Origin of the sequence: Enterocloster sp. 210928-DFI.2.20, from assembly GCF_020554465.1 — a bacterium.
Taxonomy (GTDB): domain Bacteria; phylum Bacillota; class Clostridia; order Lachnospirales; family Lachnospiraceae; genus Enterocloster; species Enterocloster bolteae.
In genome coordinates this window covers 1-57,671 of sequence record NZ_JAJCHK010000036.1, presented here as the reverse complement: position 1 = coordinate 57,671, position 57,671 = coordinate 1, and the positions used below count along the sequence as shown (strand labels likewise).

The window sequence follows — 57,671 nt, the reverse complement described above, 5'->3', positions numbered from 1 at the left end:
TGTCCCTGAACGGCTCCCCCTGCTGCCAGAACCACATCTTTTCCCACTTCCCGGATATACTTTTCCACCATCCCCGGATGGACTCCCCCTCCTATGGACGGCATAGAGGGCTTAATGTCATAGAAAGGAAGCGTGAGCTGGGCTACTGTCTGCATATACTTTTGATGGAGAAGCGGATAGCCGCCATAGGGTGTATTAATCATTACAATATCAGCTCCAGCAAGCCGTGCAAGCTTTCCCACAGCAAGGGGAGAGGCCATTCCATTCATGGCTCCTTCAAAACACATTCCAGTACCTGCCGAATGTCCCAGGATAGGAAGAACCGTATGCTCCGCCACATGCTTAAGCACGCTGTATCCCATGGCCGCAAAATTAATCATCAGTCCATCTGCACCGGCATCCTCTGCGCGTTTTACATTTTCCATAATTTCACCTGCGCCGCTGGTTATGTTCACAAAATATTTTACCCGCTCCCCTGTCTTCTCATAGGCCGCCTCAGCCGCCTCTCTATATGCCCTTACCCGTTCTTCGGGCTTGCTGTAAACAGGATTTCCAAACAACTCATCGTCCTTTATAAAATCCACACCTCCCAGTGCAGTCTCATAAAATATCCTTGCCCCCTCTCTTGGAGTCAGTCCTGTACACGGCTTGATCATATTCAACAAAATCGGCCGGTTACTTATTCCGGCAAACTTCTGAATTCCTTCAATCCCATACCGCGGTCCCCTGAATTTGCGGGCAAACTCCTCCGGAAACTCTATATCTAAAAGTTTTACCTGGGCTGAGGTGGAGGCATCGTTGCCTAAAAGCGCGGTAATAAGCAGCGGCAGGTCTGTACCAAAGTTTACAGCAGGATAGGCAATCTGAATCAGATATTCTCTCTGGTCTCCGGTAATCTGAGTAGCCAGATCCAGGGAAGGCACATCAAATACGTTCACCACCTTCCCCATATATTTTTCGCGAATCTCCTCTGTAATTCCAGGTATGGGAATCCATGTTCCAATGGTCTGCCCCACTGCAAGGGCTGCCGCTTTCTTAAGGACATCCACTTCCTTCGGCAGACTGATATGATATGTTGCTACTGCATAATTTTGTTTGTGTACTGTCTCCGATAATGTATAAAGTAAAGAATCCATCTTTTCTCCTTTAATCCGCAACGCTCATATGCCTGACAAAACAAAAGAGCCCGGCATCCTGTTTCGATGCCCAAGCTCTGTTATCACTCTCTGATTCTGCTATATACTTATATCACGATTTACGCATTCTCATGAAAATACACATCCAAAGAGTAAGGAATATTCTCCGTTCTCTTCTTCAGATTCTGAGCCAATAAATGACTGATTCGTTCGCTGTCCCGTTGTTTCAAGGCATCCAGATAACTCTGGTGCTCTTCAATCATCCTTTCCCTGGATTCCCGGCCTTCCAACAGTTTCTGACCGTAAATCAATTTAAAGAACGACAGATTATCCCACAACGATTCTATCATCGCACAGATTCTGTCCAGCTGGCTGATTTTATAGATTGAAAAATGGTACAACCTATTCTGCTGATACACATCAATTGCATCAAGCTCCTCCTGCCTGACAATACGAATATATTCTGCGTGAATCTCTTTCAGGTTTTGGATGTCTTCATCTGTAATCTTCTCACAGGCATACTTTGCTGCTACCGGCTCCAATGCCGTTCTGGCTATATATATCTGCCGTACATCATCCTTTGTCAATGTCACAAGCCTCGTCCCTGCATATGGAACAGACTCCGCAAGCCCTTTCTTCTCAAGATTGGCCAAAGCTTCCCGAATCGGCATCCTGCTGACTCCCAGCTGGGACGCCAGTTCCTCCGTGTTAAGCTTATCACCCATTGACAGCTTACCGCTCATAATCCATTCCATCAGCTTGTCCAAGGCCAAGTCCGGAAGCTTGTTATGCTGAAGCATTCCCCTGTCCAGATCATTCATTGTAATACGCATATTAGATTTCATATAGCTCTCACCTAAGTAATATTTACAAGCCAAGCTTCGAAACGGTCACTTTTAAAATCGCCACTTGCGCGGTTTCTTCAATTAATTCTGCTGTATGCTCTGCATTAATTGCATCTTTTCCGACTGCCACTAAGCCATGATCTACCAGTAAAAATCCGGGCAAATCCGGGTTCTCTATATATATATCTTCCACCATTGGGAAATACTCTTTCTTTACCATCGCTGCCGGAACATCTAACGAAGGTAAATCCGCGCTCATCTTGAGCTGGGCGTGCCACGTGGTCCTCTTTAAGGCCTTTCCTGTGGATGCCCATGCAATCGAATACGGTGAGTGTGTATGTACAACAGCATTCACCTTGGGACAAATTCTATATAGCAAGCCGTGAAGTAAAGCCTCTCTTGTAGGTTTTCCTTCCCCTTCTACTAGATTTCCATCGAAATCCGTGATTACAAATCCGTCCGGCGTACTGTCAATAAAAGAGCTGCCGCTTGCCTTCACAATCATCAAATCTTTCCCTGGCACTCTGGCACTCACATTGCCGCCGCTTCCGGTTTGTATACCTCTAGTATATGCTCTTTTGCAGGCTATGACAAGTTCCTCTGCAATTTTTTTAACATCTTCTGACATTTCCTGGAACGCCCTCCTTGTCCTAATATTGTATTTCATCACCTATCACAGCATGCTCTTTCAGTTCGTCCACCATATGGTGGGCGGCCTGAATGCCCCATTCCTCTGTATCCAGATTTCCTGGTATTGTAATGATTTCCACATTGGGATTTCTGATTTCCTTTAACTGGCGAATGATAATATCATCCACCTCTTTATAATAAAGCGCCTCGCCCTTGCGTGTATTATGGCGCATTCCGTCTGTAGGAATCAGAAGTTTTACCGGGTAATCAATTTTCTCAATCCGCGCAGCAAATCTTGCTGTTGTAATCTCTGCTTCATCCGGAAGCAGCTTGATATGAGCCGTATTGGCGTTATGCATCATATAGATTCTTTCGTCCATGCGGGGCGGAAACTCTCCCGCCTGAAAATCAATAAAATCCAGGCCGCCCACGCTGACCACCAGAGGCACCTTTTTCTCCACCCCCCGGACAAGACGGTACTTTGCATCTTCCCCATAGGAAAAACCGCCTTTAAAATACTCCTGTGTAATCTCATGGGTTGTTAAATCCAAAATTCCGTCTATCAGCCCGTCCGCCGCCATCTGCTCCATGATTGCTCCGCCTGCACCGGTGGAATGAAAACCGATAGGCTCTATACCAAGCCGTTCCAGCTCATCAATGGCAGCACACGCCCCTGTGTTCGTAATCCCCATCAAAGTCACGCCCACAACCGGCTTATCGCCTTTTTTCAGGACCTGGCCTGCATGTTTCACCATTCCCGCACAGCATGCACATGCATTTGCCATGATTTGTCTCGTCACTATGTTAAGTCCGGTAAAATCGCATATGGATGGAATCGTTACTATATCCTTTGCCCCTACCACACTTTCAAAAGTTTTGCGGCCTGATGCCACCGTGGTTGCCATGACTTTTGGGAAACCTATGGGAAGCCGCTTCATGGCGTTGGTGGCCATGACCGTATTCTGAAGGCCTCCTGCTGAAAGGATTCCGTCAATCTTCCCCTCTGCATACAGTTTCTCCACATACGACGCCACTGCCTCCATCATAAATGCAATCTTCTCACCCTTTGTCCTGGGTTCCAGCTCAGCCCACTCTGTCCCTGCTGCTTTGGTGACATCTTCCCTGGAAACATCGTATCCATAAGACGGATTGGGGCCTGTGGCCACGTTAATTACCATGGCTTTCATTCCCTGGCTCTCAACCTGCTCACGCATGTATGCAATCTCTCTGTACTTGGTATCACAGCTTCCTATGATTGCGATTGTATTCATCACTATTCCTCCAATACGATATTGTGAAGACCATCCCCAACAGTCTCCACAATATCCCTCATGGGCCCCGCGTTTTCACAGGTGCGTCTTCACAGATGCTTATTCACATTACTTCTGGCTGAAGTACTTTGTTTTTGCCTTTGCAGCTGCTTTTTTTGCATCTTTATCAATAATCGCGCCCTTGTACTCATCAAATACAAAGTCCGTGTCCTTAAGCCCGATTACCGGAAGTCTGTTTTCATGGGTATCTTCGTATTTCTCAACTGCTGCGGATAAGATAATATCATGGGCAAGCAGAAGATGCTTATGAGGGTCAACCCCAGCCTCATGGCAGCGGCGGACCGTATCGCGGATTGTCTGCCATGCGGCCACTATATCAACATAGCGTCCCGGAGGGCAGATATCATAGTGAAGCTCATCCTGCATGGTCTGGGGAGCATCAATGTTGCCCATAACGAATACAGAATCCCCCACACAATAGTACGGTCCGTCTTCTGTTTCAACCACAACCGTCATATGTCCGGGGCAATGTCCGAATGACTCATATACACTTACCCCTGGTGCAATCTGTGCCTCGCCCTTTACTGTCTCAAAACGTTCTTTCACTCCCGGCTGGTCATATGGCGCAATGAATTCATCATTGCAGGTCACGTCTCCATCTTTGGCGATAATGGGTCTGCAGTATGATTTGTAATGAAGGGGGATCGGGTTATGGGCATAGTCCCACTCTGTCTCATGACAAATAAAACGTGCCTTTGTAAATTTTTCAAGATAAAATACATGGTCCCAGTGCAGATGCGTAAACAGTACAATATCAACATCAGATGGCTTAAAGCCAACCTGAGCCAGCCGTGATTCAATGTCATCAATTCCCGGTCTCTGCACAGACGGGCCATGGTGATACTTATCGGCATGCTCCGTCCAGGACATACCCGTGTCAACCAGAATCAGCTGGTCTCCGCCTTCAATTAAGAATGTGAAATCCGGAAGCTGGTCCGAGTCATTGGTAATCCCCAGCTTTTCTACAAATTTTTTACACGAAAAATGATACCAGTACTCCAAAGGTTTGGTCGGAATATAACCAGAATTAAGTGGTCGGATTGTTAATGGCATATTAATTTTCCTCTCTTTCTCTTTCATGAATTATCTATCTTAAAACCGCCATGGGTTTATCCCACAGGCCGTTTTAATCCCTGTTTATATGCGGCAATTATGCTGCCTTGCTTTCCTGTCTTCTCTTGCTGTACGTGTCGAACAGCACCATGGCAATGATTACAATACCGATTACCAGCCCCTGCGCATAGGAGGAAATTCCCTTCAGGTTCATTACATTTACAATAATTGTAAGTATCAAGGCTCCTACCACAGTTCCAAGTACTCCGCCTTCCCCTCCCAGCATGGAGGTTCCGCCTACAACCACTGCCGCAACGGTCTGCAGTCCGTAACTGTCTCCCATGGCTGCATCTGCTGCATTTAACCTTGCCGTCATCAGCATGCCTGCAAGGCCTGCGCACATGCTGCACATCATAAATGCAGATAACATAACTTTTTTTACCGGAACCGCCGCGTATTTGGCAGCCACAGGATTTGAGCCATATGCGTACACCTGACGGCCGTAGGTGGTTTTCTGAAGCAGGACATATATCAGGATGACAACCACCGCCGCTATGATAATCAAATTGGGCACAGGACCCGTATACCCCACACCTATCTGGGTAAAACCCTTGGGAAGGTCATATATGACCGCCCCCTGCATGACCAGGACCGCAAGTCCGCTCATGACCCAGTTGGTCCCGTAGGTAGCAATAAAGCTGGGGAGAATTCCGGCTAACAGCCCGTTGATGACTCCCACTACCAGTCCAATGAGAATTCCCAGAATAAAGGCTGCCGGAATGGGTACACCATTTTTAATGCACTGGGCACAGATACATCCGATGAATCCGGCGGTTGCTCCCACCGATAAATCCATACCGCCTGTCAGCAGTACTGCCGTCAAGCCGGCGCTGAGCACCAGCAATACACTGGCCTGCCTGAATACTGTGATAATGTTGTCGACGGTCCTGAAATTTGGGGCGGCAATTGCGGAAAAGATGACCAGGATGATTAAACCTATCAGACTGTAAAATACTTTTGAATTCCTTATCTCTTCAAATATTTTCTTTGCTTTCATGTCCCTATCCCCCCTATTCCTTTGAACGAGTACGGACAACCGCATCAATGATAATGGCCATCAGAACGATAGAACCAATGATTGCATTCTGCTTAATTGACTGCACACCCACTATGTTCAGACCATTTTTGATGACTTGTATAAGAAGCACACCAAAAATCGTGCCTGTAACGCCGCCTTTTCCTTCACGCAGAGAGGTCCCTCCCAGAAGCGTTACTGCCACTGCCTGGAATTCCCAGCCCGTGGCTGCCGTAGGCATACCTGCCTCAATACGGCTGAGTGTGATGATCCCGGCAATTCCGGCAATGAACCCGGCAAATGCATATGTCTTAATCAGGCAGATAATGGGATTGATGCCTGCAAGCTGCAGTGCCTCCCTGTTACCGCCCAGTCCATGGATATTGGTTCCAAACCTGGTCTTATTCAGTACCACCCACACCATGATAAATACCAATACAGCGGCCCAGACCATAAGCGGGATTCCCATAATCATGGTCTCTGTAATGATACGGTATGTAAAACTTGGAAAATAGATAGAAGAGCCTGCAGCCAACAGTAACGAAAGGCTGTTCAGTATATTCTGCATTCCATAAGTCGCGATGAAGGGAGGAATACTTCCTTTTGCAACAATCACGCCATTTGCCACGCCAATGAGTGTAGTGGATAAAACTGCGAGCAGCATTGCAGCCGGAAGCGGGATTCCCCTCAGGGCCATCCACACAGTAAATACGGTTACAAAGCTGACCTGCGCACCAAGAGACAGGTCGGTTCCCTGCGTCAGGACGATACATGTCTGCCCAAATGCAACAATCATTAACGGGGTTGCCTGAATCAGCACATTTTTAAAGTTCATCAGCGTAAGATAGTTGGGGCTCATAACACTGAAAATCACAATCAGAACAACCAGCATATAGGCTACCGGAGGCAGACTTTTCATTCTCTGCACAATCTTATTCCTCTGCATGCTCAGCACCTCCTGCTCCCAGCATCATCCGCGCTCCAATGACCTCGGAATTGAATCCGTCTGTTCCTCTGATGACCTCGTCCACGATTTCGCCCTCATGCATGATATAAATGCGGTCGCTCATACCAATTACCTCGGGAAGTTCGGAAGAAATCATGATAATTGCCTTACCCTCTGCTGCAAGCCTGTCCATCAAATGATAGATTTCCAGTTTTGCAGCCACATCAATACCACGGGTGGGCTCATCAAAAATCAGAATTTCCGGGTCAAAACTCAGCCATTTTGCCAGTACCACCTTCTGCTGATTGCCGCCGGACAGATATTTACATGCTTTATTAACGCTGGTTGTAGCGATACGAAGCTGCTTCTTATATCCCAGCGCAACTTCGGTAATTTTCTTTTTTGAAATAAAGAAGTTAGGGAATATCTTCTTAAGGCTGACCGCCACCATATTAAGCGCAATTGACTCATCCAGAGCAAGCCCCTGCTTCTTGCGGTCCTCGCTTACCAGACCTATTCCAATTCTGACAGCCTGCACAGGCGACTTTGGAAATACCTGGCTCCCCCGTACGTAAACTTTTCCAGACTTAATCTTCTCGATTCCATAAAGCAGCTCGGCCGTCTCAGTGCGGCCTGCCCCCACCAATCCGGCCAGGCCCACAATCTCGCCTTTTCTAACGGTAAAGCTTACATTTCTGACACGCCCTTTATAATCGCACAGATTCTCTGTTTTAAGGGTAATCCCTTCATGCTCATTCTCTGTACGCGCATAGACTTGTTCCACACTCCTGCCCACCATCATGTTGACCAGTTCCTCGTTGGTGCAATCGTTGATTCCCACCGTATTAATCTTAACCCCATCCCTGAGAATCGTGATTCTGTCCCCAATCAAGGGGAACTCCTGCATCCGGTGGGATACATAGATAATACCGATCCCCTCCGCCTTTAGCCTGTGAATCTGTGCAAAGAGGGAGTCCACTTCTCTTTCCGACAAAGTTGCGGTGGGTTCATCAAACACCATAATTCTGGGATTAAATGAAAGCGCCTTGGCAATTTCCACCATCTGCTGCTCTGCTATGCTTAAGTTCTTTACATAATCTTTGGGATTCATGTATTCACAGTTCAACGCCTTTAAAAGCTTTGCAGCCTCTTCTTCCATCTTCTTATGGTCAATCAAACCCAGTTTGGTCTTATATTCCCTGTTAAGAAAAATATTCTGAGCAACGCTGATATACGGCACCAGCGTAAACTCCTGATATACTGCTACAATTCCCCTGGCAAGAGCCTCCTTGGTCCCGTTAAACTTAACCACCTGGCCGTCCAGCCGGACCTCCCCTTCTTCCGGTTTATATGCGCCGAGAAGACATTTTGCAAGCGTACTCTTGCCTGCGCCGTTCTCACCCACCAGGATATGTACTTCCCCTTCCTGCAAATCAAAATCCACATCATCCAGGGCCTTCATGCCCGGAAAAAGTTTGGTGATATGCTTCGCAGTTAATATTGTTTTCCCCATCGTTTCACCCCAATACTTCTCACGGAATTTATTTCCTCTGTATTCGTCCCCGCAGTTTCCCGCGGGGACAAACAGGTGAAATAGTTCAGTTTCAATTTTGCCGCATTCTACTGGATGACCTTCCACCATGCAATGTTGTCAATATAATTTTGAACTGTATCAGCAATTACAAGCGGGTCATTTGCTGCTGTGGGAAATGGAATGAACTTGCCTTCCGGTTCTGTCTTATCATTCAGATACTTAACTGCATAGGCACATGCAACAAATCCTGAACCATATGGATCCGTGTTATAGGTAGCGAACATGGTTCCTTCCTTTACGGCATTCGTAGCATCAACACTCCCGTCAAATCCGCAGACCAGTACATCACTCATGTTGGCTGCCGTCAGGGCCTGGACTGCTCCCAGGGCACTCTCATCGTTGCAGGCGATGACTGCATCAATGTCTGTATACTGCTGAATCAGGTTTTCCGTTACCGACATTCCTTCTGTCCTCTTAAAGTTTGCGGTCTGTGAAGCAACGATTTCGATTCCCTCATACTCGGAAAGACCAGTATTAATACCATTTAATCTCTCAATTGCATTTGATGCCCCGGCCGGCCCTTCAAGAATGATGAATTTTCCTTTTCCGCCAAGCTTGTCCGCCACTGCTTTGGCCATGGTGTAGCCGGACTCGTAATAGTCAACGCCTGTTCTGAGGAATGTATCTTCTGCTGCCGGCGTGCCAATGGTCAACACCAGAACACCTGCATCCTGGGCTTTTCTCACGCCTGTCATGATACCGTTGGAGTCCGCACAGTGTACAATAATTGCATCAACATCCTGTGTAATCATGTTCTCCATCAACTGTACCTGCTCCTCAACCGAGTCCGCAGTCGTCGGTGCCTGTGTGATCGCGGTAAATCCCATGGCCTTCCCGGCAGCCTCCACACCTGCTGACTGAGCCACCATGTAAGGATTCGTTGTGTTCTTGGCAATGTAGCCGATCTTGTAATCCCCTCCCGCCTTGACGCTGGTTGCAATCTGAGCTCCGATTCCTGTGACCGGAAGCTGACTTACATCAAGCACAGTAGCGGCAGACAATCCTGAAGAACTGCTCTTTGTATCTTCTTCTGCCTTTGTCTCCTCTTTCGCACTGCTGGCTGGTGCCTCTGTCGGTGTGCTGCAGCCCGTAAAAAGCATGGCAGACATTGCAGCCGTTAATAAAATTGATACTACTCTCTTCCTCATTTTTTTCCTCCTTATTTTTTTATGTAATTTTGGATATTGGATTTTGGATACAATCTTCTTGTGATTAATATAGCACTTCCAAATTTGCTTGTCAATATTAAATAGTATATTCTTGTTTATTGTTTGATTTTTGTATATAGTGCACATCACTCTTCTGATTTTTCTGTCAATAATTACAATTGTCATTTTTTTATCAGGTATGTGGATGTTTTTTATGGGATTAATTTATGAGTTGTATATAGACTGAACGAAAATGCATCTGAATCAGAATGATAAAAAGGGGATACAGGTTATATTTTATCCTGTATCCCCTAAATCGGGTATCCTCACCTACACAATGGAATTTCTCAGCACTTCGGCCATAAAAAGGTCCTCAGGCGTCGTAATCTTAATATTGGCATAACTGCCCATTACCATATGCGCCTTCACCCCCATCTGCGCCTCCACCACCATGGCGTCATCCGTTATGCCGGTGCAGTCCTCCTTCATCTGGCGGGTAAATGCCTCCACAATCAGGGGCACGGAAAAGACCTGGGGTGTCTGTGCCTGCCATACCATGCTGCGGTCCGGGCTGGACTCAATCATTCCCTCCCGGTTCACCAGCTTGATGGTATCCTTTACGGGCATGCCCACCACGCAGGCATTGCATTTGCACACTGCCCCGTATGCCCGTTCAATGATTTCGCCGGTGACAAAGGGGCGGGCCCCGTCATGGAGAAACACGTATCCATCCTGTCTGTCCCTGGCAACGGATTCCTTCTCCCCCTCTTCCCGGTCCATAAGGGTACAGAGCGCCTTCCATACGCTCTCGTACCGCTCGCCGCCTCCGGCGCCTATGGTACTCACCTTCTTCAGGCCATACGCCTCCACGATCTCTGTTCTCACATATTCCATATGCCCTGCATCTGTCATGAGTATGATTTCATCTATCACAGGAGAGGCTTCAAACACCTCCAGCGCATAGGCCACCAGCGGCTTGCCGCCGATTTCCATGTACTGCTTTGCCGTATTCCCGCCCATGCGGCTGCCCTTCCCTGCTGCCAGGACCACAGCCGTACAATATTTCTTTTCCATTGCAGACCTCTTCTTTCGTCCTTCCCGGACCGGAGTCCATTTGTTCCTTACATCCCCGCCGACTGTACGCTCCGACCCAATTTTCAAATTTCAGACAGGCTCTAGCGTTCACCCAGCTTCAGATTGGGAATGGCATTCAAATCCCACCCGGATATATTTCCCTTTAAATATTCATAGTAGGCAGCCGTCCCGATCATGGCTGCATTGTCCGTACAGAAAATAGGGGACGGATAATAGAACTGAATCCCGTCCTTCTCACAGGCCTCTGCCATGGCCTTTCTCAGCGCGGAGTTGGAGGCAACACCGCCGGCTATGGCCAGCTTCTTATATCCAAATTCATGGGCTGCCAGTATGGCGCGGCTTACCAGAGACTCCACCACGGAATTCTGGAATGAGGCCACCAGGTCAGGCACATTGATTTCTTCCCCGGTCATACGGGCGTGGTTGATGTGGTTCAGTACGGCTGACTTTAGTCCGCTGAAGCTGAAATCATAGGGAGCCCCCTCCACCTTGCCCCTGGGGAACTGGATGGCATGGGGATTCCCCTCTTTTGCAGCCTTATCGATCTTAGGCCCGCCGGGATATCCCAGGCCCACGGACCTTGCCACCTTGTCAAACGCCTCTCCGGCCGCATCGTCCCTGGTCCTGCCGATGATTTCAAATTCCCCGTAGTCCTTTACAATCACCAGATGGGTATGGCCTCCCGACACAATGAGACAAACGAAAGGCGGTTCCAAATCCTGGTTCTCAATAAAATTAGCGGAAACATGCCCTTCTATATGGTGCACTCCAATCAGAGGCTTTCCTGCTGCATATGCAATGGCCTTTGCCTCTGCCACCCCCACCAAAAGAGCGCCTACCAGACCGGGTCCGTAGGTCACACCGATTGCCGTAATATCCTCCAGAGCCACCTGCGCTTCTGCCAGGGCTCTCTCAATCACATAATTGACCGCCTTTATATGCTCCCGGGAAGCTATCTCCGGAACCACGCCTCCATAAACCGTATGGGTGGCAATCTGGGATGAAATCACATTGGACAGCACGGTCCTTCCGTTTTTCACCACTGCCGCGGCCGTCTCGTCGCATGAGCTTTCAATTGCCAGTATCAAAACATCCTCTGATGCCTGTCCTATCATAGTATTCTCTCCACTTCCACGTATCCTCCGGTACCTCGTACCGCGCTATCAGTCCTCATCAAATTCCAGCTCCGCTGTCCATCCGTCCCTGGCAGCCTTTGCCCTTGGGAAAATCGTTCTGACTTCCTCCATATACTCCTCGGGCTTGGTAAGGGAGGGGCTGTAATGGGTAAGCCACATCTGTTTTGGATTAGCCTGCTTTGCAAGGGCCGCCGCTTCATAAAACGTCATATGCTTATATTCCCTGGCCTTGGCTGCTTTTTCTTTTTCCCCGTACATTCCCTCGCAGATAAAAAGGTCTGCCCCGGCTGCATACTCTGCAATCACCGGCACCGGCCTGGTATCTGTGCAGTATGTCACCTTAAGCCCTCTGCGGTCCGGCCCCAGCACCATATCCGGCGTCAAAAGCCGTCCCTCATGCTCTATCTCCTCGCCCTTTTGCAGCCTGCTCCAGAATTTCTGGGGAATCTCCTTAGACCTGGCCCTCTCCACGTCAAAACGTCCGGTACGGGGGATGGTGATGGAATAGCCGTAACACAGCACATTGTGGTTTACCCTGTAAGCATCTATCACATAAGGGCCCATCTGCATGCGTTCCCGGTTCTCCGTAAGCTCCACAAAGCGCAGTTCAAAGGGCAGTTCCGGCGCAATGGTGCGCAGCGCTCCCACCACCCGTTCCAGCCCCTTGGGACCAATCAGGGTCAGCGGCTCCACCCGCTCCGCATTGCCCATGGTAAGTAAAAGACCGGGAAGGCCGCTTATATGGTCCGCGTGATAATGTGTAAAGCAAATGATATCTATGGGCTTGGGACTCCATCCCTTTTCCTTCAGGGCCACCTGGGTCCCCTCACCGCAGTCAATGAGCAGATTGCTGCCCGAGCACCTTGCCATCATGGATGTGAGCCAGCGGTACGGAAGAGGCATCATGCCTCCTGTTCCTAACAAACATATATCCAACATACTGTAATCCTCATTCTCTCAATATCTTAACTCACAAAATCATATCACACTTTCCTCTTAATAATCAAGTATCGCCGGAAAATAACATGGCAGACACAAAAAGTCGGGCGCTTAAGTCAGACGTCAAAAAGGAGCTGCCGCAGCAGCTCCCATATTTATCTGTAACAGTTACATTTATCTTATATAAATCCTGTCCCGCGAAAGGCTGGATGCCGTCCTACACCAGATGGAGGGGAATATCCTTCTCAGCGATGAGATCCTGCCATTCCCGGCTCAGCCCGTCATCCGTGACGATTTCATCAATCTCTTCCAGTTCAGCAAAATATCCCGGCCTTACCTGGCCGAACTTGCTGCTGTCCGCCACCAGTATCTTCTGCAGGGATGATTCCAGGGCCGCCTTTTTTGTAACCACCTCATAATTATGCGCGCAGGTCATGCCCAGCTTTTCATGGACACCGGAGGCAGAAACAAACATCTTGCTGGCCCTTGTCCTCCGTATAAGCCCGATTCCCTCAACGCTCTCAAACATCAGGTCGTTCCGGTGGAAATATCCGCCGGCAAAAATCAGGGAAAGCTTCTCATTACCCTGAAGCTGGGACAGGATATGGTAATTATAGCAGAGCACTGTGAGCTGCGTCTGTTCCGGTATATATTTGGACAACACGCCTGTGGTGGTTCCCGAATCCAGAATCAGGATATCCCCCTCCTCAATCATCCCCGCCGCAAACCGGGCGATTCTGTCCTTTTTATCAAAATTGCGGATCTGCTCCGAAGAGTACAGATATTCGTCGTGTTCCCGCGCTGCCGGCTCAGAAGCCTTATTTTCGTAAAACAGACGGTTTTCTTTGAGATAATCAATATCACGGCGGATGGTCATTTCCGAGACCTGAAAGCGGTCTGCCAGCTCCTTAATTGATAATACGGGCGATTCCTTCAGTGTATCCAAAAGCGCGTAAATCCTGAGATCCCTTTTTCCCATAAGTTCTGTTTCCCCTCCTGTCGCAATCCTGCTGCGGCCCATGGGTGCACAGCGTTACGAATCTGACTGTAAAATATTATAATTGTATTTTCAGAAAATGTCCAGATGTTCCTGGCCGTGCTAAAATGTTATATATTGTTTGTAAAATGTTACATCTGCATTTAATTTAACATTTTTTGATAATTTATCTTGATTTTCGTATTCTAAAATGTTAATATATGCTCATAATAACACTAATTAACATTTTTACCAATATGGAGGCCAAAATATGAGAACAATTGTAATTGGGTGCGACAATGCTGCTGTACATTTGAAAAATGAACTCATGGGATTCATGGAGAAAAAGGGATATACTGTGGAGAATATGGGATGCGACAGCACTGAGGATTCTACCTATTATCCCTATGTGGCAGAGAAGGTGTGCCAGGAAATCATAAACAGCGGTTATCAGAAGCACGGTGTGCTAATCTGCGGCACAGGCCTGGGCATGGCCATGACTGCCAACAAATTCAAAGGCATCCGCGCCGGCGTATGCCATGATGTTTTCTCAGCGGAACGTTTAAAACTGAGCAATGACGGCAATGTGATCTGTATGGGCGAGCGGGTAATTGGAGCCGAGCTGGCAAAGCGGATTCTGGAAAAATGGCTGGAACTGGAATTCGTAGACTGTGCATCCACATCCAAGGTAGAGGCCATCAAAGAAATTGAAGGCGAAAATCTCAAATAGCGGAGGTTGCTTAATGAAAAAACTGAATCGGTTATATCTTGGCACAAACACAAAGATGTACAAAACCATTGCGGAAACAACTTCATTTCTGACACAGCTCCGCCGACTGACAGAGGACCTGGCAGACAGCCCCCTCACCCTGTTTGTCATCCCCTCCTTCACCACCCTGGAGTCCGCCAACAGGATTATATCCGGATCCCACATCCGGCTGGGAGCCCAGAACATGTGCTGGGAGGACCAGGGACAGTTCACCGGCGAAATCTCGCCTGTCATGCTTAAGGAAGTGGGGGTAAGCGTAGTGGAAATCGGCCACTCGGAACGACGCCACGTTTTCAGGGAGAATGACTTTGACCAGGAAAAAAAGACAGCAAAGGCAGCCCAGTCCGGTTTCACTCCTCTGCTGTGTATAGGAGAGACCCTGACCCAGAGGGAATACGGCCTAAGCGGGGAGACCCTGAGCACCCAGTTAAAGGTGGGGCTTCATTCCATCACCGCAGAACAGGCGGAGCAGCTCTGGATTGCCTACGAACCCGTGTGGGCCATCGGTGTGAACGGCATCCCCGCGGACAGTGATTATGTGGCTGAGCGCCATGCAGGCATACGGCGGATTCTGTGCGCACGCTTTGGCGAGGAACAGGGAAGCCGCATCCCCATTCTTTACGGCGGCAGCGTGAATCCCCAAAACGCTCAGGAGCTGATTGCGCTACCGGATGTAGACGGCCTCTTTATCGGACGCAGTGCCTGGGACGCCTCTCAGTTCAACCGCATCATACGCCAGGTCATGCCTTTATACATGAATAAATAGCAGGAGGGAAATCATCAATGCACAATCTGCTTGTGGCCCAGTCCGGCGGCCCCACATCCGCAATCAACGCCACCCTGTCCGGAGTCATCACAGAAGCCATGATTCAGGGCGGCATTGACCGGATATATGGGGGACTCAACGGCATTGAAGGCATTTTACAGGAAAAAATAATAGATTTGCTGGATCATATCAATAACACAATGGACCTGGACAAACTGGCCCAAACCCCTGCTGCCGCCCTGGGTTCCTGCCGCTTCAAGCTGGCCGGGCCGGAAGAGGATACTGCCCAGTACCGGGTTCTGATTGATATTTTCCGTAAATATGATATCTCCTATTTCATATACATAGGCGGGAATGACTCCATGGACACAGTGGATAAGCTGGCCAGGTACTGCCGTTCCCAACAGATTGAGGATATAAAAATCATCGGCGCGCCAAAGACCATTGACAATGACCTGATGGAAATTGACCACTGCCCTGGTTTTGCCTCAGCGGCCAAGTATATTGCCACCACCTTCGCAGAACTGGAGAGGGATGTGGCTGTCTATGATTCCTTCGGAGTCACCATTGTGGAAATCATGGGACGCAACGCCGGATGGCTCACCGCCGCCTCGTCCCTTTCCAGGGTAAACGGCAGCCGCGGGCCTGATTTTATTTACCTCTGCGAAGTGCCCTTTTCCATCAGCCGGTTTCTGGACGACATACGAAGCCGCCAGTCTGAAAACAGGAATCTGCTGATTGCTGTCAGCGAGGGCATCCGGGATGAAAATGGGACCTATCTGTCTGAACAGACTCCCGGCAACCGTCCCGACCGGTTCGGCCACAGGGATATTGCAGGAACCGGAGGCGTCCTGGCCCAGATTGTCCGCAATGAGCTGGGATGCAAGACCCGTTCCCTGGAGCTCAATCTCATGCAGCGCTGCGCCGCTCATCTGGCCAGCCGCACGGATTTAAACGAATCCCGGCTTCTGGGAGCAAAGGCGGTTCAGTGCGCAGTCCAGGGACAGACCGGAAAAATGGCAACCCTGCTGCGCCTGCCCTCAAAGGACCGTTACCGGATTCAGTTTGCCTCCGCGGACGTGTCTCTGGTGGCCAACCGTGAAAAGACAGTACCCCGCCAGTGGATTAACCGGGAAGGCAACGGCATTACCCGGGAAATGACGGATTACCTGACGCCCCTTATGGAGGGAGAGGTACCGGTGCTGTACCGGAACCGCTTTCCTGAATATTTCACCATATCCCTTGAATAAGAGCCAGGAGCACATATATAAAGCCAGGGACACTTATATAAAGCCAGGGATACATATATAAAGCCAGGGATACATATTAAGGAGAACCGCGTTGGCAGTTCTCCTTATCCCATCCTACAGAAATTCAATCTGTTCTTCCCTGTCCACAGGTATCTTGAAGCCGGAAACCAGTTCATCATAACATTCTTCACACAAATCAAAATGATGGACCTGTCCGTCCTTCTCAGAAAAATAATCCCATGCATGGTCAATACTGATACATCCCTCCCGGATGATTCCATGCTGCACCACCAGCTTTTTTCCGCAGCAATTGCACATTATTGTTTCCAGCTGTCCATTTTTATTGTACCTTTTCATATGAACCCTCGCCTTTCTCTGTCATCGTATCCTTTCATTCATTCCCTTATCTTCCCCTTAAAGAAAAAAGGAGAGGAATGTCCGGTTCCTCTCCATTATATACATAAAATATTCACATTTTAAGTGGTAATTCTTTCATATTGCCCGGTTCCACATGATGATGGCATCCTCGGCCGGATTATGGTAATATCCTTTCCTCACAGCCTCCTGCCTGAAACCATAGGAATCATACAGGTTTCTGGCTCCCAGGTTGCTCTCCCGGACCTCCAGGGCAATGGCCCGGACCCCTCTGGCCCTGGCAAAAGTCACCATGGCATCCATGAGTTTCCGTGCGATTCCCTGACGTCTGTAATGGGGATATACCCCAATCCGCTGTATCTCCCCCTCGTCTGCCAGAATCCGCAGAACCGCATATCCAAGTATGGTTCCGTGGTCAGCATAGACAAAATACGTATCCAGCCTGCTGTCCAGGCCCATGCGTATCAGATTCTCAGACCAGCTCTCCGAAAAGCATACCTGCTCCAAATCCGCCACCTGCTCAATGTCCTGGCCCGTCATGGGGCGAACCCCGCGAATCAGCTCCATTTCCCTGCTCCTTTCTGTTGCCGCAGCCGACCAAGCCTTGTGCCTTGTATCAGACCATGTATCAGATCCTTATGTCTGCTGCCCTTAATAATCTCCCGGAAGCTTTGCGGCCGCCCCCAGGGCAGACTGCTCCGCCTCTCTCTGGCGTTCAGCCTGGGGCTTTCTCAGATAATCCGGCGTAAACTGAGCCGCCGTCACCACCCGGGCGCCCGGGCAGCCCTTGGCGTCCAAAAGTGCGTTCATCCCCAGGGCAGCCACGGATGCAGCCCTCTGCCGGTTCATCTGAGCCGGTGCAAAGGCATGGGGTACGGTCAGCATTTCCCTGATTATATCTTTATATACAGGCACACCGTCTCCCAGAAATATGGTCCGCTCTCCTTTTTTATTGAGAAGTCCTGCCAGCTCCCTCATATCCATGGGCTGCTGCTCCATCACCACCTCCAGGGCGTCCCTGGTATGGTATAGCCCCGTATAGACCTGGCTGCGTTTTGCGTCCATAATAGGACAGATAAGCCCCTCTGCCCCCCACATATTATATGCCATGGCATCCACGGTAGGAACATGGACCAAGGGCTTTTTCAGAGCCAGCCCCAGTCCCTTTGCTGTGGCGGCACCTATGCGCAGCCCGGTAAAAGAACCCGGACCGCCGGCCACCGCTATGGCGTCAATGGTATCCATATCCAGCTCCAGAAGCTTTACTATCTCATCCAGCATAGGAAGCAGGGTCTGTGAATGGGTCTTTTTAAAATCCACTGTATACTCTGCTGTCAATATGTCATCTGTCACCAGGGCCACGCTGGCCACCAGGGATGAACTCTCTATTCCCAGTACTCTCATCCTCTATCCTCCACGCTAATCCGCCTGTAATCAAATCCCTTTTCCAGATCCTTTTCAATGGTCACCCAGGTCACCTTCTCAGGCAGTATCTCCTCAATCAGGCCCGGCCACTCGATGAGGCAGACGCCGTCCCCAAAGAAACAGTCCTCATAACCGATTTCGTCCATTTCACTCACATCACCGATACGGTACACGTCAAAATGGTACAGCGGAAGCCGACCGTCCTCATATTGCTGCAAAATCGTAAAGGTGGGGCTGTTCACCGGCCCCTCTATGCCCAGACCCGCGGCAAATCCCTGCGTAAACACAGTCTTTCCCACACCCAAATCACCGCTCAGGCAGACAATCTGTCCCGGCTCTGCTTCCCTTCCCATCTTTCTTCCCAGCTCATATGTTTCTTCCGGTTTCCGCGTCTCGATTACCATTTCCTACCTCTTTCATCCTTACTTTACGCCCTTCATGGTCAGTGAAATCCTCTTCTTGGCCAAATCCACGCTCAAAATCTTTACATCCACGATATCGCCCACACTGACAGCCTCCAGCGGGTGCTTGATGTACTTGTCTGTCATCTGGGAGATATGTACCAGGCCGTCCTGATGAACGCCGATATCCACAAAAGCGCCAAAATCAATGACGTTGCGCACGGTTCCCTTTAGCACCATTCCCGGCTCCAGATCCTTCATCTCCAGAATATCGCTTCTGAGAATGGGCCTTGGCATCTCATCCCTGGGGTCCCTGGCAGGCTTTTCCAGCTCTCCGGCAATATCTCTCAGGGTAATCTCTCCTATACCCAGATCCTGCGCCGTCCTCTTATAATCCTTTATCTTCCGGCTGATTCCCAGAAGTCCTCCTCCGGACAGTTCCTCAGGCTTATAGCCCAGCTTTTCCAGGAGCTTCCCGGCTGCGTCATAGCTCTCCGGGTGGACGCTGGTTCCGTCCAGAGGATTCTCTCCCCCGGTAATGCGCATAAAGCCCGCGCACTGCTCAAATGCCTTTGGTCCCAGCTTGGCCACCTTTAACAGCTGCTTCCTGCTCTTAAATGCCCCGTTCTCTTCCCTATAGGCCACAATGTTCTTGGCCAATGTTTTATTGATGCCGGACACATATTCCAACAGGGAGGCTGATGCTGTATTCAGATCCACTCCCACCTTGTTCACGCAGTCCTCCACCACGCCTTCCAGCGCCTCGCCCAGACGTTTCTGGTTCATATCATGCTGGTACTGGCCCACGCCGATGGACTTGGGGTCAATTTTCACCAGCTCAGACAGCGGGTCCTGGAGACGTCTGGCAATGGATACCGCGCTCCTCTGGCCCACGTCAAAGGCCGGAAATTCCTCGGTGGCCAGCTTGCTGGCAGAGTACACGGATGCTCCTGCCTCGTTTACAATCACGTACTGGACCTGTTCCCTGATTTCCTTCAGCAAATCCACAATAATCTGCTCTGATTCCCTGGATGCTGTACCGTTGCCCACGGATATAAGGGAAATATTATACTTTTTAATGAAATCCTTCAGTATTTTCCTGGATTCCTCCACCTTGTTCTGAGGCGCTGTGGGGTAAATGACCACCGTATCCAGCACCTTTCCCGTGCTGTCCACCACCGCCAGCTTGCAGCCGGTACGGAAAGCCGGATCCCAGCCCAAAACCACCCGTCCCACGATAGGAGGCTGCATCAGAAGCTGTTCCAGGTTCTTTCCAAATACCTTGATGGCGCCTTCCTCTGCTTTTTCCGTCAAATCGCTTCTGATCTCCCGCTCTATGGAAGGGCCGATGAGGCGGCTGTAGCTATCGGCTGCAGCTTCCTTAAGGATTGGCGTGGTATATGGGTTGTCCCTGACAATGGTCTGCTTTTCCAGATATCCCAGAATCTGCTCCTCAGGAGCCAGAATCTTCACAATCAGCATTTTTTCATTCTCGCCCCGGTTCAGGGCCAGGATGCGGTGGCCGGCGGCCTTCTTCACAGGCTCCTCATAATTATAATACATCTCATAGACAGACTGGGCCTTCTCATCCTTGGCTGAGGACTGGATAACGCCCTTGTTCATGGTTATATTTCTGATATAGGTGCGGAAAGCCGCGTTATCTGAAATGCGCTCTGCCAGTATGTCCCTGGCTCCCTGTATGGCCTCCTGGACACTGGCCACGCCTTTTTCCTCCGATACAAAACCGGCTGCCGCTTTCTCAACAGGCTCAGCTGTCATCTGCATGCTGATAAGGTCGGCCAGGGGCTCCAGCCCCTTTTCCTTGGCAATCATGGCCCTTGTCCGGCGTTTGGGCTTGTAGGGGCGGTAAAGGTCCTCCACAGCCACCAGGGTCTGGGCCTCCTTTATCTTAAGCTCCAGCTCCGGGGTCAGCTTCTCCTGCTCCGCAATGGAGGCAATGACCTGGCTCTTGCGGTCTTCCAGGTTGCGCAGGTATTTTAACCGCTCATCCAGATTACGCAGTACCTCGTCATTTAAGGAGCCGGTTGCCTCCTTCCGGTATCTGGCAATGAACGGAATCGTATTTCCCTCATCAATGAGTTTGACGGCTGCTTCCGCCTGATGGCGTCCGATATTCAGTTCTTCCGCCAGTTTTTTAATAATATCCATGGTAAACCTCGCATATCTGTAATCTAACTAACTGTTATATTATAGTGCATCCCAACCGCTTATGCAAGTTCTGGCCGAAAGTTCCCCGCATATGGAAAGCTTCTTCATCTGGACAGTGCCGGTAATTCGTGATAAAATAGCCAGGATAGCAGTTACAATATTTCGGCACGGCAGAAACGGCCGCGCCTGACAAAAGAAAGGTCCTTATTCAGAATGATGAATGATACTCATAACAACCAGAAACCGCCTTCCAACAAACAGGGAAAGAACTTCACGTCCTCCGAACGCCTGGGCACCTGTTCCATGATAGCAGGCATTATCGGAATCGTGTGCAGCCTTTTCTATCTGCCCATGTCACTGGCCTATAACCAGACCGCCATGCCCACAGGCCTTGTCTGCGGCGTCATCGGCATCCTACTTGCCCTCATGGCCAGAAACGCCGATATGAGCCCCAGGAAAGCCTTTAATGCCAGGGCCATTGCAGGGCTGGTATTAAGCGTCATTGCCATCACCCTTACATTTTTCTTTTTCTATGCCCTGGCCAGCTACTATGAGGCTCTCAGCGACCCTGTGACCGGTCCTCAGATTAATGAGTTCATCAACCGTCTCCAGGAACAGCTGAACCAGCAGATGCAGCTGCCCAAAACCACCGGCTTTATCTGGTTTTAGTGCCTGCTCCGTCCCCATTGACGCCGGTTTCCATTCTATTGCTGACGGTTCTCCCTTCGTTCATCCGGCTCAGCGCGGCCAGAGCGGAAGCAGGTCCACGCCTCTTACCACCAGCATATAGTTCTTGTACACCCAGTTCGCCAGCGCAATGGCTGCACCGGTGTAGACCAGAAATTTCTCATGCCCCAGATAATATCTGGGGTTTTTTGCTGCCCTGGACACCCCGAAGCTTACCAGCTCAGCCGTCAGCACCACTGCCATATAGGCAACCAGGGGGTGGTACCGGATGCTCAGGAGCAGATTGCCCGCAAGCAGCGCCCGGAACGCTCTGGTGCCGCCGCAGCCCGGACAGTAAAGTCCTGTTAAAAGATGAAACAGGCAGGGAAATCCCTGCCTTGTAATCACACCGATAATCCGGCTTATAACCGATGCCATATGCTACAGCACCGCACGTATCATCTGCTTGATACCGTATTCAGACCGCTCCCGTTCCCTGGCGTCATAGGAAACAGCCCCTTTCTTAAATTCTCCCTCCGTCATCTGGGCGGTGAGGAAAGCAAATTCATCCATTCCGTAGAGCTCGATTACCTCCACCTGGCCAAAGGCGCTCTTGACATCCTGCTCCTTATTGCGGTAGGAACCAGCCACCCTGACAAAGTACCTGAACTGTGCCTGGTCCATGGATTCAATGGCCTGTTTTTCCCCGGTCCAGCCCATGGGCACGTTCCTTTTAAGATTCTGGGCCGCTTCAATGATATCAGCCACCACCGCGCTGCCTGTGGGAAGCTTTCCGGCGCCGCTGCCGTAGAACATGGAGGTCCCCAGCATATTGCCCTTTACTAAGATACCGTTAAATACATCATTTACAGAGTACAGGGGACTGGTCTTATTGATCATCACCGGAGCCACATAGGCCAGAACCCTGCCGTCCTTTATACGGCTGGTTCCGAACAGCTTCACCGATGTCCCCATCTTCTCCGCGTATTTAAAGTCGATGTCCGTAATCCGCGTAATGCCCTCGGTGTAAATATCCTCATAATCCACTTCTTTTCCTGTTGCCATGGCTGTGAGAATGGCAATCTTACGGCAGGTGTCATGGCCTTCCACATCCGCCTCCGGATTGCGCTCTGCATATCCCAGGTTCTGGGCTTCCTTCAGGGCATTTTCAAAGGATTCCCCCTCTTTGTCCATCTTGGTCAGGATAAAGTTGGTGGTTCCGTTTAATATGCCTGTGATTTCCTCAATGCGCTCTCCCATGAGACAGCGGTAAAGAGGACGGATAATAGGGATACCTCCTCCCACGCTGGCCTCAAAAAAGAAATTCACATTCTTTCTCCTGGCAATCGCCAGAAGCTCCGTGCCATGGGCTGCCACAAGGGCCTTATTGGAGGTGACCACATGCTTGCCGGCCATAAGGCAGGCCTTCACGAATGGATAAGCGGGATTCAGTCCGCCCATGGTCTCCACCACAATCTTCACTTCCTCGTCCTGCTGAATCACCTTGAAATCATGGACAATCTTGTCTGCCACCGGACTGTCCTGGAACTCCCTTAAATCCAGAACATACTTTAACTCCACTTCCTGTCCTGCCTGGCCTGCTATGACATCCCTGTTCTTGTCAAGGATCTCCGCCACGCCGGAACCAATGGTACCATACCCCATAACTGCTGTCTTAATCATAATCTTCCGCTCCCTGTGTTTTATTCTCCTCTGATATTGAAAGGCACAACCCGGTCATTACTCCCTGGCAAGTATTTTGACGTAATGGATTCCGTCCAATACTTCCAGTTCCTCTATCATGCTGGATACATTGCCTGTATTCTCCCTTACCTCCACGCTCAACGTAAGCGTTGCCACGCCGTTGACCGGAATGCTCTGGTGAATAGTCAGTATGTTGGCCCTGTACACAGCCACCACGTGAAGCAGGTCACTGAGAAGTCCCTGTTCATCGTCCATCTGCACCACCAGGGTAATAGTTTTCCCCTTGGTGTTGTCATAGAAGGGAAATATGTCATCCTTGTACTTATAAAAAGAACTCCGGCTGATTCCCACCTTATCCGTGGCTTCCTGCACCGTAATGGCCCGTTCTGTCTCCAGAAGCTTCTTGGCCTCTACAACCTTCAAAAGAACCTCCGGCACGGCTTTCTGCTTCACCACAAAGTATTTGCTTTTGTCTTCCATTGTCCAATCCTTTCGTAGGTCCGGTGTATGTCCGCATTGGAAATACATCTGTACTCATGAGGAAGATATTAACACATTTTTATTTTAAATGCAACTGTTTTTCTCTAATTTTTCTTGATATACAGAGGATGAGGGATACACAAAGGACCGGAATTTTCCGGTCCCCTGCGCATTGGTTCTATTCTTATGCCTCATCTTCCCTGACATTCTTATCCGGGCATCCCAGACTCATCCAGCGAAGATAGGCGCTGATAAAATTATCAATTGCCCCGTCGAGCACAGCGTCCACATTACCGCTCTCCTCGCCTGTACGGTGGTCTTTGACCATGGTATAGGGCTGCAGCACATAGGAACGTATCTGGCTTCCCCATCCGATGTCCTTCACATCCCCGCGGATGCCCGCTGCCTTGGCCGCCTGTTCCTCCTGTTTTACCATAAGGAGCTTTGCCTTCAGCATCTGCATGGCCTTCTCCTTGTTCTGGAACTGGGAACGCTCATTCTGGCAGGTTACCACGATTCCTGTTGGAAAATGGGTAATCCGGATGGCTGAGGACGTCTTGTTGATGTGCTGTCCGCCGGCGCCGCTGGAGCGGTAGGTGTCCACGCGGATATCGTCGGGGTTCACCTCAATATCTATGTCCTCCTCAATATTGGGCATAACGTCGCAGGACACAAAGGAGGTCTGGCGTTTGCCCGCGGAATTAAAGGGCGATATACGCACCAGACGGTGCACCCCATGCTCAGAGCGCAGATATCCGTATGCATTCTCACCGTCAATCTGCACGGTGACAGATTTGATTCCCGCTTCCTCACCGTCCAGGAAATCCAGCACATGGGCCTTAAAGCCCTTGCTCTCAGCCCAGCGGCAGTACATGCGGTAAAGTATGCTGCACCAGTCACAGGACTCGGTTCCGCCCGCCCCTGCGTTCAGGCGCAGGATGGCATTATTGGAATCATATTCCCCAGAGAGCAGAAGCTTCATCCGCATATTCTCCAGGGTTTCCTTAAACTGTTCCAGCATCTCCTCAATCTCAGGAATCAGGGAGGAATCATTTTCCTCGTATCCCATCTGAATCATTACCTGGATATCCTCATACTGCTGCTCCAATGCCCGGTAGGTGTCCACCTCATCCTTCAGGTTCTTGGACTCCCTTACCATCCTGGTGGACTGTTCCGGCTCGTCCCAGAAACCAGGCTCCTCCATGGACTTATCTAATTCCGCGATTCTTCTGACCTTGTTGTCCAGGTCAAAGTGAATCCCTCACTTCCACTAATGGTTTGTCATACGTCGATAACGTATACTTAAAATTGTCTAACTCTACCACAGCTTCACCCACTTTCAATCTATATTTTGTGAGCCCCTGTTCAGGGCTGTTTCATGGTTATATGCAGCCATTTTCATAAAGGCCGGTGTTCAGATGATATCACACCGGCCCTGGTAATACGTCGATTATTTAATTCTTCCGTGGCACTGTTTGTACTTCTTGCCGGAACCGCATGGGCATGGGTCGTTGGGGTATATCTTCTGCTCTGCACGCTTCTTGGGAGCGCTTGGGGCAGATGCATCCTTATTGGTGCCGGTCACCTTGGCAGCCGCTTCACGCTCTACCTTCTGCTCTACACGGATATGGAACAGAATCCGGATTGTCTCCTCCTGGATGGAAGCCATCATGGATTCGTACATCTCGTAACCCTGCATCTTATATTCAACCACCGGATCCCTCTGACCGTATGCCTGAAGGCCGATACCCTCACGCAGTGCGTCCATATCGTCCAGATGCGCCATCCATTTGTTGTCAATTACCTTCAGCAGAACCACGCGTTCAATCTCACGAATCTGCTCAGGCTCAGGGAACTCAGCTTCCTTTGTCTCGTAAAGCTTGATGGCCTCTTCCTTCAGATTGTGCTTAAGCTCATTCTTTTTCATGGACTTCTTCTGTTCGTCGGAAAGAGTTACCGGCTTCAGAGGAATGACCGGGAGAAGGAGGTTGTTCAGTTCCTGTAAATCCCACTTATCCGGAGTCTGGTCATCGGACACGGAGATATCCACTGCATTCTCCACTGTATCCGTAATCATCTTGAGTACAAGATCGCGCATGTTGTCGCCGTCCAGCACCTTGCGGCGCTCTGCGTAGATAACCTCGCGCTGCTCATTGTTGACCTCGTCAAATTTAAGGAGCTGCTCACGGATACCGTAGTTGTTGCTCTCTATCTTCATCTGTGCCTTCTCGATGGCATTAGACAGCATCTTATGCTCAATCTGCTCTCCCTCAGGCACACCCATGGCCTCAAACATAGCCATAAGGCGGTCTGAACCAAAGAGCCTTAAAAGATCATCCTCCAGGGACAGGTAGAACCTGGACTCACCCGGGTCTCCCTGACGTCCTGAACGTCCGCGCAGCTGGTTGTCGATACGGCGTGACTCATGGCGCTCCGTACCGATAATCTTAAGACCGCCCAGTGCCTTGGTTTCCTCGTCCAGCTTAATATCCGTACCACGGCCAGCCATGTTGGTGGCAATGGTAACAGAACCGTGGATACCTGCATCTGCTACGATTTCGGCCTCCAGCTCATGGAACTTGGCATTCAGCACTTTATGGGGAATTCCCTTTTTAGTCAGCATCTTGCTCAGAAGCTCGGAAGTCTCAATGGCGATGGTACCCACCAGAACAGGCTGTCCCTTCTCATGTGCTTTCTCCACCTCATCCACAACTGCTTTGTATTTTTCTTTCTTTGTCTTATATACAGCATCCTCCAGGTCCTTACGAATCATAGGCCTGTTGGTGGGGATGACGATAACGTCCATGGCATAGATGTTGCGGAACTCTTTTTCCTCGGTCTGGGCAGTACCTGTCATACCGGCCTTCTTGGTGTACTTGTTGAAGAAGTTCTGGAATGTTACGGTAGCCAGGGTACGGGACTCGCGGCGCACATTTACATGCTCCTTTGCCTCGATTGCCTGATGGAGTCCGTCGGAATAACGGCGGCCGGGCATAATACGGCCCGTAAATTCATCTACGATCAGGACCTCGTCATCCTTTACAACATAATCCTTATCCCTGAACATCAGGTTGTTGGCGCGCAGAGCCAGGATAATGTTATGCTGAATCTCCAGGTTCTCAGGATCTGCCAGGTTTTCAATATGGAAGTACTCCTCCACCTTCTTGACGCCCTGTTCTGTCAGGTTGACCACTTTATCCTTTTCATCCACAACGAAATCGCCTGTCTCCTCAATCTCTTCGCCCATGATGGCGTCAATCTTGGAGAATTCCTTGGACACAGTGCCCCTCTCCAGCTGGCGGGCCAGTACATCGCACACCTCATAGAGCTTAGTGGATTTGCCGCTCTGGCCTGAAATAATAAGAGGCGTTCTGGCCTCGTCAATCAGAACGGAGTCAACCTCATCAATAATACAGTAGTCCAGATCCCGCAGCACCAGCTGCTCTTTGTAGATGGACATGTTGTCACGCAGGTAATCGAATCCCAGCTCATTATTTGTAACGTAAGTAATGTCGCAGGCATATGCCTCCTTACGCTGTTCGCTTGTCATGTCGTTCAGTACAACACCCACGGTCATGCCCAGGAATCTGTGGACCTGACCCATCCACTCAGCATCACGCTTTGCCAGATAGTCATTGACCGTTACGATCTGAACGCCTTTTCCCTTTAATGCATTCAGGTATGCGGGACAGGTGGATACCAGCGTCTTACCTTCACCAGTACGCATCTCTGCAATACGACCCTGATGCAGTACGATACCGCCAATCAGCTGTACTGGGAAATGCTCCATATTCAGAGTTCTTCTTGCCGCCTCACGGACTGTGGCAAATGCCTCCGGCAGAACGTCATCCAAAGTGGCGCCATCTGCAAGCCTTTCTCTAAAGATTCTGGTCTGGTCACGCAGTTCCTCATCCGACATGGCCATCATCTCGGGACGCAGTGATTCAATCTTTGTCACGATTGGCCTTATCATCTTCAGTTCTCTTTCACTGTGAGTCCCGAACACCTTTTCAATCAAGTTCATGGTATACTCTCCTAACTTCTTCCTATATAATAGAAACTAATTTTCAACCAGCGCCTGTATCTGCAGCATCTTCCCTACCATCTATTATCTGCCTGCTGATTCCTGTCTATTCCTTACCTTTCGCAATGCCTTTCATTGCGGACCTTTCAGATAAAATACTACAAATACTACGCCTATGATACAATCTTACTTATTGTAGCACTTGGGAAAGATTAATTCAACGGGTTAATGAAAAATTAACATTTTGTCCATATACGTTCCTGCTTTGAATCTATTTTCCCCAAACTTATGGTCAACCAAGCAGATTGCACAAAAAATGTGTTCGATTTTTTACCTGTCCACATTATCCCCAGAAGTTTATACACATTACCCCCAAAGTTATCCACATCCCAGTTTGTCCATTTTAAGGCAAAAAATAGTTATACACCAACTTATCCACATTATCCACAAGTTTATAACTTTTCATCTGTGCCTCCCATTCAGACTTTATAATTATTTTATTTTTGTACACTTCTGATAAACTTGATAAGTACGGAAGAAAAAACAAGGTTTTCTCTTGACATTTCAGGGAGTCTGCTATTAGGAATGCAATAGTCTTTAACTGCATTTGAAACAAATTTTTATAAAAAATTAAGATAAATTGTTAAACAATTCTTAGGTTCTAATTGTAATTTTGCAATAAATATGATATAATGTCACTATCCCAAGAAAAGGAGTTGATGTTTATGCGTTATACCATAACAGGACGAAATATTGAGGTAACTCCAGGTTTGAAGGCTGCCGTTGAAAAGAAGATTGGCAAGCTGGAACATTTCTTCACGCCGGACACCGAAGTAATCGTAGCGCTTAGCGCACAGAAAGACCGACAAAAAATCGAGGTGACTATCCCAGTCAAAGGCAATACCATCCGCGCGGAGGAATCCAGCACTGATATGTATGTATCCATTGATCTGGTAGAGGAAATCATTGAGCGCCAGATCCGCAGATATAGAAAGAAACTCATTGATAAGAAACAGGCCGCCATCTCTTTCTCCCAGGCCTTCATAGAGGAAGAGGACGAAGTACAGGATGACGAGATTCAGATTGTCAAGACAAAGAAATTTGCCATCAAGCCAACCATTCCCGAGGAAGCATGCCTCCAGATGGAGATGCTGGGACACAATTTCTACGTGTTCCTGAACGCGGATACAGACCAGGTGAACGTGGTCTATAAGCGTAAGAACGGAACTTACGGACTGATTGAGCCGGAGTTCTAAACCACGGATTCACTCATAATACGGACAAGCCGGCAGAACCGCTGTATGCGGCTGCCGGCTTGTCCCTTTCTGTATGCTGTGTCTTTTACGTCTTCTGCGCATCAAGCGCATTTTTTTTCGATCTAAGGTTGTTTATAAAACCAATCCTTCCTTCTTCAACAGATTCAACAGCTTTTCCGTTTCTTCTTCCGATGCCTCCAGCATGGGCCGGGCACATGTTCCGGTCATTCCAATGCCTCTCAATACCATGGCCTTCTTTATAATAGGAACAAACTGCTCCGCCACCGCGTACACGGCCATAAGGCGGTCAATCTTTACCTGATATTCCCGCAGAAGCCGGAAGTCCTCTTTTCTTGCTGCCTGTGCAAGCCTGGAGGCTGTTTCCGGAGCAAAGTTGGACAGCCCCGCAATACATCCGTTCCCCCCGCTTATGACATTGTGGGAGAAAAATTCATCAAACCCCGAATATACCAGGAATTCAGGATATTCCCGTTTCACGGTCTGTATCAATTCCCTGGTATGCCCCATCACATCCACAGTATCCTTTATCCCCACAATATTCTTCCTGCGGCGGGCCAGTTCAAGCACCACCTCCGGTTTCAGGTCATAACCAGTTCTGGCCGGGAAATTATACAGAAGCACCGGTCCATCCAGCTGCCCTGCCAGGGTATCGTAAAAATTCAGGATGGAACTGTCAGGCAGGTTAAAGTAATAGGGTGAAATGACCATGACTCCGTCCGCCCCCCTGTCAAGGGCAAAACGTGACAGCTCCACACATTCCTCAAAAACAGTTCCGCCGGTACCCACATACACGGTAACTCTGTGGTCCACATAATCAAGGGCTTCCTGAATCATGCGTTTCTTTTCTTCCATAGGGATGGCAAAAAACTCTCCAATGCTTCCCAATATCAAAATCCCATCCATTCCCCCCTCTATGAGCCACTGGTAAATCCTTTTGTTGGCTTCCATATCCACATGGCCCTCATGGTCAAACGCGGTTACCGCAGGTGTTATATATTTCGCATCCATAAAAAGCATCCTCCTCTAATCTTCATACCCTGCTCCCTCCATGGCGGACAGGGCGTTTCTGGTGTACCGGCCAAAGACGCCTCTGCAGCTTGGCCGCGGCTGCAGTCCTTCCGTTCTTCTCTCCTCCAGTATCCTAAGCGCCTCCTGGGATGATACTTCCTTCCCCTGTATTCCCACCAGTTCAAGGCTCCGCTTTTCCACGCTGTAGGATAGGATGTCTCCGTCCTTTACAAATGCCAGCGGTCCTCCTGAAGCAGCCTCCGGAGAGACATGGCCGATGGCAGCTCCCCTGGTTGCCCCGGAAAATCTGCCGTCCGTGACCAGCGCCACTGTCCCGTTCAAATCCTCATCGCATACGATTGCCTCAGTTGTCATAAGCATCTCAGGCATACCGCTTCCTCTGGGTCCCTCATACCGGATTACAATAATGTCTCCCCTGCGGATTTCTTTCTTCACAACAGCCTGGTAAGCATCTTCCTCACAATCAAAGACCCTGGCAGTCCCTTGATGCTCCCTCATCTCCTTTACACATGCCGCATATTTAATCACGGCTCCATCCGGGGCGATATTCCCCCGCAGGATGGCTATGGAGCCCTTCTCCTGCGTATCCTTCACCGGAAAAATCACCTGTTCCCGTTTCAGACCGCAGTTGCTCAGATATCCGGTATATCTGTCAAAAAAACCATCCCTCTGCAGATCGTCCAGATTTTCTCCAAGGGTTTTCCCGGTAACTGTCATCACATCCAGATTCAGCATATCCTTAAGGGCCAGCTCCACCATGGGAACTCCCCCAGCAAACCAGAATGCCTCCGTCAGGTGGCTGCCTCCGGGAGCTATGTTTCCTATATGCGGCACCTTGTGGTTAATCTCGTCAAACATCTCAGGAAGAAGTTCAATCCCCAGCTCCCTTGCAATGGAAGTAAGATGAATGACTCCGTTGGTAGACCCTCCGATGGCACTGTGGACCATCATCGCATTCTCAAAAGCCTTATCCGTCATAATCCGGCCTGGACGGATATCCTCACGGGCTAACTTCATAATAATCCGGCCCGCCCGGCGGGCCCATGAAAGGATGTCCCTCATGGTTGCCGGAATCAGGGCCGCTCCAGGCAGAGCCAGTCCCAACGCCTCGGCCATGCACTGCATGGTGCTGGCCGTTCCAAGAAAGGTACAGGCCCCCACGGAAGGGCATCCGGTCAGTTTGTAATCCCGTATTTCCTGTTCCGTAATAGCGCCTTCCCGCTTTTGTCTGAGGGATATATCGCCTGCCTTCAGGGATGTGGTCATTTCCGGTCCGTTTCTCATACTGCCTCCCGGTATGAATATGGCCGGTATATCAAGTCTGGCCGCCGCCTTAAGCTGGGCAGGCACTGACTTGTCGCAGGATGAAGCCAATATCATTCCATCCCAGGGATATACGCGTCCGTGTATCTCTATCATGTCGCATATGGCCTCCCTGGATGCCAGGATATAGTTCATGCCGTCATGTCCCTGCGCGCACCCGTCGCAAATATCCGTAGTGTGGTACTGGGCAGGAAATCCGCCTGTTTCAAATACACCGTATTTAGCCTGCTCCATAATCCCCGCCAGATGCACGCTTCCCGGATGGCTGTCGCCAAAGGCGTCCTCCAACAGGATCTGAGGTTTCCTGATATCCTCCTCTTCCCATCCGCTGCCCAGCTGCAGCGCGTCAAACTGTGCCCAGAGCTCCCTTTGGGGAGCGCTTTTCTGTTTTATATCCATATGCCTGTCACCTCTTATGATTCTTTCCATACTCCTTTAAATTTTCCGCCTCGATCCACGTTACATCCACAGGATATTCCTTACTGATTTCCCGTCCCTCCACCGCGTCAGCCAGCTTGTCCACCAGAAGACTGCCTATGGCTTCGCTGTTCTGGTCCACAATTCCGGTAATCAGTCCTTCATCCACCCCCGCCTCAAGGGTGGGGGAATAGTCGAATCCGTAGTGATATAAGACCCCCTCCTGTTTCTGGGATCGGATGGCTTCCATAGTTCCTGTTATGACCGACTCCGTTCCCAACGTGAATACCGCCCTCAAATCAGGATACGACATAATTTGGGTCTCCAGCTGCTCCCTGGCCCTTGATACGCTTAAGTCGTTGATTATCCACTGACACCATGTAAAATGTCCGGCTTCATCACCCATGGCTTCATCAAATCCATCTTTCAATCCTCTATACCGCTCCACCATATTCTGGGCGGAACCGCTGTAAGTGACTGTTGTCAGCATTCCCCCTGTTATACCTCTCTTCTTCAAATCCAGGGCCCCCTGCTCACCCAGCCTTTTTCCGGCTTCATAATTATTTGTGCCAATATAAGAAAGACGGTTGGCGCTGGTCCTGATATCTGTGTCATAGGTAACCACCTTTATACCTGCCTCCATTGCCTCCGCAGCCTTCACATCAAACATCTCCGGTTCCAATGCAGCCATGGCAATGCCATCTGCTTTCTGGTCAATCGCCTCCTGTACCATCTCGATGAGTTTCTGAGGCCTGGAAGAATCTCCGGGCTGGCCGGATTTCACCACCAGGCGGATTCCCCTTTCCCCGGCCTTCTGTTTTGCACTGTCAATCAGAGGTTTCCAGTAAGGCCCTTTTTCATTCAGCGTAATCAAATAAAACATTGGTCCCTCCCCGCTCCCGGTTCCCGTACCGGCCTGGTTTGCGCACCCCGCAAGACCTGCTCCCGCGGCAAGGACCAGACAGGCTATCAGCCATAAATTCCATCGCATACCGAGTCTCATACAGATTCTTCCTTCTTCTTTCTGAAATAGTCCATTACAATGGCTGCCAATATCATAAGCCCTGTCACAGCCTGCTGGCCGTAGGTATTTAACCCGGCTACGGCCATTCCGTTTTTAAAAATCTCAATGATAAGCAGGCCAAGAAATGCCCGTTCCATACCGCCTGCGCCGCCTTCAAACCGGATTCCTCCTATAATGACTGCGGCGATAGCATACGCCTCCAGCCCCATGGCCTCACTGGATGCCCCCACATTCAAATAGGACATAAGGATGACCCCTGCTATTCCGGCTAAGGCGCCCTCAATAAAATACACCTTGAGAAGATGGCTGTTCACCCGGATGCCTGCCAGGCCGCTGGCTTTTTTGCTGGCTCCCACAGCATAGCAGCAGCGCCCGAATATGGTATACTTCATCACCAGTACCACGGCTGCTCCCAGCACCAGGAATATAAGAAAGTTTGAATATATCATGCCGCCAAACAGATTTGTATTGGATATTCTGTAAAACCAGCCCGGAAGGCCCCCAATAAGCACACCGCCTGTAATCATCTGCGTCAGGCCCCGAATCATGTAATTGCTTCCCACTGTTACTATAAATGGTTTTAATTCAAACCTCGTAATCAAAAAACCGTTTAAAAGTCCCCAGGCCCCTCCGCACAGAATGCCTGCTGCCACACATACAACAGGGTGGCACCCGTAAACTGCCAGATAGGCAGCCATGGTTCCCGCACATGCCGTAATGGCCCCGCATGACAGGTCAATACCGCCGGAAATCATCAGCATTGCCACACCCAGCGTGGCAATCCCCAACACAGGTATGGAACGAAGGAAATTGGACAGATTTCCTCTGGTGGCAAAGACCGGAGAAATATACGAAAAAACCGCAATCAGAAAAAGGAGCAGACCAATCATCCAGTACTCCGACATTCGTTCTTTCCAAACCATGTTCTTCCTCTGCATCATGACATCTGCCCCTTTTTCATATGTAATAACAGCCCGCCGCCGTCTAAGTAAATAATAACTTTAGTTTATCAGAGAACCTGTATTTTATCAATGCAGCATTCCCTTCAGCACTTCCAGATACCCCTCATTTTTCACGCAGTTTTCCAGCTTAAAAGCACACGCGATACGCTCCAGGCTATCCTCCCCGTATCCTTTAAAGCGTCTGGCATAAGCAGGCTGAAGCATGGCTCCCGCATATCCGTTCAGGACTCCATAATTCATAACAAACGCATTGGACGCCCTGTCAATCCGCGTTTCTCCCATCACATCCAGTATATAGTCGGCCAGTACGCGTGATTTTCTCCTTCCCTCAGCCACGCCAGCGTAATCTGCCACAAAATTTTCAGCTCCCAGAATCCGCTTTTGTTCCTGTACCGGCTGGATAATTTTCATATATTCACTGTCCGGATCCAAAAATACCCATCCCATAATTCCCGGATCCTTATACGTCCAGGTGGTCCAGTGGACCCCGTGCGCATTGTAAATGCCCAGCTGGTCTTCCATGGATTTAAGCCGGTAAGGTATCTCCTCCTTATACCCATGATACTGGGAGCCAAACTCTCCCACCCACAAGGGCACATGATGTTTCATGGCAAAGCGGGTGCCCTGATGGTCCAGAAATGCATTTTCCTGTTTGTTTTTATCCCAATATACCCCGTCATAATATCCCGGATAGCTACCCGGACCATACCCTGGCGGAATGTAATTATGGCTGCTGTAAACCAGATTTTCCTCAAAGGGAGCGTCCAGTCCGGCAAAATCTCTGGAGTAATTGTCGCCTTCCAGGAAAAGTATATGTCTTTTATCTATTTTTCTCACTGCCTCTGCAATTTCCCGGTACAGCCGGTTAATGGCATCCCAGTCGGATTGGTAGAATTCGTAAAAATCATAGGCATGCTCACCGGTGGGCGTGCCGGTGGAAGGTTCGTTCATAAGATCGTACCCGGCTACCGCGCTCCTGTCCCTGTACCGCTTGGCAAATTCCTCCCATAGCGCGATAATCCGTTCCTGGAAATGACGGTATTTCCACAGCATCACCGCGCCCCTCTCATTGTCGCTGTGCCAATGGCAATTCTGCCAGCCGGCCAGGGCATGCATATCCAATATTACGTAGATTCCCTCTTGCTCGCAGGCATCCAGTATACGGTCCAGACGTTTAAATCCCTCCTCCTTATACACAAAGGGGTTCATATCATCCTCAAAATGCTTATAACTCAGCGGGATCCTGATACAATTGGCCCCTGTTTCCCCAATGAACCTTATATCGTCTTCATTCAGGAAATTATCCAGAATTTTCTCAAAAAACAATTCTGACTTTCCTGCCCCCATTGCTTTTGCAAACTCCCGTTTCATACCGCTTTCTGTGCCAGGGTAGCCGTTAATGAAGTCTTCCATATTCATCCAGCCGCCTACACAGGTTCCCCTGAGATAGACCTCCGTGCCGGACTGGTCCACAATTTTTCCGTTTTTTACCTGCAAAAAATCCATATTCTCTCCTCCTTCGCCCTTTTTCTATTCGTTGTCACAGCACCAGCTGTGCCATCAAAGGTTTTTCCTCCATCAGGCGGCAGCTTCTGTCATCCGGCTGGCTTCCGCCTGCGAATACATGAAACCTCCGGCCATCCGGCCGCCTCTGCCCACTCTGGTCCACCACATAAAATGCATGGGCCGGAAGGCAAAAATTCACCGTTCTCTCTTGTCCTGCTTCAAGGCCAACACGGGCAAATGCGCAAAGGGTGTGGTTTCTGACCGCCAACGGGGAATCCAGATTTTTCACATATACCTGGACCACCTCCTCCCCATACAGCATCCCGTCATTTTTGACCGCAACCGATACCAGGACATTCCCATTCTCATCCGGCAGGCAGGTCAGGTTCCCATACTTATATTTGGTATAGGAAAGGCCGAATCCAAAGGGATAAAGCGCTTCCCCCTCCATGTACCGGTAAGTCCTGTTGGTCATGCTGTAATCTTCATAGGGCGGCAGTTCATCTTCGGACCGGTAAAATGTAACAGGAAGCTTTCCTGAAGGATTGTTCTCACCAAAAAGAGTTTTTGACACTGCAATTCCTCCCTCTGCACCGGGATACCACGCCTGAAGGATTGCCTTTACACTCTCTGCCTGGGACAGCCACTTTAAATCCATGGCGCTTCCTGTCATGTTTACCACCACAAGAGGTATGCCTGTCTCAATGAGGGCATTTAACATACATCTCTGGGAATTGGGAAATGCCAGCGAAGGTTTGTCCGCCATGCTCACCGCCTCGTCAAAGCGGTTGCCCAAATCCTGCTGTTCTCCCTCATAGCGTTCATCCAGCCCGATACAAACAACGGCAATACCGGCTTCCCTGGCCGCTGTTACCGCCTCGCTTATGCGATCACCCGGCAGTGCGGCAAGCCGTTCTACTTTCTCCTTCATAGTGTGGCAGCCTTCCGAATAGTAGATTCGGGTATCCTCTCCCAAAAGGGCTTCAATCCCCTCCAGAACCGTCACATATCTGGGCGCCGTTCCATGGTAATTGGCAATAAGCGGCCAGCGGCTGTCCGCATTAGGGCCAATTACTGCCAGCTTCTTCATATTCCGGTTAAGGGGCAGGATATTGTCATTTTTCAGAAGAACCATGGATTTTTCTGCTGCCTTTATGGCCAGTCTGCGGTGTTTTCTGCATCCCACTGTCTCATAGGGAATATTGTGATATGTGCATTCTCTGTCAAACAGCCCAAGCCTGAGCCTGGTACGCATGGCATGTACCGCAGCCTGTGTGATATCCTCTTCTGATACCAGCCCCTTTTCCCATGCGCTTAAAATGTGCAGGTACGTATTGCCGCAGTTGATATCACAGCCGTTTTTCAATGCCATGGATGCCGACTCTGCGGCCGTATCCGTCACCTGATGGTTTTCATGGAAATCTTTTATAGCCCAACAATCTGAAACAAAATATCCGTCAAACTTCCACTTTTTCTTGAGGATATCCTGAATCAGAGTCTTACTGCCGCAGCATGGCTCCCCGTTCGTCCGGTTATAGGCGCCCATGACGCCTTCCACCTTTCCCTCCACCACACATGCCTCAAACGCAGGCAGATATGTCTCCCAAAGGTCTTTCTGGCTGACTCTGGCATCAAATTCATGGCGCTTTTCCTCCGGACCGCTGTGCACTGCAAAATGCTTTGCACACGCAGCAGCCAAAAGGTACTCTCCGTCTCCCTGGACTCCTTTGATGAATCCCACTCCCAGCCTTCCGGACAGATAAGGGTCCTCTCCAAATGTTTCATGTCCCCTGCCCCACCTGGGATCACGGAAAATGTTCACATTGGGAGACCATAGGGTAAGTCCTTTGTAGATGTCCCTGTCCTCCTGGGCCGCATATGCATTATATTTGGCTCTGGCCTCCGTCCCCACCACAGCGCCTATTTCCTGCATCATATCCTCATCAAACATGGCCGCCATGCCGATGGCCTGGGGAAACATGGTAGCGGTTCCTGCTCTGGCGACTCCGTGGAGCCCTTCATTCCACCAGTGATATCTGGGGATACCCAGGTGCCCGATGGCCGGGGCGTCAAACCGAAGCTGGGAAGCCTTCTCCTCCAGCGTCATCTGTCCCACCAGTTCCCTTGCTCTTTTCTCAAAATCCATATCCGCATTCTCCTTTCCTTAACCCTTGACCGCTCCCTGTGTCAATCCGTTCACCACCTTCTCCTGCGCAAAAAAGTACAGAAGGATAACGGGAAGGGATCCCACCAGGATCGCAGTAAGGACTGCCGGTATGTTAACAGACTGCATTCCGTAAAATTCACGGATTCCCAACGGCAGGGTTTTATTCGCTGAGCTGGTGATCAGAACATTGGCATTGATGAACTCATTCCATATATTCAAAAACGTGTACACCACAATTGTGGATATAGCCGGTCCCGACAAGGGCAGTATGATATTTTTAAACGTTCCCACAATGCTGCACCCGTCAATAATGGCTGCTTCCTCCAGCTCTTTTGGGATTTCCTGGAAAAATTGGGTCAGTATGAACACTGCGATGGGTATGTTATAGCTGACATAGGGTCCCACCAGACCGGCCAGGGAATCGGTCAGCCCTATACTGCTTAACAGGGTAAACGTAGGAATCAGGGTCGTATGTACAGGAATCATCATTCCGGCGATAATAGCAAAGTACAGCAGATTTTTCCCCCGATAACGCATTCTGGCAAATGTAAAGGAAATCATGGAAGATACCACTACAATAATGAACACGCTGATTGCAGACACAATAACACTGTTGAGAAAATATCTCAGAAAATCCGGTTTCAGGATCATCTGGTAATTGCCCAGATACGGCTCTTTGGGCAGCATCCAGATATTTGTCAGGTACTCTCCCATTCCCTTGAAGCTGTTGATAACCAGAAACAGAAACGGAAATCCTGTAATCAGGGCAATGACAATGCTGATTACATAGAGAACCGTATGCATTACTCTTCTTTTTAACAATACGCCCATATTATGCCGCCTCCTTATTTCTGGTAATGTACAGGAATATACAAGCTATGGCAAAGCACAGGATAAACATACTGGCTGCAATGGTGCTGGCATATCCCATGCGGAACTCCGTAAATCCTTTTTTATACATATAGGTGGCCATAAGTTCCGTTGCCTTGTTGGGGGCCCCGCCCATCATTACATAGAACAGATCAAAATATTTAAGAGAACCTACCAGCTGCAGCACCGCGGCTGAGCGCAGCGTGGGCATGAGCAAAGGCAGGGTAATCCGCCAGAAACACTGGTTCCCATTGGCGCCGTCTATTTTTGCTGCCTCATAAATATCGGCTGAAATATTGGTCAGCCCTGCCTTTAATATAATCATGTAAAAGGGAATGAACTGCCAGCATATGACGAACATAATGGAAGGCATAGAGGAACTTCCCTCCAAAAATGCGATGCTCTTCATCCCAAGCTTCTGCATGAGATTGGCCATCAGGCCGAAATACGGATCATAAAACAAAATCCACATAATGCCTGTTGCCACGGTGGAGAGAAGCATGGGCATAAAGAATACCGTGCGGAAAAAGCGTGTTCCTTTTAATTCCTGATTAATAAGAAGCGCCAGAAGCAGCGCTCCCGGAAGCTGGATTGCCACGGATACAATCACCAGGATTACATTGTTTTTCATGGCATTCCAGAAAAACGAATCCCCAAACAATTCAATATAATTACCAAGGCCGATAAAGGTCCGGTTAGCGCTGATCCCCTTCCAGTCCATGAAGCTGTAGAAAAATGTCCTGACGATTCCCACCACATTAAACGTACCGTAAAAGAACAGTGCGGGAAGCACAAACAGCGCTATGATTCCAATATGTTTATTTCTTCTGGTCATATGATTTCTCCTTCTGACAGAGCGTTATCCGGAATGAGGGCGCTGTCCGCAGCACCCTCACATACCGAAATCAACTTATGTTACTTTGCCAAATCCTTTTGTGCCTGGGCTTCCATATCAGCTGCCGCTTGTTCCGGTGTGGTGGTAAGGCCAAAAAGATCATATGTGGTCTGCTTGTGCAGATTCCCTAATTCTGTAGGAAGGAACTGGTCATAGAAGTTCTGCATGTAGGAGGCATTTACCAGAAGATCCTCCATCTGCTGCAGCTTGCTGTCCTTAATGTCCACGCCCTTTATTCCGGTAAGGATACCCGCCGTATCGGACATATCCTGGGCATATTCCTGGTCTGTCAGGGCCTTTACCAGTTCCATGGCTTCCTGGGGATGCTCACAGGACGCAGCGATGGAATATCCGTTGCCGCCGCCGAGAATCTCGTCCGCCTTGCCCTTTCCGCCTTCAATCACCGGATAATTGAATAATCCCAGGTTATTCTCATAGAAATCCGGCTGCTCGGATTTGCAGTTGGCAACAAAGCTGTTGGTCTGTACGATATGGGCTGCCTGGCCGCTGTAGAACAGCATACGGGAACCGCCTGTATCATAGTTGATGCCGTTAGCGCCTTCCGGATAATATCCCTTTTTAACCCAGTCCTGAATCCTCTGTCCGGCTTTGATAAAGCTTTCATCCTCAAAGGTGGCGTTTCCTGTCCTGTTAAACGCATCCAGGAATGTCTGGGAACCGCCTTCCCTCAGAGACAGCCAGATAAAGGTAAGGGCGCCCGGCCACTGGCTGGAATTTCCCAGGGCAAAGGGGATGATACCGTTGTCTTTTAATACCTGGCAGTTTGCCTCCAGCTCGTCCACTGTCTCCGGAACCTTAAGCCCTAATTCCTCATATATTTTTGTGTTGTAGTATACAGGAGCCGCGCCGGCCCTGAACGGCACCGCCCAGTACTTCTCGTCTATCTCAAACAGAGACAGGGCTGATTCATGATAGATATCTGAGATTTCCCTGACATTCTGGTCAATATCCAGAACCTTGCCCTCTTCCACAAAGGACTGAAGCCATCCTCCGCCCCAGGAGATGAATATATCCGGTTCCTCCCCGGCAGCCATGGCTGTGGTAAGCTTTGTCTTATACGGATCATTCTCCATAGGCACCTGCTCTACCTTAACGTTGGGGTGGCTGGCCTCAAACCGTTCAATACAGCGTTTTACCACTTCCAGCCTCTTCGCGTCATTTTCAATATGCCATAAGGTAAGGGTAATATCCCCGTTTCCGTCTTTCTGGTTCTTTTTGTCCTGACCGTCTGCCGCAGCGCTCTCCCGGGACTTATCCTGGGCTGCCGTAGTCCCCGGTTCCTGGGCAGAACCTCCACATCCCGCCAGAGTTCCTGCCATCATGGATGCCGCCAAAATACATGCAAGTAATTGTTTCTTCATACTCCTTCTCCTTTCATACCTCCGTTTGTTTACTGATGGAACTTATCATAATGTGCTTTTCGATTTTTCACAATGCACCGATTTTTAGAATATGTGTATTATTTCTATTTTTCACTCTTCATTCTACTATTTTTGTGCACTTTTAACCCTCCATTTATTTGACACCTAATTTTCATTGTGCTATATTATTGACACACCAAAGAGAGAAAGAAGGATTCCTGTGCTTACTGAAAGAATGAAGGTACTGATTGCCGATGATGAATACCTGATATGTGAACTTATCAAAAAAATGATATGTTGGGAAGAATTAGGCCTGGAGTTTACGGGTTTTGCCCATAACGGACAGGAACTACTCCAGAAAATCCAGGAGCACAGACCTGCTATTGTAATTACTGATATAAGCATGCCTGTTATGGACGGCATCGAACTGATTCGCCAGACCAGGTATCTTAATATCCCCTGCCGTTTTATCATCGTAAGCGGCTATAAACAATTTGAATATGCCCATAATGCACTGAAATACGCCGTGGATGATTATATCCTAAAGCCCATCAGTGAAACAGAACTCAATCAGGCCCTTAAAAAAATCCTGGAGGAATTACGGCAGCATCCTGTCTCTGGCAGTGAAGACCTTTGTGCTGTCCATACCGAACACCCAGGTAAATCCTTCTTTTTAAAACGAATCATATGGGAAATACAGGATTCCTCCATCACGCTGGATCATGTGACAGAAGAGTATGGCATTGATTTCAAACCCGGACTTTTCCGCATCCTCTGCATCAAGCTGGACTTTGACAATCAGGGAGCAGATAACCCTGACCACATGGGTTCCCTGAATAAAAAACTGATTTCCATGTTCCATGAGGACCTGGCGGATCTCTGTTACCAGACACTCTCCTGCGTGGAGGACAACACTATCTGCTTTGGCGTAAATTATCCCGTAATGGCTGACATCCGTTTTCAAGCCTGCCTGACGGAATTCTACCAGAAAGCGTACAATCTTCTGGATATGTTTGCAGGATTAAAAATCACGATAGGGGCAGGTGCTGCCTACTCGGAGGTTTCTTCCTTCAGCCGTTCCTATAAGGATGCCACAGACGCATTGTATTACCGCATTCTGGCCGGATGCGGCCAAATCCTGTTTTGGGAAAAGACTGCGCCTGTTCCCCACCTGTCACGGGAAGAAAAGGAAGCATATCTCCATCAATTTAGAAAAGCCGTGGAATCCGTTCATTTTGCGGATTTCATGGCCACCTTGAACCAGCTGTTTTTCAAACCAAAGCATCTTTTTCCGTTGTTTGATGTCATATCCATGATGCAGGATATCTGCCAGATGCTGATACATATGGATATTTCCCTGGAACAGGGGGATCTGTCGCTGGACTATCTTTCCACCCAGATTCATTACGCAATTGACAATGCATTATCTCTGGAGGCCCTGAAAGCTGCTGTGGCTGAACCGGTATCCTATATATTTGAGAATATACACAAGGCTGTACAGGCCCAAAATGCCCGCCCTGTGCGCACTGTCCTCAGATACATAGAGGAACACTATGCGGATTCCATACGCCTGGAGGATGCGGCTCTGCTGGTTTCCTTAAGCCCGGCCTATCTCTCCAACATTTTCAAGAAGGAAACAGGTGAAAACTTCGTGGATTACCTGAATTCATACCGGATCGAACATGCAAAAACAAAGCTCAAGGACTCTAACCTGTCCGTCAACGAGATTTCATATTCGGTAGGATTTCAGGATGCCCGTTATTTCAGCAAGCTCTTCAAGAAATACGTGGGCATTACCCCAAAGGATTACCGCAAGATATACAGTTGATAAGAAGAATAAGGCGGGACGAAACATGAAATTTCTCACAGAAAAAAAATTGCAGAAGCTCCTGGAAGAACATACACAGGCAGCCATGATTGACAGGGCCAGATACTACGAGAATGAAATTCTCAAAAAACAGACTGAGCTTCTGACACTTCAGAACCAGATTAATCCTCATTTTTTGTATAACGCCCTGGAGTGCATACGTGCCCAGGCCGTATTAAACGAAATGCCGGAAATAGCAGATATCACCTACTCCCTGTCAAATTTTTTCCGCTACAGCATCAGCACAAAAAGTGATTTCGCGACCTTAAATGACGAAATCAACGTCATCAACAATTACATGAAAATTCAGCAATACCGGTTCAGGAACCGTTTTCTTCTGAATGTAAACCTGCCGGATTCCTGGGACAGCATTATGGACGCGGTGCTTCCAAAGCTAACCCTGCAGCCCATAGTGGAGAACAGCATTGTCCATGCATTTACGGACATAGCCGGCCAGGGTATCATTACCATAGAGGCAGTGTCTACGAAAAAGCACATCAATATACGCATATCCGACAATGGAAAGGGCATGGATTCCTCCACACTGCAGAAGCTCAACCAGTCCCTGAACCAGGAATATCATGTCTCTCCCGCATCCGGCAAAAAAAGCACTGGCATCGCACTGTGGAATGTCAACCGGAGGCTGAAGCTGGTATTCGGGGAAACCTACGGGCTCCACGTATCCAGCACTCCTTCCCTGGGAACAGATGTGGAAATCCACATTCCCTATCTTTCCATTCAGTCAGATGACTTTTCCTTGTCAGGAGGAAATGCCCATGCCTGAAGAACTATACCGCATACAGGACCTGTGCTTCCAAAAAGACCATTCCTTCCTCATCAACCACCTGGACATGTACCAGTACAAGGGGGAGTCCCTTGGGCTTTTGGGGCTGCATGATTCCGGCAAGACTCTGCTTTCACTGATTCTCTCCGGGCAGGTATCCCCCTGCGCAGGAAAGTTCTGTTATGAGGAAAACCCGGCATCACACCGTGTACTCTCCTCCAACACTGCATTGATACAAAGGAGCAGTTCTCTGATTCCCTCTCTCTCTGTCATGGAGAATATTTTTGTGATACGGAAGCATAAATACGGAACTTATCTTGTGCACAGAAAGCTGATACTGCATGAAACCCTGAACTGGATGAATGAGCTGGGACTGTCCATATCACCTCAGGAAAAAGTATGCTGCCTGACAAAGACAGAACAATATCTGGTGGAAATCCTGAAGGCTTACATTCTGGGAGCAAAGCTGATTATCCTGGACGACATCCCTCTTTCCTTTTTCCAGACGCCTCAGTTTTCCGGAATGTTCCAGTATCTGAGAACCAAAGCCATTTCCTTTCTCATAACCTCCTGTGATATCAACCAGCTCCAGCTCTTTTCCGACCGCATATACTTTATGGCTGACCACCGGACCATTAAATGGATTTACAATGAGAAGAGAAATACAGTGGATATTTCCACGCTGTACAGCCGCCCCATAATTTACCGCGAAATCCCCTCCCAGGCCTCGGGCGAGATATCCCTTCGCGTAGACGGGCTCTGCCATGGATCCTTGTATAATATCTCCTTTCACCTGCATGAAGGAGAAATCGTAACTATTTTTGATTTATTCCGGAATGCATCATCACAGCTTCTGGAGTCCATGTTCCATCCCCAGAGGACAGCATCCGGTTCCATATCCGTCTATGGCAAGACGGTCAGCCATGAGGGATGTCCTAGTCTGATTAACGCGGGTTTTGAATTGGACGACTGTATCTTTGAACCGCTCCCTACCAGGGATAATATCTGTATCAGCAATTACAAAAAAGCTGCCGGGCCCATGGGCATATTAAAGCAGACCCGGATGCAGTATATGGAGCAGGCCTTTCTGGCGGAATATAAAAACGAGGGTTTCACATCCAGGACATCCTGCCGCCATCTTCCCAAGAAGGAAAAGCTGGCCATGTATCTTTACCGCTATGAATTTCTTCGCAAGAAGATTATATTTTGTGTCAATCCTGAAAAGTATATTGACTATGAAACGGTTTATGTATTAAAAAATGCACTTCAGCGCATAGCCAACAATGGAAATACCGTTTGCATCATTACCTGTGATTTTGAAAAAGTGTATACTCTGGCCAGCCGCCACCTGATTCTGTCATCAGATTCCATTCAGGAATACACCAAAAATGCTTAACATCCGGGATGCAGCGGTACAACGGCAAAGGCTTCTGCATATTCGTAATCACTACGAATCCGCAGAAGCCCTGTTTCATAATCATATGTCTGTCATCATATATTTGTCATCATATATTTGTCATTTCTTACCTGTCATCTCTTAATCCAAAAACGTAACAGCCTTACAGGGTGTCCTGTAATTTGCCGGCGTGATGCAGATACCCGTAGTGGGGTTGCTGGCGTGGATAACCTGGCCGCCGCCGATGTAGATGGCCACATGGTTAATGTAATCGCCGCTGGCGTAGAACAGCAAATCTCCCGGCTTGGCATCACTGACTGGTATGGACTTTCCTCTGGCAGCCTGGTCCCTGGAGCTTCTTCCCGTACTGATGCCGAAATGGGCAAATACGCTCTGAGTAAATCCGGAACAGTCAGCTCCGCTTGTCAGGCTTGTCCCGCCGTACACATAGGGATTGCCCAGGAACTGTTTTGCGTATGCCACCACTGCGTTACGGGTAGCAGAAGCCACCTCTGTGGAGGTTCCGCCAGGTGATCCCGGCCCCTTGCTGTCCACTGTCTCAGGTGCTTTTGCCGTTGTGGGCGCTGCCACCGTGCTGTCCTTGCCGTTCTCAGGATTGGCCGCGATGGTGGTGACGGCGTCTGTTCCCTTTGTCTCCTCTTTCTTGGGAGCTGTGGTGGCAGGAGCCTCCGTGGTCTTCTCGGCCTTTGTGGTGGCTGCCGTTGTCTTCTTGGCCGCATCTGCCTTCTTCGCGTCCTCCAGAGCCTGCAGGGCCTTCTCCGCATCTTCCTTGCGCTTGGCCTCCTCTGCCGCCTTGGCCTTCTCCTCTTCCACCGATACAGCCTTGTTAAACTCCACACTGGTCTTCATATATTCCTTGAACACATATCCTTCCAAATCTGAATCCACCTGCACCTTCAGGAAATCACCTTCCTCGCCCGTAACCACATAATGGGCGCCCTCTGACAGCAGTGTCAGTGTCTTTCCTTCCATGTCAGGACTTTGTCTCAGACGCAGGCTGGGGGTGCCCACTATGGTGCCATAGGTGGTTCCCACCTGCTTGGCCCTGGATTCTGCCTGCTGTCCTGTAACAAAGTAATCAGCTTTTATGTAGCCGGTCACGGAACCGGACTGAATCTTGTACCATTTTCCGCCCTCTCCGTCCACCGTGTCCAGGATGGTGGCCGCGCAATCATTGTTAATCTTGCCGGTGACACCGCTGCTGGTATTGGCCTCTGTACGGATGTTTACCGTGCCGTTTATCTTGGACACGGCAATGTTGTCATACGCCGAGGACTTTGGTTTGGACGCGGTCTCCTGGGCAGTCTTTGCCTTACCGGCGTCTCCTGACGCGCTGCCGGACTGGCCGCTTGCCTTATTGCCGCTGCCCTGGCCGCTGGCGGAACCAGCGGCTGTATTTGACTGGGCTGATTTGTTCTGTATGTTGGAATAGGATGAAGCCAGCTGCTTTTCCGGCTCTGTATTCCCTGCATAATAATTATTCAGCGCAACGGATATACCCGCCAGAGAAGAGCCTGTCTCCAGGTTTGTGGACGCCATAGCGTTCACAGAAAGCGCGCAGCTGCACAGACCGCTGAGCACGATTACTTTCTTCCAGTTATTCATCTGTAGCCTGCCTCCCCTAATTCTCTACCAGATACCGCTCCACACTGGTTATGGCGTTTGCACCGTCCGCAGCAGCTGTAATAATCTGACGAAGCGGCTTGGTCCTCACATCGCCTGCCGCAAAGATACCGGGTGCCGATGTCACAGTATCCTCCCCGGCCCTGATATAGCCGTGGTCCATATCCACCAAACCCTCAAAGGCCCTGCTCTCCGGTGTTATGCCCACTGCGATAAACACGCCCTGTACATCCAGTTCTCTTTTCTGTCCATTTTTTACATTGGTCAGGGAAAGACTCTTTACCATTCCATCCCCATTGATACTGTCGGCCACTGTGTCCCATATTACCTCCACATTATCCAGGGACAGCAGATTCTCCTGCAGGCTCTTGGCTGCCCGCAGTTCATTTCTCCTGTGAATCAGATACACCTTGCTGCACATACGCGCCAGGAAAATGGCATCCTCCACAGCCACATCGCCGCCTCCGATGACAGCCGTGACCTTATTGCGGAAAAATGCCCCGTCGCAGGTGGCACAGTAGGACACTCCGGCTCCTGCCAGCTCTTCCTCACCCGGCACGCCCAGCTTCCTGTGCACAGCTCCGGTGGCAAGTATAAGAGACCTGGCCTCATAGGTATTTCCCTGGCACACCACGCCCTTGATTGCGCCTTTTCCTCCATCCTGGATATTCAGAACCTCGTCCTCCACGAACCGGGCTCCCAGACGGTCTGCGTGTTCCCGGAATTTAATCCCCAGGTCGTATCCGCCGATTCCGGGAAGTCCGGGATAGTTGTCCACCTCATAGGTGGTCAGGACCTGGCCTCCGCTGACCATTGCCTTTTCTACCACAAGAGTGTCCAGCTTTGCCCTCTGGGCATAAACAGCAGCCGCCAGACCTGCCGGTCCGGAGCCGATAATAATCAAATCATAAATATGAGACATAGTTTCACCTTTTCCTTTTATTCGATCCAAGCCGATATTTTCACTGTTTTGTTTCAATCCGCACCCGGTAATGAAACAGAGTACGACTGTTTGTTTCCGGCAATGCATCCATCCGCCTGTTGGGGCGGGGGTATTTTAGCTTCTTTTGTTAAACAATTTGTAATTATTATATCACAAATAAATTATTTATTACAATTCAATTTCTTACAATTCTATCATTGGTATGGTAAAATATGTTATAACCCATAACAGAAAGGATGTGTATCTTATGCCGCGTAAAACCGTACTGGTCACCGGAGCCTCCAGAGGCATCGGCAAGGCCGTGGCAGTTAAGTTTGCAAAGAAGGGCTATAATGTGGCTATCAGCTGTGTCCACAGGGAGGAACAGCTGATGCAGACCCGGAAAGAAATCGAATCCTTCCAGGTCCCCTGCCTGGCATACAAAGGAGATATGGGGGACATGGCTTGCTGTGAGGAGCTGTTCCTTAAGATTAAAAAGATGTTCGGGGGCGTGGATGTCCTTGTGAACAATGCCGGCATCTCCTATATCGGACTTCTCCAGGATATGACTCCGGCAGACTGGGAGCGCATGCTGCGCACCAACCTGACATCTGTTTTCAATTGCTGCAAGCTGGCGGTCCCCTATATGATTTCTCAGAAGCAGGGAAAAATTGTCAATATATCTTCTGTATGGGGCGTTGTGGGCGCCTCCTGCGAGACAGCCTACTCAGCCACCAAAGGCGGTATCAACGCCCTGACAAAGGCCCTGGCAAAGGAGCTGGCCCCCAGCAATATCCAGGTCAATGCAATTGCCTGCGGAGCCATTGACACAGAGATGAACCAGTGGATGGATGAGGACGACCTTATCGCCCTGGTGGACGAGATTCCCTCCGGGCGCCTTGGCCGCGCTGAGGAGGTGGCTGATTTGGCTTACCATCTGGGCTATAAGGAATCATACCTTACCGGACAGATCATCGGACTGGACGGAGGATGGATTTAGACTGGCGGGGTTTGGCTGATGGGTTCAGGCCGGGGGATTTAGACCGGGGGCAGACTCCCACTATGTCTCCCGAACCTTTCCGAAACTTTTCCTTATCCTTACGAATATATTAACTGTATTGACCTTGGAGCCGCTCCATGGTGTAGAATTTACTCAGAAAAGCAATACACTAATATAAATCGCAAGGAGGCATGCTTCTTATGAAAAAGAAATATTTAGCAATCGCAGCTCTCTCCATGGCCCTGGCCGCAGGGAGCGCTATGACATCATTTGCTGCGGGATTCGTTCACACCTCTCAGGGAACAAAGTATCAGTGGGGTTCCGGAGATTACTGTACCAATAACTGGGTAAATTACAAGAACCACTGGTTTTTCTTCGGAGAGGACCAGATTATGCGTACCGGATGGATTCAGAAGGACGGCACCTGGTATTATGCCGCCGATACAGGCGAGCTCCAGGGCGGCATCATGAAGATCAACGGCAATGTCTACTACTTCGACAGCAACAGCTGTAAGTTACAGACCGGAGAACGCTCCTTCAATGGCCAGACCCACACCTTCACCGAAAACGGAACCACCGACGGCGGTCCATATGTTTATACAGAGTGGAACAGCAACGGAACACTCAGACGCGGTACCAAATTCGGGGTACGGTAATTCATAAATTGCATATCACACACAAGAACAGGGATGCCTGAGCCGGAAGGTTCAGCCATCCCTGTTCTAATGATATCAAAAACATAGAGAGCCAAAAAGACCTTCCGGAAAACTGGTTCCGAAAGGTCCTGTATACGTTTGTTGGGACATACTGGTGTAAACCAGATGTCTGACTCCAGAATTAACGCTTGGAGAACTGAGGAGCACGACGGGCTGCCTTTAAGCCGTACTTCTTTCTCTCTTTCATTCTTGGGTCTCTTGTTAAGAAACCAGCTTTCTTCAGGGCTGGTCTGTAATCAGCGTCTACCTGAAGGAGAGCTCTGGAGATGCCGTGACGGATTGCGCCGGCCTGTCCTGTTGTGCCGCCGCCGCGAACGTTAACCATTACATCGAATTTATCAGTAGTCTCAGTAGCTACTAATGGCTGGCGAACAATAACCTTTAAAGTCTCAAGACCAAGATACTCATTGATATCTCTCTTGTTGATGGTGATGTTGCCGGTACCTGGTACTAAATATACTCTGGCGATGGATTTTTTTCTTCTGCCTGTTCCGTAAAATTTTGCGTTAGCCATGATACTTTCTTCCTCCAATCCTCATTAAAATGTTAAAACTTCTGGTTTCTGTGCTGCCTGCTCATGGTCTGGGCCTGCATATACATGAAGCTTGCCAAACATGCTTCTTCCCAGAGGTCCCTTTGGAAGCATACCCTTAACTGCTAACTCGATAACCTTCTCAGGCTTCTTAGCCATCAATTCACGCAGGGTTGTCTCTCTCATACCGCCTACGTAATCAGAGTGATTGTAATAAATCTTCTGATCCAACTTCTTGCCGGTTACTTTAATCTTCTCAGCGTTCACAACGATTACATAATCGCCGCAATCCATATGAGGTGTGAAAATCGGCTTGTTCTTTCCTCTTAAAACCTTTGCTATCTCTGAAGACAGACGTCCTAATGTATATCCTGTAGCATCAACTACATACCATTTTCTTTCAATTGTCGCTGGACTAGCCATAAAACTCTTCATTGGTTAACCTCCTGTTAATCTCAACCTTGTTATACACCTGACATCCAACGGATGCCCGCTATATGCCTGATAAATATGGGAAGTATTTATCAATCAAAGTGCTCACTCCGGGGCTTTGGATGAGCATTCTTTGCTAATGTCACAGTTTTATATTATATAATACCAAACACTCCCTGTCAACCACTTTACAAAGAAAAAATGCCGAATAATCAAAGATATTCCGGCATTTACAGCTCATATTTCATTTCTATCAGGGTAAGCCCCCTGGCAGGCGCCGTGGGGCCTGCTGCCCGCCGGTCCTTTGCCTCCAGAATGGAGGGCATATCCTCTGCCTGTATATGGCCTGTTCCCACAGCCATCAGGGTCCCGGCAATGATGCGCACCATATTATACAGAAAACCGTTTCCGGTCACGCGTATGGTAATAATATCATCCGCATTTCTCGTAACATCAATCCTATAGACGGTCCTTACTGTATCCGTCACCTGGGTGCGGACACTGCAGAAGCTTTTAAAATCATGTTCCCCTTCCAGCATATTTGCAGCAGCCTGCATCCTGTCCACATCCAGCTTATAATAACAGAAATGGGAGTACAGGCGCTCCATGGGCATGTTGATTCTCCGGTTTAAAATCCTGTATTCATATGTCTTGATGCAGGTGCATTTTCTGGGATGCCAGTCAGAGGGCACTTCCTCGGATACCTGAACCCGGATGTCCTCTGGAAGCCTCTGGTTTAAGGCCATGCAAATTTTATCCGGCGGCATCTGGCTTTCTGTGTCAAAGACAGCCACATTCCCCCTTGCATGGACTCCTGAATCTGTCCTGCTGGCACCTATAACCTGGATGGGCTCCCTCATAAGCTGGGTAAGGGCTTCATTCAAAACAGATTCTATGGTCACTGCCCCCGGCTGTATCTGCCAGCCGTGATATTGGGTGCCGTCATAGGCAACCACAAGCCGTATTCGTTTCATTGATCCTACCTTCCTGTATATGCAGCGCAGTGCTCATTTTAGAGATAAACCCTGGACGCTATGATGACCACAAAATACAGGGCATATATCATATAGGCGTCATGGTCCGCCTGGCGGTACTGCAGGGGTTTCATCTTTGTGCGGCCGTCGCCGCCGCGGTAACAGCGGGCTTCCATGGCCATGGCCAGGTCTGTGGCCCTGCGGAAGGCGGAAATAAATAACGGCACCAGAAGAGGCACCATGGCCTTTGCCTTCTGTATCAGATTGCCGGTCTCAAAGTCAGCTCCCCTGGCCATCTGGGCCTTCATGATTTTATCGGTTTCCTCCACCAGAATAGGGATGAATCTCAGGGCAATGGACATCATCATGGCAACCTCATGGACCGGCACCCTGAACCGTTTCAGAAAGCCCAGGCCCTTCTCCAGACCGTCTGTCAGCTGGTTGGGCGTGGTGGTCAGCGTCATGATGGATGAGCCTATCACCAGATAGATAAGCCTCAGCCCCATAAAAAAGGCCATACGCACGCCCTCAAAGGTTATCTTGAAAATCCAGAACTTTACCAGTATGCGTCCGTCTGTCAGGAACAGATTGAAGCTGACACTGATTAACAGCAGAATCATGATAGCCTTCAGCCCCCTGAGAATGAAACGCACCGGCACCCTGGTCAGCTTAATCACAGCTGCCAGCACCACCGTGGCAATGACATAACCCCATATATTGTCAGCAACAAACAAGGAGGCTATGAATACCATAGTTCCAAAAAGCTTTGTCCTGGGGTCCAGTCTGTGAACGGCGGAGTCCACCGGATAGTACTGGCCCAACGTAATCTCTCTAAACATTTTTATCCCTGCTGCTTTCTGTCAGTTTATTCCTCAGCGCCAGAATAGCCTCCCTGGCCTCCGCCACTGTGGTAATATCATCATCAATATCAATGCCTTGGGCCTTCAGGTCATGGACCAGATAAGTTATCTGGGGCGCAGCCAGTCCCATGGTCTCCAGTTCCCTGTAATGGCAAAATACCTCCTTTGGCGCCCCGTCAAACACCTTCTGCCCATGGTTCATCACAATCAGACGGTCCGCATACCTGGCCACATCCTCCATGCTGTGGGAAACCAGTATGATGGTCATATGGCGCTCCCTGTGGAGCCTGTCAATCTGGTCCAGAATCTCATCCCTTCCCCTTGGATCCAGGCCGGCTGTCGGCTCGTCCAGTATAAGGACCTCCGGTTCCATGGCCAGCACGCCAGCTATGGCCACCCGCCGTTTCTGGCCGCCGGACAGCTCAAAGGGAGACTGTTTATAATAAGAAGGGTCCAGGCCCACCTGTTCCAGGGCTTTTTTTGCCCTGGCTTCGGCCTCCTCCCTGCCCAGTCCCTGATTCTTAGGTCCGAAGCATACATCTGTCAGCACATCCACTTCAAAGAGCTGGTGCTCCGGATACTGGAATACCAGGCCCACCTTGCTCCTCAGCTGCTTCATGTCATAGCCCTGGCTGTAGATATTCTCCCCGTTGTAGTAGAGTTCGCCTGCGCTGGCTTTTATCAGCCCGTTTAAATGCTGAATCAGGGTGGACTTTCCCGAGCCCGTATGTCCAATCAGACCCACAAATTCCCCGTCCTCAATCTCCAGATTCACGTCAAACAGGGCATGCTGCTCAAAGGCCGTGCCGCCGCCATATACAAAATTCAAATCAACTGCTTTTATTGACATCCTCTATCTCCTTCTCCCTATCTCAGAAGGGGTACCAGCTGTTCCACCAGCTCTTCCCTGCTAAGGATTCCATCCGTAAGGGGCATTCCTGCCTCCTTAAGCTCCCAGGCCAGCTCTGTGACCTGGGGCACGTCCAGTCCATGGCTCTTCAGTTCTTTGACCCTGGAGAAAATTTCCCTTGGCTGTCCGTCCATGACAATCCTGCCGTCGTCCATGACAATGATTCTGTCAGCCTCAATGGCTTCCTCCATATAGTGGGTAATCAGCAGGACGGTGATGCCTTCTGCCCTGTTTAACTCATGAATGGTCCGTATAACCTCCCTGCGGCCGTTAGGGTCCAGCATGGCAGTGGGCTCGTCCAGAATAATGCACTCCGGCTTCATGGCCATAACGCCTGCTATGGCCACCCTCTGCTTCTGTCCTCCTGAAAGCTTATTGGGTGACTGGAGCCGGTAGGCGGTCATTCCAACAGCCTTCAGGCTCTCCTCCACACGCTTCCATATCTCTTCTGTGGGCACGCCTATATTCTCCGGTCCAAAGCCCACATCCTCCTCCACAATATTGCCGATGATCTGGTTATCCGGATTCTGGAACACCATGCCGGCTGTCTTGCGGACATCCCAGATATGTTCCTCATCCCTGGTATCCATATCCCCCACCCATACGGTTCCTTCCGTGGGCAGCAGAAGACCGTTGACATGCTTGGCCAGAGTTGACTTGCCGGAACCATTATGGCCCAGCACAGCCACAAAATCACCCTTTTTTATATCCACATCCACACCGTCAATAGCCCGGTTCACTTCTTCTATATTTTCTTCCTCATCGCGTCTTATATACTCATATACCAGTTTTGCCGCTTTAACGATTCCCATATGCGTCCTTTCAAAACCTTCGTTCTGCTACGTTTCTCAATTTTAGTTGATATTACTATATAAGTCAAGAGCAGCGGCGCAATAATCCCGTTACAGGCGCCATGGCTGCATTCCGACCGCTCACCAGGCACTCTAAAGGGCTTCTGTCATGAGATACCCCCTGCTGCGCCCATTGGTTTCTGCTTACAGTTTCATTATATTTTTTTCCCATGCCAAAAGCAACTGTTTTCCTGTGACCTGCCCCGGGACGGAATGGAATATCTGATGGCGCAATGCAGTACATAACATCTATTATCATTTCTGTTCCGGCCGGTGTGATTTGCTAATACATCAGCAAATGCCGTGCAGAAAGTAATGATCAACAGACAGCCTGGGATATACCTCCTTAAAAGGAAAACGAATCCCCGAAGAGCTGCCTCTCTTCGGGGATTCGTTTGTGTTGTAATACACAATAACATCTTTTCTTATCTGACAATTCACTGCACCCAGGCCCCGTCATCCCCCACATAATACCCGTCCGGTGTAGTGGTATTGTAATACATGGCTCCGTCGTCTCCGCAGTAATACCATCTGCCGCCCCAGTCAATCCAGCCCGTCACCATGTATCCGGCGGCATTAAAAAAATACCACCTGTCATCAATATACTGCCAGTTATTTACCGTATAGCTCTTATCCGCATTGCAGTACCACCAGCCCACCGAATCTCTGAGCCAGGCGCCTTTGTAACTGGATGAGGAGGAACCGTATGTCCTTCTGCCGTCACTGATTTCATCCGCCTCCTCCGATGAAACATACCAGGAATCAGATTCCTCCCAGCTTCCCTTGTCGGAGGAGCTGTACACGGCCCTTACCTTAAACAGATAGTCACCGCTTTTTGTAATATAACCGGAAAAATCATAACTGGTATCCGAGGTTGTAAGTACGGAGGTAACGGAATTATCATTGCGGTAAAGCCTTACCTCGTATTTCCTCGCGTCCCCGCTGTCCTCCCACGAGGCCATGCCGTCGGATTCATCCCATTCCAGCCCGTAGACATCCAAATCATATCCGCTGTCACTGCCGTCCAGGGAATCCAGAGTAATGTATACGATCAGGGTGCTGCTCTTTCTGGTGACCGATGTAACTTTACCGTCCGCCCCTCTTAAATCCACATCACTTTTAGACAGACCGGAAGAAAAATAGTAATCATCCTCCGCCTCCACCGTAACCTTCAGCTTTGGCTTATCGCCGTCATCCCATCCATTTTTAGGTTCATTGGTTATCTCTATATCATCCACGTAATAGTCGCCGGAATCACAGGTCACATCCACGTCTCCGGAACTGTCGCCCGCCTCAATATTGGACTCCACATCCAGGGATATACTGTCTATCTCTGTCCTTGTGGATGCCATGGCCGTCCCGCACGTAAGCATCAGCAGCGCCCCTGACATCCAAATGACTGCCTGCTGTTTCAGTCTCCCCATATCACACTCTCCCTTTCACTGCAAACCATAAACTGTGCCTCTGCGTCAATGAATCCAGGCCCCGCTGTCATCTACCTGAAAGCCGTCCGGTGTGGTAACTCCCGCCGCCATAGCGCCGTCTTCATACATGTAATACCATGTATCCTGAATCTGGTTCCATCCGGTTACAGCATAACCTTCCGGGTTAAAATAGTACCATTTGCCCATGATACGCTCCCACCTGTCTGCTGCTGCGGTCCCATCCTCATAGGTAAAACGCCTGCCCTCCTGGTAATCACCCCAGGTGCCGTCTGTAATGCCCGGTGTATTGGCCCCGGAGGTAAGGGAACTTACAGCTTCACCATCCTCAAGATAATCCTGCTGGTTTCCGTTTCTTGCAATGGCCTGGACCTCAAAATAATACTGAACCCCCTCCTTTGTCATAAATGGTGAAAAATCGTACTCGGTACTGCCCTCCACAAGCTGGCTCACCACAGACCCCTGGTCATCATAGAGAACAACCCGGTAGGTGTTGGCGTACTTAACGGCATTCCATCTGGCAAGACTGGGGGTTGCACTGTCCCAGCCGGCCCAGGCAGTCTCTCCCAGCTGCGCCGCAACCTGGTACTTAAATTTCACCTGATATACATTTCCCAAATCTGATTCATAGTCCTCTCCCGTATACTTTTTTACGGAGGAAACCTTTGCTTCATTTCTTCCATTGGTCACACGAAGCTCCAGACTGTCCCTGCCCAGGCTCCCCGTGCAGCCCAGATACAGGGTTCCTGTCACCTCATTGCCTGCACTCCAGTTCAGGGGATCCTTGGACCACTCCACATCGGATGCCAGCTCCATCCCATCCGAGGAGCCTTCAGACACTTCCACATCCGGTTCCAGGGGATGTACCCTGTCTTTGTCATTGTCGTCCCTGCTGGTGCCGTCTGTGTCGTACTGGTTGGTAATCTCCAGCCTATATGTGGTTTTAGCCTGAGCACTTATGCTCAGGCCAAATACCATCAAACAAACGGCAGCAGCTGTAAAACAAAACCTGCCTCTTTTCATAGTGTCTCCTTTCAACTATCCTTCCTTTATCTATGAAAAATGCCGTCATACTTCTTTTTCCCGCAAATCACTCACAAACCTCTTTATCCTAATGCTGCCATACTCCATTGGCGTCTAACTGGAAACCGCTGATGGATGTGTTTACAGCCTTCTGTCCCTGTCCCGGATAGAAGTAGTACCAATTATCCTGGACCTTGTACCACCCTTCCACCATGGCGCCGCTTTCGTTCATGAAATACGTCTTTCCGTCAATGGTGAGCCAGCTGTTCTTGACCATGGCGCCTTCCGGTCCGTCCTGGTTGGGGTTCATATAGTACCAAATATTATTGGACTTTACCCAGCCTGTCTTCATATCGCCGCTTTCACCCAGATAGTACCATCCGCTGTTGGTCTGCTTCCATCCCGTCACCATCTTGCCTGTCTCGTCGAACAGATACCATTTATCATTCCATCTCAGCCAGCCGTTTTTCTGGTAGTTGCCGTCGGGATATTTAAAATACCATGTGTCGCCTTCCTTGCGCCATCCAACGTCCGTGTTTCCTCCGCTGGGAGTACTGCCGTTGCCGTCCTCCTGTCCGGTGCCGTCAGAAACCTCGTCCTCAGCGATATATAAGTCTCCTGCTTCGGTCCATTCGCTCTTCTTGCCGCGCTTCTTTTCCTCCTCTGTGTGGGGAACGGTCCTTACCTTAAAGGAATAATCACCTTCCTTGGTCATGTAAGGATAAAAATTATAGGATGTTCCCTTATACTCCTCCAGCTTCTTAACCACGGATGATCCACGGTACAAATACACGTCGTAATATCCGGAACCGCCGTTTTCCGGTTCCTCCCACCTGGCTCTTCCCCGGGTGCTGCCCCATTCCGCGTCTTCCGGCGGGTCGTAGGTCCCCTTGATTCCGTTTGCCCTGATTACCACCTTAAGGTCACTTCCGCTTTTGGAAGCAGACACAAAAGTTCCGCCGCTGACACTGACGCTGCCTGAACTGTAGCTGCTGCGGAAACGGTAATCATAATTGCTGTTGCTGGAACTCTCCGGCTCCAGCCACACAGTTATCTTTGGCGTATCGCCAATGGTCACTTCCTTATCATTGGACCACTCTGCTGACTGAACCCTGTATTTGTTCGATGAAGTGTATACCTTGTTCCCGCTGTCGCTGGAATCTGTTCCCAGGCTGTCACCATCATTGATTTCATCCCCTGAATCCAGGTCTATATCCACCTTCAAAGAGATGTTCGTGATATACTTATAATCAGATGATGCCATGGACTGGATGGGCATAGCTGTAATCAGCGTACCCGTGGCCAGGGCCAGACATAACAATCGCTTCATGCTTCTCATGAAATTCAACCTCCTCCAAGGATTCCCCCTTGCTGCACTTTCCTTGTTTCTTCTTTTCCTGGTTCTATTATAGACCAGGGGACAGTTTTGCGTCAACTTACGATATTCTTGCGATATTTTCACGATTATTTCAGGAACTAAAAAAGGTTCTATACTGAATGTTGGGGTGTGCTGAAAAGCACACTTCCAACATT

53 protein-coding genes (1 of these 53 running past the window's edge) are annotated in these 57,671 nt (G+C 49.5%); 10 read left to right on the top strand and 43 right to left on the bottom strand.

Going from position 1 to position 57,671, the window contains the following annotated elements; all coding sequences use genetic code 11:
- From LI015_RS23605 to LI015_RS23545, 13 genes are all read right to left on the bottom strand, one after another.
- Positions 1–1,136: the 5' portion of a RuBisCO large subunit C-terminal-like domain-containing protein gene (locus LI015_RS23605; protein ID WP_117627240.1), read on the bottom strand. Its footprint begins 142 nt before the window's first position; only the first 1,136 of its 1,278 coding nucleotides appear in the window; it begins with the start codon at positions 1,134–1,136; its stop codon lies off the left edge, out of view.
- Positions 1,137–1,255: 119 nt separating this feature from the next.
- Positions 1,256–1,981: a GntR family transcriptional regulator gene (locus LI015_RS23600; RefSeq protein WP_002566444.1), complete on the bottom strand. Its 726-nt coding sequence runs from the start codon at positions 1,979–1,981 to the stop codon at positions 1,256–1,258.
- Positions 1,982–2,003: 22 nt separating this feature from the next.
- Positions 2,004–2,609 carry a class II aldolase/adducin family protein gene (locus tag LI015_RS23595; RefSeq protein ID WP_227126483.1) on the bottom strand — a complete coding sequence of 202 codons (606 nt, stop codon included), beginning with the start codon at positions 2,607–2,609 and terminating at the stop codon, positions 2,004–2,006.
- Between the two features lie 22 nt (positions 2,610–2,631).
- Positions 2,632–3,882, bottom strand: a complete 1,251-nt coding sequence (locus tag LI015_RS23590; protein WP_054355044.1) for a Tm-1-like ATP-binding domain-containing protein — start codon at positions 3,880–3,882, stop codon at positions 2,632–2,634.
- 108 nt (positions 3,883–3,990) lie between these two features.
- Complete coding sequence (locus tag LI015_RS23585; protein WP_002566447.1) at positions 3,991–4,995, bottom strand: N-acyl homoserine lactonase family protein; 1,005 nt, start codon at positions 4,993–4,995, stop codon at positions 3,991–3,993.
- Positions 4,996–5,092: 97 nt separating this feature from the next.
- The gene (locus LI015_RS23580) at positions 5,093–6,052 is read right to left on the bottom strand and encodes an ABC transporter permease (protein WP_002566448.1); all 960 of its coding nucleotides are present in this window, start codon (positions 6,050–6,052) and stop codon (positions 5,093–5,095) included.
- 13 nt (positions 6,053–6,065) lie between these two features.
- On the bottom strand, positions 6,066–7,016 hold the full coding sequence (locus LI015_RS23575; RefSeq protein WP_002566449.1) for an ABC transporter permease: 951 nt from the start codon (positions 7,014–7,016) through the stop codon (positions 6,066–6,068).
- Positions 7,003–8,658 (bottom strand): sugar ABC transporter ATP-binding protein, encoded by a 1,656-nt coding sequence (locus tag LI015_RS23570; RefSeq protein WP_007038325.1) that lies wholly within the window; start codon positions 8,656–8,658, stop codon positions 7,003–7,005. The genes LI015_RS23575 and LI015_RS23570 overlap by 14 nt, the downstream gene beginning before the upstream one ends.
- Positions 8,637–9,758, bottom strand: a complete 1,122-nt coding sequence (locus LI015_RS23565) for a sugar ABC transporter substrate-binding protein (protein WP_002566451.1) — start codon at positions 9,756–9,758, stop codon at positions 8,637–8,639. The genes LI015_RS23570 and LI015_RS23565 overlap by 22 nt, the downstream gene beginning before the upstream one ends.
- Before the next feature lie 330 nt (positions 9,759–10,088).
- Positions 10,089–10,832: a 2-C-methyl-D-erythritol 4-phosphate cytidylyltransferase gene (gene ispD, locus LI015_RS23560; RefSeq protein WP_227126482.1), complete on the bottom strand. Its 744-nt coding sequence runs from the start codon at positions 10,830–10,832 to the stop codon at positions 10,089–10,091.
- A 101-nt stretch (positions 10,833–10,933) separates the two neighbouring features.
- On the bottom strand, positions 10,934–11,968 hold the full coding sequence (tsaD, locus tag LI015_RS23555; protein ID WP_002566453.1) for a tRNA (adenosine(37)-N6)-threonylcarbamoyltransferase complex transferase subunit TsaD: 1,035 nt from the start codon (positions 11,966–11,968) through the stop codon (positions 10,934–10,936).
- Between the two features lie 48 nt (positions 11,969–12,016).
- Complete coding sequence (locus LI015_RS23550) at positions 12,017–12,928, bottom strand: ribonuclease Z (RefSeq protein WP_002571074.1); 912 nt, start codon at positions 12,926–12,928, stop codon at positions 12,017–12,019.
- 217 nt (positions 12,929–13,145) lie between these two features.
- A complete protein-coding gene (locus LI015_RS23545; protein ID WP_227126481.1) occupies positions 13,146–13,907 on the bottom strand; it encodes a DeoR/GlpR family DNA-binding transcription regulator in 762 nt (253 codons plus the stop codon).
- A 268-nt stretch (positions 13,908–14,175) separates the two neighbouring features.
- Here LI015_RS23545 and rpiB point away from each other — a divergent pair, with 268 nt between their 5' ends.
- Genes rpiB through LI015_RS23530 form a run of 3 tightly spaced genes read left to right on the top strand, consistent with a single transcriptional unit; the run spans position 14,176 to position 16,689 of the window.
- A complete protein-coding gene (rpiB, locus tag LI015_RS23540) occupies positions 14,176–14,634 on the top strand; it encodes a ribose 5-phosphate isomerase B (RefSeq protein WP_002566456.1) in 459 nt (152 codons plus the stop codon).
- A gap of 13 nt (positions 14,635–14,647) precedes the next feature.
- On the top strand, positions 14,648–15,439 hold the full coding sequence (locus tag LI015_RS23535) for a triose-phosphate isomerase (protein WP_227126480.1): 792 nt from the start codon (positions 14,648–14,650) through the stop codon (positions 15,437–15,439).
- A gap of 17 nt (positions 15,440–15,456) precedes the next feature.
- Positions 15,457–16,689: a 6-phosphofructokinase gene (locus LI015_RS23530; RefSeq protein ID WP_002566458.1), complete on the top strand. Its 1,233-nt coding sequence runs from the start codon at positions 15,457–15,459 to the stop codon at positions 16,687–16,689.
- A 114-nt stretch (positions 16,690–16,803) separates the two neighbouring features.
- Here LI015_RS23530 and LI015_RS23525 read toward each other — a convergent pair whose 3' ends face one another.
- From LI015_RS23525 to LI015_RS23505, 5 genes are all read right to left on the bottom strand, one after another.
- Positions 16,804–17,046: a hypothetical protein gene (locus LI015_RS23525; protein ID WP_002566459.1), complete on the bottom strand. Its 243-nt coding sequence runs from the start codon at positions 17,044–17,046 to the stop codon at positions 16,804–16,806.
- A 135-nt stretch (positions 17,047–17,181) separates the two neighbouring features.
- Positions 17,182–17,631, bottom strand: coding sequence for a ribosomal protein S18-alanine N-acetyltransferase (gene rimI, locus LI015_RS23520; RefSeq protein WP_002566460.1), 450 nt, complete (start codon positions 17,629–17,631; stop codon positions 17,182–17,184).
- A gap of 84 nt (positions 17,632–17,715) precedes the next feature.
- On the bottom strand, positions 17,716–18,468 hold the full coding sequence (tsaB, locus tag LI015_RS23515; protein ID WP_227126479.1) for a tRNA (adenosine(37)-N6)-threonylcarbamoyltransferase complex dimerization subunit type 1 TsaB: 753 nt from the start codon (positions 18,466–18,468) through the stop codon (positions 17,716–17,718).
- Complete coding sequence (gene tsaE / locus LI015_RS23510; RefSeq protein WP_002566462.1) at positions 18,465–18,893, bottom strand: tRNA (adenosine(37)-N6)-threonylcarbamoyltransferase complex ATPase subunit type 1 TsaE; 429 nt, start codon at positions 18,891–18,893, stop codon at positions 18,465–18,467. Before tsaE ends, tsaB begins: the two co-directional genes overlap by 4 nt.
- An 18-nt stretch (positions 18,894–18,911) precedes the next feature.
- The gene (locus LI015_RS23505; protein WP_002571071.1) at positions 18,912–21,059 is read right to left on the bottom strand and encodes a Tex family protein; all 2,148 of its coding nucleotides are present in this window, start codon (positions 21,057–21,059) and stop codon (positions 18,912–18,914) included.
- Positions 21,060–21,272: 213 nt separating this feature from the next.
- Between LI015_RS23505 and LI015_RS23500 the strand changes: the two genes are divergently transcribed.
- Positions 21,273–21,728: a DUF4190 domain-containing protein gene (locus LI015_RS23500; protein WP_002566464.1), complete on the top strand. Its 456-nt coding sequence runs from the start codon at positions 21,273–21,275 to the stop codon at positions 21,726–21,728.
- A 69-nt stretch (positions 21,729–21,797) separates the two neighbouring features.
- Here the strand turns inward: LI015_RS23500 and LI015_RS23495 are convergent, their stop codons facing one another.
- From LI015_RS23495 to secA, 5 genes are all read right to left on the bottom strand, one after another.
- Entirely contained in the window at positions 21,798–22,163 is a 366-nt protein-coding gene (locus LI015_RS23495; protein WP_002571070.1) for a DUF2752 domain-containing protein, read from the bottom strand.
- Positions 22,164–22,166: 3 nt separating this feature from the next.
- On the bottom strand, positions 22,167–23,408 hold the full coding sequence (locus LI015_RS23490) for a homoserine dehydrogenase (RefSeq protein ID WP_002566466.1): 1,242 nt from the start codon (positions 23,406–23,408) through the stop codon (positions 22,167–22,169).
- Between the two features lie 57 nt (positions 23,409–23,465).
- Positions 23,466–23,909 carry an ACT domain-containing protein gene (locus LI015_RS23485; RefSeq protein WP_002566467.1) on the bottom strand — a complete coding sequence of 148 codons (444 nt, stop codon included), beginning with the start codon at positions 23,907–23,909 and terminating at the stop codon, positions 23,466–23,468.
- A 184-nt stretch (positions 23,910–24,093) separates the two neighbouring features.
- A protein-coding gene (gene prfB, locus LI015_RS23480) for a peptide chain release factor 2 (RefSeq protein WP_390391334.1) occupies positions 24,094–25,234 on the bottom strand; the annotation gives its coding sequence in 2 pieces (ribosomal slippage) (positions 24,094–25,170 and positions 25,172–25,234; 1,140 coding nt in all).
- 125 nt (positions 25,235–25,359) lie between these two features.
- Positions 25,360–27,933 carry a preprotein translocase subunit SecA gene (gene secA / locus LI015_RS23475; RefSeq protein WP_002571068.1) on the bottom strand — a complete coding sequence of 858 codons (2,574 nt, stop codon included), beginning with the start codon at positions 27,931–27,933 and terminating at the stop codon, positions 25,360–25,362.
- 725 nt (positions 27,934–28,658) lie between these two features.
- Between secA and hpf the strand changes: the two genes are divergently transcribed.
- Complete coding sequence (hpf, locus tag LI015_RS23470) at positions 28,659–29,189, top strand: ribosome hibernation-promoting factor, HPF/YfiA family (protein WP_002566470.1); 531 nt, start codon at positions 28,659–28,661, stop codon at positions 29,187–29,189.
- 132 nt (positions 29,190–29,321) lie between these two features.
- On the opposite strand, the gene LI015_RS23465 is transcribed toward hpf, so the two are convergent.
- From LI015_RS23465 to LI015_RS23425, 9 genes are all read right to left on the bottom strand, one after another.
- Positions 29,322–30,218, bottom strand: a complete 897-nt coding sequence (locus tag LI015_RS23465; protein WP_024726113.1) for a dihydrodipicolinate synthase family protein — start codon at positions 30,216–30,218, stop codon at positions 29,322–29,324.
- Positions 30,219–30,233: 15 nt separating this feature from the next.
- Positions 30,234–31,955, bottom strand: coding sequence for a dihydroxy-acid dehydratase (gene ilvD, locus LI015_RS23460; RefSeq protein ID WP_416387960.1), 1,722 nt, complete (start codon positions 31,953–31,955; stop codon positions 30,234–30,236).
- A gap of 13 nt (positions 31,956–31,968) precedes the next feature.
- On the bottom strand, positions 31,969–32,982 hold the full coding sequence (locus LI015_RS23455; protein WP_227126477.1) for a sugar ABC transporter substrate-binding protein: 1,014 nt from the start codon (positions 32,980–32,982) through the stop codon (positions 31,969–31,971).
- A complete protein-coding gene (locus LI015_RS23450) occupies positions 32,979–33,944 on the bottom strand; it encodes an ABC transporter permease (protein ID WP_119205535.1) in 966 nt (321 codons plus the stop codon). The genes LI015_RS23455 and LI015_RS23450 overlap by 4 nt, the downstream gene beginning before the upstream one ends.
- 87 nt (positions 33,945–34,031) lie before the next feature.
- Entirely contained in the window at positions 34,032–35,471 is a 1,440-nt protein-coding gene (locus tag LI015_RS23445) for a glycoside hydrolase family 5 protein (RefSeq protein WP_227126476.1), read from the bottom strand.
- A gap of 34 nt (positions 35,472–35,505) precedes the next feature.
- The gene (locus LI015_RS23440; RefSeq protein ID WP_227126475.1) at positions 35,506–37,617 is read right to left on the bottom strand and encodes a glycoside hydrolase family 3 C-terminal domain-containing protein; all 2,112 of its coding nucleotides are present in this window, start codon (positions 37,615–37,617) and stop codon (positions 35,506–35,508) included.
- 18 nt (positions 37,618–37,635) lie between these two features.
- Positions 37,636–38,469, bottom strand: coding sequence for a carbohydrate ABC transporter permease (locus LI015_RS23435; RefSeq protein ID WP_021892801.1), 834 nt, complete (start codon positions 38,467–38,469; stop codon positions 37,636–37,638).
- A gap of 1 nt (position 38,470) precedes the next feature.
- A complete protein-coding gene (locus LI015_RS23430) occupies positions 38,471–39,343 on the bottom strand; it encodes a carbohydrate ABC transporter permease (protein WP_119205539.1) in 873 nt (290 codons plus the stop codon).
- Between the two features lie 80 nt (positions 39,344–39,423).
- A complete protein-coding gene (locus LI015_RS23425) occupies positions 39,424–40,785 on the bottom strand; it encodes an extracellular solute-binding protein (protein WP_021892803.1) in 1,362 nt (453 codons plus the stop codon).
- A gap of 220 nt (positions 40,786–41,005) precedes the next feature.
- Here LI015_RS23425 and LI015_RS23420 point away from each other — a divergent pair, with 220 nt between their 5' ends.
- From LI015_RS23420 to LI015_RS23410, 3 genes are read left to right on the top strand one after another with little or no spacing between them, the layout of a single operon-like run.
- Positions 41,006–42,613 carry a helix-turn-helix domain-containing protein gene (locus tag LI015_RS23420; protein WP_227126474.1) on the top strand — a complete coding sequence of 536 codons (1,608 nt, stop codon included), beginning with the start codon at positions 41,006–41,008 and terminating at the stop codon, positions 42,611–42,613.
- Between the two features lie 25 nt (positions 42,614–42,638).
- On the top strand, positions 42,639–43,436 hold the full coding sequence (locus LI015_RS23415; protein ID WP_024726108.1) for a sensor histidine kinase: 798 nt from the start codon (positions 42,639–42,641) through the stop codon (positions 43,434–43,436).
- A complete protein-coding gene (locus tag LI015_RS23410; protein WP_166436744.1) occupies positions 43,429–44,832 on the top strand; it encodes an ATP-binding cassette domain-containing protein in 1,404 nt (467 codons plus the stop codon). The genes LI015_RS23415 and LI015_RS23410 overlap by 8 nt, the downstream gene beginning before the upstream one ends.
- A gap of 141 nt (positions 44,833–44,973) precedes the next feature.
- Here LI015_RS23410 and LI015_RS23405 read toward each other — a convergent pair whose 3' ends face one another.
- Positions 44,974–46,458: a C40 family peptidase gene (locus LI015_RS23405; RefSeq protein ID WP_002592075.1), complete on the bottom strand. Its 1,485-nt coding sequence runs from the start codon at positions 46,456–46,458 to the stop codon at positions 44,974–44,976.
- Positions 46,459–46,474: 16 nt separating this feature from the next.
- Positions 46,475–47,398 carry a thioredoxin-disulfide reductase gene (trxB, locus tag LI015_RS23400; protein WP_002566473.1) on the bottom strand — a complete coding sequence of 308 codons (924 nt, stop codon included), beginning with the start codon at positions 47,396–47,398 and terminating at the stop codon, positions 46,475–46,477.
- Between the two features lie 268 nt (positions 47,399–47,666).
- On the opposite strand from trxB, the gene ymfI reads away from it, so the two are divergent.
- Together ymfI and LI015_RS23390 are read left to right on the top strand one after the other, a co-directional pair.
- Entirely contained in the window at positions 47,667–48,398 is a 732-nt protein-coding gene (gene ymfI, locus LI015_RS23395) for an elongation factor P 5-aminopentanone reductase (protein ID WP_002566474.1), read from the top strand.
- Between the two features lie 200 nt (positions 48,399–48,598).
- Positions 48,599–49,054: a hypothetical protein gene (locus LI015_RS23390; RefSeq protein WP_002566475.1), complete on the top strand. Its 456-nt coding sequence runs from the start codon at positions 48,599–48,601 to the stop codon at positions 49,052–49,054.
- 181 nt (positions 49,055–49,235) lie between these two features.
- Here LI015_RS23390 and rpsI read toward each other — a convergent pair whose 3' ends face one another.
- The 9 genes from rpsI to LI015_RS23345 all read right to left on the bottom strand — a co-directional run bounded on the left by rpsI (position 49,236) and on the right by LI015_RS23345 (position 57,477).
- Positions 49,236–49,628 (bottom strand): 30S ribosomal protein S9, encoded by a 393-nt coding sequence (gene rpsI / locus LI015_RS23385; RefSeq protein ID WP_002566476.1) that lies wholly within the window; start codon positions 49,626–49,628, stop codon positions 49,236–49,238.
- A gap of 24 nt (positions 49,629–49,652) precedes the next feature.
- Complete coding sequence (gene rplM, locus LI015_RS23380; protein ID WP_002566477.1) at positions 49,653–50,081, bottom strand: 50S ribosomal protein L13; 429 nt, start codon at positions 50,079–50,081, stop codon at positions 49,653–49,655.
- A 227-nt stretch (positions 50,082–50,308) separates the two neighbouring features.
- The gene (gene truA, locus LI015_RS23375) at positions 50,309–51,052 is read right to left on the bottom strand and encodes a tRNA pseudouridine(38-40) synthase TruA (RefSeq protein WP_002570696.1); all 744 of its coding nucleotides are present in this window, start codon (positions 51,050–51,052) and stop codon (positions 50,309–50,311) included.
- Between the two features lie 38 nt (positions 51,053–51,090).
- Positions 51,091–51,891, bottom strand: coding sequence for an energy-coupling factor transporter transmembrane component T family protein (locus LI015_RS23370; RefSeq protein WP_002566479.1), 801 nt, complete (start codon positions 51,889–51,891; stop codon positions 51,091–51,093).
- The gene (locus tag LI015_RS23365) at positions 51,884–52,762 is read right to left on the bottom strand and encodes an energy-coupling factor transporter ATPase (protein ID WP_227126473.1); all 879 of its coding nucleotides are present in this window, start codon (positions 52,760–52,762) and stop codon (positions 51,884–51,886) included. The genes LI015_RS23370 and LI015_RS23365 overlap by 8 nt, the downstream gene beginning before the upstream one ends.
- Before the next feature lie 17 nt (positions 52,763–52,779).
- Positions 52,780–53,634: an energy-coupling factor transporter ATPase gene (locus tag LI015_RS23360; protein WP_002570697.1), complete on the bottom strand. Its 855-nt coding sequence runs from the start codon at positions 53,632–53,634 to the stop codon at positions 52,780–52,782.
- A 476-nt stretch (positions 53,635–54,110) separates the two neighbouring features.
- Positions 54,111–55,097, bottom strand: coding sequence for a hypothetical protein (locus LI015_RS23355; protein ID WP_002566482.1), 987 nt, complete (start codon positions 55,095–55,097; stop codon positions 54,111–54,113).
- A 45-nt stretch (positions 55,098–55,142) separates the two neighbouring features.
- On the bottom strand, positions 55,143–56,138 hold the full coding sequence (locus LI015_RS23350; protein ID WP_227126472.1) for a hypothetical protein: 996 nt from the start codon (positions 56,136–56,138) through the stop codon (positions 55,143–55,145).
- Positions 56,139–56,226: 88 nt separating this feature from the next.
- On the bottom strand, positions 56,227–57,477 hold the full coding sequence (locus LI015_RS23345; protein WP_002566484.1) for an N-acetylmuramoyl-L-alanine amidase family protein: 1,251 nt from the start codon (positions 57,475–57,477) through the stop codon (positions 56,227–56,229).
- Positions 57,478–57,671: the final 194 nt, after the last annotated feature.

Coding starts and splice junctions, on each gene's coding strand:
- LI015_RS23600 (WP_002566444.1), bottom strand. CDS start 1,981: ATGAAATCTAATATGCGTATTACAATGAATGATCTGGACAGGGGAATG.
- LI015_RS23595 (WP_227126483.1), bottom strand. CDS start 2,609: ATGTCAGAAGATGTTAAAAAAATTGCAGAGGAACTTGTCATAGCCTGC.
- LI015_RS23590 (WP_054355044.1), bottom strand. CDS start 3,882: ATGAATACAATCGCAATCATAGGAAGCTGTGATACCAAGTACAGAGAG.
- LI015_RS23585 (WP_002566447.1), bottom strand. CDS start 4,995: ATGCCATTAACAATCCGACCACTTAATTCTGGTTATATTCCGACCAAA.
- LI015_RS23580 (WP_002566448.1), bottom strand. CDS start 6,052: ATGAAAGCAAAGAAAATATTTGAAGAGATAAGGAATTCAAAAGTATTT.
- LI015_RS23575 (WP_002566449.1), bottom strand. CDS start 7,016: ATGCAGAGGAATAAGATTGTGCAGAGAATGAAAAGTCTGCCTCCGGTA.
- LI015_RS23570 (WP_007038325.1), bottom strand. CDS start 8,658: ATGGTGGAAGGTCATCCAGTAGAATGCGGCAAAATTGAAACTGAACTA.
- LI015_RS23565 (WP_002566451.1), bottom strand. CDS start 9,758: ATGAGGAAGAGAGTAGTATCAATTTTATTAACGGCTGCAATGTCTGCC.
- ispD (WP_227126482.1), bottom strand. CDS start 10,832: ATGGAAAAGAAATATTGTACGGCTGTGGTCCTGGCAGCAGGGAAGGGC.
- tsaD (WP_002566453.1), bottom strand. CDS start 11,968: ATGATAGGACAGGCATCAGAGGATGTTTTGATACTGGCAATTGAAAGC.
- LI015_RS23550 (WP_002571074.1), bottom strand. CDS start 12,928: ATGTTGGATATATGTTTGTTAGGAACAGGAGGCATGATGCCTCTTCCG.
- LI015_RS23545 (WP_227126481.1), bottom strand. CDS start 13,907: ATGGGAAAAAGGGATCTCAGGATTTACGCGCTTTTGGATACACTGAAG.
- rpiB (WP_002566456.1), top strand. CDS start 14,176: ATGAGAACAATTGTAATTGGGTGCGACAATGCTGCTGTACATTTGAAA.
- LI015_RS23535 (WP_227126480.1), top strand. CDS start 14,648: ATGAAAAAACTGAATCGGTTATATCTTGGCACAAACACAAAGATGTAC.
- LI015_RS23530 (WP_002566458.1), top strand. CDS start 15,457: ATGCACAATCTGCTTGTGGCCCAGTCCGGCGGCCCCACATCCGCAATC.
- LI015_RS23525 (WP_002566459.1), bottom strand. CDS start 17,046: ATGAAAAGGTACAATAAAAATGGACAGCTGGAAACAATAATGTGCAAT.
- rimI (WP_002566460.1), bottom strand. CDS start 17,631: ATGGAGCTGATTCGCGGGGTTCGCCCCATGACGGGCCAGGACATTGAG.
- tsaB (WP_227126479.1), bottom strand. CDS start 18,468: ATGAGAGTACTGGGAATAGAGAGTTCATCCCTGGTGGCCAGCGTGGCC.
- tsaE (WP_002566462.1), bottom strand. CDS start 18,893: ATGGTAATCGAGACGCGGAAACCGGAAGAAACATATGAGCTGGGAAGA.
- LI015_RS23505 (WP_002571071.1), bottom strand. CDS start 21,059: ATGGATATTATTAAAAAACTGGCGGAAGAACTGAATATCGGACGCCAT.
- LI015_RS23500 (WP_002566464.1), top strand. CDS start 21,273: ATGATGAATGATACTCATAACAACCAGAAACCGCCTTCCAACAAACAG.
- LI015_RS23495 (WP_002571070.1), bottom strand. CDS start 22,163: ATGGCATCGGTTATAAGCCGGATTATCGGTGTGATTACAAGGCAGGGA.
- LI015_RS23490 (WP_002566466.1), bottom strand. CDS start 23,408: ATGATTAAGACAGCAGTTATGGGGTATGGTACCATTGGTTCCGGCGTG.
- LI015_RS23485 (WP_002566467.1), bottom strand. CDS start 23,909: ATGGAAGACAAAAGCAAATACTTTGTGGTGAAGCAGAAAGCCGTGCCG.
- secA (WP_002571068.1), bottom strand. CDS start 27,933: ATGAACTTGATTGAAAAGGTGTTCGGGACTCACAGTGAAAGAGAACTG.
- hpf (WP_002566470.1), top strand. CDS start 28,659: ATGCGTTATACCATAACAGGACGAAATATTGAGGTAACTCCAGGTTTG.
- LI015_RS23465 (WP_024726113.1), bottom strand. CDS start 30,218: ATGGATGCGAAATATATAACACCTGCGGTAACCGCGTTTGACCATGAG.
- LI015_RS23455 (WP_227126477.1), bottom strand. CDS start 32,982: ATGAGACTCGGTATGCGATGGAATTTATGGCTGATAGCCTGTCTGGTC.
- LI015_RS23450 (WP_119205535.1), bottom strand. CDS start 33,944: ATGATGCAGAGGAAGAACATGGTTTGGAAAGAACGAATGTCGGAGTAC.
- LI015_RS23445 (WP_227126476.1), bottom strand. CDS start 35,471: ATGGATTTTTTGCAGGTAAAAAACGGAAAAATTGTGGACCAGTCCGGC.
- LI015_RS23440 (WP_227126475.1), bottom strand. CDS start 37,617: ATGGATTTTGAGAAAAGAGCAAGGGAACTGGTGGGACAGATGACGCTG.
- LI015_RS23435 (WP_021892801.1), bottom strand. CDS start 38,469: ATGGGCGTATTGTTAAAAAGAAGAGTAATGCATACGGTTCTCTATGTA.
- LI015_RS23430 (WP_119205539.1), bottom strand. CDS start 39,343: ATGACCAGAAGAAATAAACATATTGGAATCATAGCGCTGTTTGTGCTT.
- LI015_RS23425 (WP_021892803.1), bottom strand. CDS start 40,785: ATGAAGAAACAATTACTTGCATGTATTTTGGCGGCATCCATGATGGCA.
- LI015_RS23415 (WP_024726108.1), top strand. CDS start 42,639: ATGAAATTTCTCACAGAAAAAAAATTGCAGAAGCTCCTGGAAGAACAT.
- LI015_RS23410 (WP_166436744.1), top strand. CDS start 43,429: ATGCCTGAAGAACTATACCGCATACAGGACCTGTGCTTCCAAAAAGAC.
- LI015_RS23405 (WP_002592075.1), bottom strand. CDS start 46,458: ATGAATAACTGGAAGAAAGTAATCGTGCTCAGCGGTCTGTGCAGCTGC.
- trxB (WP_002566473.1), bottom strand. CDS start 47,398: ATGTCTCATATTTATGATTTGATTATTATCGGCTCCGGACCGGCAGGT.
- ymfI (WP_002566474.1), top strand. CDS start 47,667: ATGCCGCGTAAAACCGTACTGGTCACCGGAGCCTCCAGAGGCATCGGC.
- LI015_RS23390 (WP_002566475.1), top strand. CDS start 48,599: ATGAAAAAGAAATATTTAGCAATCGCAGCTCTCTCCATGGCCCTGGCC.
- rpsI (WP_002566476.1), bottom strand. CDS start 49,628: ATGGCTAACGCAAAATTTTACGGAACAGGCAGAAGAAAAAAATCCATC.
- rplM (WP_002566477.1), bottom strand. CDS start 50,081: ATGAAGAGTTTTATGGCTAGTCCAGCGACAATTGAAAGAAAATGGTAT.
- truA (WP_002570696.1), bottom strand. CDS start 51,052: ATGAAACGAATACGGCTTGTGGTTGCCTATGACGGCACCCAATATCAC.
- LI015_RS23370 (WP_002566479.1), bottom strand. CDS start 51,891: ATGTTTAGAGAGATTACGTTGGGCCAGTACTATCCGGTGGACTCCGCC.
- LI015_RS23365 (WP_227126473.1), bottom strand. CDS start 52,762: ATGTCAATAAAAGCAGTTGATTTGAATTTTGTATATGGCGGCGGCACG.
- LI015_RS23360 (WP_002570697.1), bottom strand. CDS start 53,634: ATGGGAATCGTTAAAGCGGCAAAACTGGTATATGAGTATATAAGACGC.
- LI015_RS23355 (WP_002566482.1), bottom strand. CDS start 55,097: ATGGGGAGACTGAAACAGCAGGCAGTCATTTGGATGTCAGGGGCGCTG.
- LI015_RS23350 (WP_227126472.1), bottom strand. CDS start 56,138: ATGAAAAGAGGCAGGTTTTGTTTTACAGCTGCTGCCGTTTGTTTGATG.
- LI015_RS23345 (WP_002566484.1), bottom strand. CDS start 57,477: ATGAGAAGCATGAAGCGATTGTTATGTCTGGCCCTGGCCACGGGTACG.